Here is a 55675-nt window from a genome sequence, read left to right as displayed (position 1 = left end):
TTATCCCTGAGCCTCCGCAAGTTTTACGGAGACGATCTTGGAGATCCCCTTCTCTTCCATGGTGATTCCATAAAGGGTGTCTGCAGCTTCCATGACCCTCTGATTATGGGTAATAATAATCACCTGGGCATGGCGGGCTATCTCCTTGACTAAACGGTTAAACTTAAGGGTGTTGGTCTCATCAAGAGGGGCATCGACCTCATCAAGCAAACAGAACGGCGAGGGTTTGGTCAAGAAAACAGCAAAAACCACGGCCAAAGCTGAAAGGGCTTTCTCCCCGCCAGAAAGGAGGCCCAAATGCTGAAGACGTTTGCCAGGAAGACGGATGTAGAGATCAAGGCCGGCCTCAAGGGGATCGTCGGAGCCTACCAACCGAAGCTCTGCCGTGCCGCCTTCAAAAAGCAGGGGGAAGACCTCTTTGAGCTTTTTGTTGACCTCGGCCACGGCCTCCCGGATCTTTTGACGGCAAAGGCGATTGATCTTGGAGATGGCTTCTTTGAGACTCTCTATAGCCTCAAGAAGGTCAGCCTTCTGACTGTTTAGAAACTCAAGCCTTTCTTCTACCCCTTGGTATTCTTCAACTGCGGCCAGATTGACCGCCCCCAGCCGGGAAAGTTCCTCTTTGATCTCTGCCACCCGTCTAGAAAAAGTCTCCTCATCAGGAGCCTCGTCTAAAAGGAAAGCAGGATCAAGGTTGTCAAGATCAAGTTGGTACTTCTCGGCAATCTTTCCCTTTAGATGGTCAGCCAAGAGACGCAATTCGGTTATCTCCAGGTCCAGATGGTGTTTTCCCTCAGCAATACGGCGCAACTCAGCTTCGGTAGCTCGGATATCTGCCTCCTGAGAGGAAAGGCGTCCTCTGAGGCCCGAGAGTTCTTCTTCCAGGTGCTTTCTGTGGGCCTGAAGTCTCACCAACTCTTCCTGAAGGTTAGCCACCCTGCTCTTCTCTTCGACCAAGGCCTCTTTGAGGGTTGAGAGCTTAGGTTCATATCCCTTGAGTTCCTCAGCAACCCTTTGACGTTGCTCCTGTGTCTGCCCTAGAGACTTCTCCAGGCGCTTCTTTTCATCCAGAAACTGCCGTCTTCTTTCCTCAAGTCTGGCCCGAGAAAGTCTTACCGCCTCAAGGCGCTGAGAGATCTCCTTTAGGAGCGAGGAGAGATCCTTTTCCCTAGCAACAAAGGCCTTGAGACGGTCCTCAAGGTGGGAGACCTCCTTGATGATCCCTTCTTTCTTGAACCTTATCTTCTGAAGCTCGGTCTGAATTTCTTCCTGGCGTCCCTCAGAGTCGCGGGCTCTGGCGGCCACAGCCTGATAACGCTCCCGCAATCCTAGAACCCGGGCCTCAAGACCAGCCAGATCCTTCTCCAGACTTAAAAGGCGCCTTTTCAGGACGGCCTCCTTTTCTTTGAGCCCAGAGAGACTCTTATGGACCTCCTCCCGGACCTGTCTAGTCCTTTCAAGGTCTTCCTGAAGGCCCCTGAGTCTTCCCTCCTCCTTGGCCTCAAGGCTGGCGAGCTCTTCTAAGCGACGTCTTCTTTCGAGAACCTCCTGCCCCTCGGAGGAAGAAAGGACCTTGATCATTCCCCCAGGCCAGAAGACAATCCCATCTTTAGAGGCAAGCCGAAGATCATCTCCATCAGAGAGATATCGTCTTAAGGCTGTCTCCAGGCTCTCCTCCAAAAAGAAGGCTGTCAGGACCCGAGCTAAGGCCTCAGGTACTCTTTCAACCTTCTCAAGAAGTCCCTTGGCCTCCCCCTGAAAAGTCCTCCTCAGGATCACCCCCCCTGTCCCCAAACGGGCCTCTCGAAGGGCCTCTATAACTTCTTTAGCCTCAGGGAGATCATCCACTAGGGCAAAACCAAGCCCTTCTGAGACCACGGCTGTCAGGGCTGCTTCCCAACCGGTAGCCGGTTTAATGGCCTCAACTAAAAGGCCCAGGCCCAAGTTCTCCTTGATAAAGCGAGCCGAAGGTGGCAGGCCGGCCATCTCGGCCTCAAGGCGCCTGAGCCTCTCAGCCTCTGCTCTAAGATCCTTAAGCCCCCGTTTAAGCTCAGAGATGGCCTCCTTGAGGTGCTCCTCCGCAGCCGAAAGTTTTTTTTCTTTAAGGTAAAGGTCTCCCAAGTCTCGAGAAAGACCGGTCAGTTCATTCTCTAATCTGGACTTCTCTTCCTTAAAAGAGGAGATCTGCTCTTCGGACTCCTTGAGCTTTAAGGAAAGTTCCTCGAGCTCTGCAGCTATCTGCTTGAAAAGTCTTCTCTGGCGATTCCCTTCGCTCTCAAGACGTCTTTCTTCGGCCTCAAGCTCTCTTTGACGCAGGATCAAAGAATCAAAATCCTTTTTTTTCTCCTCAAGAATAAGTCGCTGAGCCCTATATTGTTCTTCCTTTTGATGGCGCTTTTTGGCGAGCCGGTCTTCTTTTTCTTCGATCTCCTTTAAGGCAGCCTCCGTCCCCTTAAGGCGCTCATCAAGATCAAGAAATCTTTTCCTAAGGGTCTGATGGCGGCCGGTAAGCTCCTTTTCTCGGGCCTGAGCCGATTTAATCCGGGTCTCAAGGGCCTTAATCTCTCCCTTAAGGGCCTCTTGATGCTGAGCTGCCTCTCTGAGCTTCTCTCTGGCGGCCTCCTCCTTCTGACGAATCTGACCTAAAGCTTCTTCCTTCTCAGAAAGGAGCAGAACAAGCCGGGCCTTTTCGGTCTCTAGCGTCTGTCTTCGAGTCGAAAGAAGGGCCTCTTGCTGGCTGAGGGTTTCCTGCTCTTTGGAGAGATTCCGAATCTTGTCCCGAGCCAGCTTGAGACGCTGGGCCGCAAAGACAACATCCAGACGACGAAGCTCCTCCTTGAGGCGGAGATACTTCTCAGCCTTTCTGGCCTGCCGTTTAAGACTTGAACGTTGCCTTTTGACCTCGGCCAGGATGTCTTCCAGGCGGGTGAGGTTTTCTAGACTGGCCTTGATACGCCGCTGGGCCTCCTCACGGCGCGCTTTGTAACGGGAAACACCGGCTACCTCCTCAATAAGAAGACGTCTTTCCTCTGGCCTTAATTCTACAAAGGACCCTACCTCTCCCTGATCAATGATAGCATAAGCCCGGTGGCCAGCTCCGGTATCCATAAAGAGATAATGAATATCTTTAAGACGACAGGGACGGCCGTTGAGAAGATACTCACTCTCACCAGAACGATAAAGCCTTCGGGTAATGACAATCTCTGGAAGATCGGCCAGATCCCCTGGGGCATCTCCTTCATTTTCAATGATCAACCTCACCTCGGCAAAATTAGGACCACGGCCATTAGACCCCGAAAAGATAACGTCCTCCATCTCCCGGGCCCGAAGCCGTCTAGGGCTCTGCTCCCCCAGGACCCAGCGGACAGCATCAACAATATTGCTTTTGCCGCTCCCATTGGGTCCCACAATGGCACAAATACCCGGAGGGAAGGAAACCTCTACCCGGTAAGGAAAAGACTTAAAACCATAGAGCTCAAGGCGCTTGAGCTTCATCTGTCCTTCAAGAACTTCTTCATAATAATGGCATCTTCACCGGTGTCCTGATAATAACCAGGACGAAGGCCTGAGGCTACAAAACCCAGCTTTTGATAGAGATTCCGGGCGGCAACATTTGAAGGCCGCACCTCAAGCCAGGCCAAAGTGGCCCCTCGATGGCGGGCATATTTTAAGGCCAGTCTGATCAAACGGGTAGCCAATCCCTGACGACGGAAGGCCGGATGGATGGCCAAATTGAGAATATGAACCTCATCAAGGACCAGCCAAAAGGAGAGGAACCCTCTGGGGATACCAGCCACCTTAACAATCCAGAGTCTAGCTGCTGAGTGGGAAAGTTCACTAATAAAGGCGGCTTTAGACCAAGGATTAGAATGAGAAAGACGCTCAATCTCCACTAAACCCGGGATGTCCTCCTCCCTGGCGGGGACTATCCTGGCCTTCATGACAAGGTCAGTTCTGAAGAAGTTCGCTGGCTCTGGTAATGCTCTTCTTGCCGGCCTCGGCCACTACCGTAGCTAACTCGGGAAGGGGACGCTCTAAAGATTGAGCAGCCTTGATAATCATCGGAAGGTTAACCCCACTGACCACTTCAACCTTGCCCTCTTCCAAAAAGGCCAGACAGATATTGGAAGGGGTTCCCCCAAACATATCCGTAAGCACCAAGACACCTTCCCCATCGTTAACCTTGCGAATTGCCTGCAGAATTCTCTCCTTAAGCTCCTCAAGGGGTTCGTTGGGATCGATCCCCAAGCCCACTACTCCTTCAAGCCCGCCCATAATAAAAGCGGCGGCCAGAACCAACTCCTCAGCCAACCGGCCATGGGTAACAACAACTACTCCTGGCATGCTCTTCCCCTTCAGTCTTTGTCCATATCCCGATGGGTAATGAGGACATGTTCCCCCATTCCAATCAGGGCCTGCCGGAGCTCTTCAGCCACTACCACCGATCGGTGCCTTCCTCCGGTGCATCCTACCGCAATAACCATATAGGCCTTTCCCTCCCGATGATAAAGAGGAAGCAAAAAACCCAAGAAGTCCTCAATCAGCTCCAAAAAACGCCGGGCCTCTTCACAGCGAAGGACAAAATCTTTCACCGCCTCCTGACGACCGTCAAGGGGCCGGAGGAGGGGATTAAAGTAAGGATTGGGGAGAAAGCGAACATCAAACATGAGGTTGGCTTCGGGGGGGACGCCATGCTTAAAGCCAAAGGAGATCAGATGAATGGTCGGCCGGGCCAGGTCTTCTCTAGGGGCATAAAGACGGATTATCTCCGCCCGAAGCTGATGAACGTTAAAACCAGAGGTGTCCACCACCTGATGAGCCCATTCCTTAAGACCATGAAGGCGCTGTCTCTCAAAGCGGATTCCTTCAGCCAGGTTTCCCTTTGGAGCCAGAGGATGAGGTCTCCTCGTCTGGCTAAAACGACGGATAAGGACCTCATCGCTGGCTTCAAGGAAAAGGATCTCCAAGTGATAGCCCAAGTCCTGGACCTGCCTGAAGATCGACTGGTACTGGTCCAGAAAGGCCTTCTCCCGGACATCCATGACGATGGCCACCTTAAGCGGCCCTGGATCATCTGAGAGCTCCTGTTCTTTTAGGGCTAAAAACTCCGGCAATAGCAGAATGGGCAGGTTGTCTACACAAAAATAGCCAATATCCTCAAAGGCCTTCAAGGCCGTACTCTTCCCAGAACCAGAAAGTCCTGTGATGATAATGGTCTCAAGATGCGATCCCACTAGAATTCCGAATCGGCCTCCTTGATTACGGAAAGGATTTCTTCCGCATCCCTGGCCCCAAGGAGCCTCTGCCGAAAGAGGGGATCCTTGAGAAGTCTGGAAAGACGAGCCAGAAGCTTAAGATAGAGACTGGCCGCATTGTCAGGGGCCAGGATCAAAAATATCAGATGAACGGGCTGTTTATCCATGGCCTCAAAGTCAATGCCTCTGTTGCTCCGAGCCACACAGATAATCAGCCGGTCAAGACCCTTCATCTTTCCGTGAGGGATGGCCACTCCAGATCCAATTCCTGTACTTCCCAATTTTTCTCGCTCGCTTAAGACCCGGACAATATCTGCCGCCCGGAGATCCTTACGTTTATTAGCGATGATCTGGGCCAACTCCTCAAAGACGGACCATTTGTCCTCGGCCTTAAGCTCCGGGACAATACACTTTTTATCAATGAAATCTAAAATCCTCATGGCTCGGGCCAGGAAGGGCCAGGGATTACAAAGACTCCGGTTGAATCAAACCGTAGTGGCCGTCTGAACGACGGTAAAGAACGTTAAGGGTCTCGGTGTCAGCATTGACAAAGACTAAAAACTGGTACCCCATAAGCTCCAGTTGATCGATGGCCTCTTCCAGCGAAAGGGGCTTGGCCGTCACCCTTTCCACAACTACCTCTCGTTCTTCTGTTTCCACCGGAGCAGACACTTCGGAAACCGAGCGGCCCGGTCCTCGACCCTTGTGACTTTTGACCTTCTCCCGATGGCGCCGTAATTGGCGTTCCATCTTGTCAACCACCAGATCTATGGCCGAATACATATCGTTGGTCTCTTCCTTGCCATTAAGATTGAGACCGTTGCCTGTAATGACTACCTCGGCAATCTGGCGAAACTTCTCTGTAGTCAGAATGACATTTATCTCCGTCGGACCGCCAAAGTACTTAGCCAGTTTGCCGAGCCGTTTGACGGCATAATCCTTCAGACCTTGAGAAGGGTCCAAACGCCTGAAAGTAACGTTAATCTGCATAGGTTACCTCCTACGCCGGCTTGATAACACCTGGCCCGAGCCGGTGTCAACGACTAAAGATTCCTTTATCATTTGGTGGACAGAGCCGGCTTCTTGCGCCGGCTGGCAGGCAAAATCCCCATCATTTCTCGGTATTTGGCCACTGTCCTCCGGGCAATCTCGATCCCGTAGCGTTCTTTGAGGAGATTGGCAATCTTTTGATCACTTAAGGGCTTGGTGGGGTCTTCGGCCTGGATGATCTGTTTAATCCTCTCCCGAACGGTCTCCGAAGAGACTTGATCCCCTCCGACCCGATTAATTCCGGTGTTGAAAAAAAATTTTAATTCAAAAAGCCCCTGAGGGGTCTGAACATATTTGCCAGTGGTTACCCGGCTGATTGTTGACTCGTGCATCCCCACATCTTCGGCCACATCCTTTAAAATCAAAGGGCGCAGATAGGCCACCCCCTTGTCCAGAAACTCCCGCTGGAAACGCATTATGGATTCTGTAACCCGATAGATGGTCCGTTGACGTTGATGAAGACTCTTTATTAGCCAGAGAGCCGATCGAAGCTTCTTCTGGATATACTGTTTAGTCTCTAAAGGCACCCCTGGATCCTGAAGGAGGCGACGATAATGAGGACTTATACGCAGACGGGGAAGCCCCTCATCATTTAAGACAATGACATAATCATCCTCTACCTTATAGACGAAGATATCCGGGACAATGTAATGGGTGGCCTCGCCGCTGTAGTTTCGGGCCGGACGGGGCTCAAGCTGGGAGATGATCTCTACTGCCTGGGCTACCTCCTCCAAAGAGATATGAAGATCGCGGGCGATGGCCTGAAAGTTCTTAAGCTCAAGGGCCCGAAGATGATCCCGAACAATACGTTCCACCACCGTATCCTCAAGGCCAAGATGACGGATCTGGATAAGAAGACACTCCCTTAGATCCCTGGCCGCCACTCCCACCGGGTCAAACTCCTGAACCTTGGCTAGAACCCGTTCCACCTTCTCCAAAGGTGCTCCGGTATCCCTGGAGATATCCTCCAAGGTAGCCGCAAGATAGCCCCTGTTATCCAGGTTTCCAATAATGTGGGTGGCGATCAGGCGTTCGGACTCATCCATGTCTGAGAGCTGCAATTGCCACATCAGGTGAGAGGCAAGGGAAGTCGGACTGGAGAGGGAGCCTTCAAAGGAAATGGACTCCTTCTCCTCATAGGCAAAACTCATGATGGCTGTCGAACGCTCATCGCCCTCAAAGTAATCGCCATAATCACTCCAGTCAGCATCCCTCAAGGGCTCATCCCCCCAAGGGCCTTCTTCTGTGGGGGAAAGAGAGACCTCCGGAATTTCCGGGCCAGATTCCTCCTCGGAGTAAGAGGTAAAGTCTTCCCGGCCCTCTAAGGAATCCTCAAGCAGGGGGTTTTGTTCTATCTCCTGCTCTATGGTCTCCTGGAGTTCAAGGCGGGAGAGCTGCAGCAGCTTGATGGCCTGCTGCAGCTGGGGGGTCATAACCAACTGTTGGGTCAGTTTGAGGTGTTGTCTTAATTCAAGGGCCATGATTAGAGGCTAAAACCTTCACCTAGGTAAAACTTACGGGCCCTCTCACTCTGGGCTATCTCGTAAGGGGTGCCTTCTTCGATGATCTTTCCTTGACTTACAATATAGGCACGGTCACACACCGTCAAGGTTTCCCGGACGTTGTGATCAGAGATGATAATCCCCAAGCCCTTCTCTTTGAGGCTCTGGATGAGGCCCTGAAGGTCAGCTACCGCCAAAGGATCAATGCCCGCAAAAGGTTCATCGAGAAGGACAAAGCTTGGATCCGTGGCCAGGGCCCGCATAATCTCCACCCTCCTTCGCTCCCCGCCAGAAAGCTGATATCCCTTCTGATCGGCTACATGTTCTAGACCAAACTCAGCAATAAGATTTTGGGCCTTTTTTCGGCGTTCCTGTTGGGAAAGTTTCTTTCTCTCAAGGATGGCCAAGATATTTTCGACCACGGTAAGTTTGCGAAAGACAGAGGCCTCCTGAGGAAGATAGGTTATCCCCAGCCGGGCCCGACGATGCATGGGGAGCCTGGTAATCTCCTCCTCATCAAGAAAAACTCGGCCCCCGTCGGGGCGAATAAGACCGGCCAGCATGTAAAAGGTGGTCGTCTTTCCGGCACCATTGGGCCCTAGAAGACCAACTATCTCCCCCCGAGAAACAGAAAGGTCCACTCCATCAACTATCCGACGGCGGTGATATTCTTTAAGGAGGTTGTGGGCCCGAAGATGATCAGCCTGCATTTGTTCATTCTTCCGGATAAACGATGGCCTCGACCTTTTTACCCGGGGCAGCCTCGACCAAACTCCGGTCTTCGTTTAAGAAAAGGGTGATCTTTTTGCCCCGGACGATGTTTCCCTCTCTGACCACCTGAGGGTTATCCTCAAGGAGAACCTTTTCCTCATCCCGGAAGTAGGTAGCCACCCCTCCGGTAGCCACCCATGATTTCTGGATAATCTTGACATTTCCCAGAGCCACCATCTTATAGACCTTCTTTCGAACCCCTTTATCGGTCTTCACTGGATGATAATAAACCACCAGTTTGTCAGCATAGAGGGTAAGGTCTTCCTTCTTAGCCACTACATGGCCAGTAAAGATAACCATCTGCTTGTCGTCCAGGGATTCGAGCTGATCGCTGGTGATCTTGATCGGAGCCCCAGAGAAGGCCTTAGGGGCCAAGAGAAAAATGCTTAATAGGACCCCAAAGAAGACCCGACCCCACTTTAAATAAAATCTTCGCCAATCATCTCTACCTGGTGACATATCTTAAGCCTTCCTTTATTTATTTCGTAGACGAAACCAACTCCCTTAATCCTCAAATCTTCGGCCTCGATAAAGACCTCTTTTTCTCCAACCAGCCGGTCTTCCTGAGGAAGATAGAGGAGACTTTTGGTCCTTAGGGTGCCTCGGTCCCTGGTCTTGATCATGACAGAGCCCTCTAAAAAAAGCTTCTCTTCTTTAAGATCATACCAACCCTTGTCCCCACGAACAAAAAAATCATCTTTGTCCCCGGAGGTTATCTCAACCTTCTTAAGCCTTAAAAGCCCTTGTTTTTCTAACAGACTGGCCCGGATTGCTAGAACAGTGTAGCCCGTTTTCTCCCCTCTGTATTCCACAAATTCTACATCTTTGAGAATTATATCCGGGGATTCTTCATCTCTTTGCGGAGGAGGTGTCTCTTGATTGAGGCTACAGGACCAAAAACAGAAAAGTAGACTTAAAAGCAATAAGACTCGGCCGTAAGAAAGCATCTTAGCAACTCCTCCCACTTTCCCTGAGCCTGAAGGATAAGATCTGCGACCTCTCTTACCGCCCCATGGCCTCCAGAAAGGCGAGTTACATAGTGGACGTGTTCCTTAAGGGGAGGCCAAGCCTGAGGAACAGTTACCGCAAGACCTACCCGTTTGAGCACTGGAAGATCTATCCAATCATCGCCCATATAGGCCACCTGTTGATCTTCAAGACCCTTCTTGCGGCAGAGTTCAAGATAAAGATCAAGCTTATGGAGGCTCCCCTGAATGACTGTCTTGATACCCAGTTCTCTGGCCCGATGGACCAGAGGAGGGCTTGTCCGGCTGGTAAGAAGGGCCACCTCCAAGCCGGCCATCTGGAGAAGCTTTATCCCCATACCGTCGCGGACACAAAAGCTTTTTATCTCGCTGCCGTCTGCGGCGACAATAATCTGGCCATCGGTAAGGATGCCATCGACATCAAGAAGGAGGAGACGAATTCCAGCAGCCCGTTTTAAAACCTCAGGTGGAAATTGAAACATCTCTCAGCCGATATATCTGGGCCAACTCCTCAAGGAGCCAGGCTGCCTGAGGGAGGGAAAGAGAGTTGGGGCCGTCGCAACGGGCCAGATCAGGATTCTCATGGACTTCCATAAAGATCCCATCGGCCCCAGCAGCCACCGCTGCCTTGGCCAGGGGAGCCACAAACTGCCGCTCCCCGGCACTTTTTCCCTCTCCGCCTCCAGGGAGCTGGACACTATGGGTAGCATCAAAGATTACCGGATAACCAAAGGCCCTCATTATAGGAAAAGATCTCATATCTACCACTAGATTGCGATAACCGAAAGAAACTCCCCTTTCGGTGATCAGCAGATTCTCGTTCCCTACAGAGGCCGCCTTCTCCAGGGCATAACGCATATCCCAAGGGGCCATGAACTGCCCCTTTTTGAGATTAAGGGCCTTCTTTGTCCGAGCGGCAGCGAGGATAAGATCAGTCTGCCGACAGAGGAAGGCCGGAATCTGGATAGCATCAAGGATCTCGGCCGCCGGTTCCACCTGCCAGGTTTCGTGGACGTCAGAGAGCACCGGAACACCGGCTATCTCCTTGATCTGGGCCAGTATCTTGAGCCCCTCTTCAAGACCGGGACCCCGGTAAGAAGAAAGTCCAGTCCGGTTCGCCTTGTCAAAGGAGGCTTTAAATACGTAGAGAAAACCTGCCCTCTGAGCGGCCTCTTTCATAAAGAGGGCAATTCTGACGGCCAAGTCAAACTCCTCAAGAACACAGGGCCCGGCAATCAAGAGGGGAGGGCCTTGGGGACCAAATTCTATTGGACCTATGTGGATGGTCTTCATCCGGCAATAAGCTTTTTCATCTTCTGGGCCAGGGATTCGGGATCAAGGCCCTGACGGCGATAAAGATCATCTGGCTTGCCACTTGAACCATAATGGGACACACCACACCTCTTCAAGGGGACAGCCACTCCAGAGTCAGCTAAGACCCTAGCCACCGCCGCCCCTAGACCAGTATCAACGACATGATCCTCGGCGGTGACAATGGGGCCGATCAAGGCCGCATCCATAATAGACTTGACATCAAGAGGTTTAAAAGAAGCCATATTGAGAACTCCTACAGAGATCCCTTCCCGGGCTAGGATCTCTCTGGCCTCTAAAGCCCGGACTACCATGGGACCAAAACAGATAAAAGTCCCCTGGTCGCCCCGACGGATCCAATCGGCTTGGCCGGGTTTAAATTCGTAATCTTCACTAAAGAAGGGACGACCAGCCTCATCAAGGATGATCTGGGTCTTGGAGCGCCCCATACCGACAAAAAAGTTACCTGGAGTTCGGGCTACATAACGAATGATCCGATCTGTCTGGTTGGGGTCTGCCGGCAAAAAAATAGAAAAACCAAACAAGTTCTGCAGAAGACCGAGATAATCAAGACACTGATGGGTGGGGCCATCCTCACCAACATCAAGCCCCAGGTGGGTAGAGACGACTTTAAGGTGGGTGTGATTGAGATCATTTAGACGATGTTGATTATAAGTCTCACAGACGGCAAAGACCCCAAAAGTGGAGAAAAAGACGACAAAACCCTCCCGCGAGGCGGCTCCAGCAGCCGTAGCCGCATGATGCTCCTGGATACCGGATTCAAAGAAGGCCTCAGGAGACCACTGACGGAAGGCGGTCATCTTCACAGAGCCTTCGAGATCACAGGAAAAACCCAGAATCTTAGGACGTTTCCCAGGGATATTGTTGACTTCAGCTAGACTTCGCAGGGCCTTTCCATAAGCTGAACGATTGTCCATCTTGACCTCGGGGCCATAGAGAATGGGTTGGCCCGGGTCAACCTCCGGATAGGGGGCTTCAGACTCAAAGGGTTTACTAAAGTGGACATAGGCCCGCCGACGTTCTAAAAGGGCCTCAATATCGTCTTCAAAACCTAATTCCCTCAGGGCCTCCTGAGCCAGATCTGGCTTGAGGGCCTCACCATGCCAACGGGCTACGTTCTCCATAAAGGAGATCCCCTTGCCCATGACTGTTCGGGCTAGGATGGCCGTAGGCCGGGCAGGATTTTCGACCTCCTTGAGCCAAGCCTGCCTAAGAGAGCGGTAGATGGCCGGAAAATCATGGCCATCACAAAGATAAATAACATTCCAATAAGTAGCCCGATACTCATCCCTTAAAGACTGAGGAATAATTAGATCAGTATCACCACCGATCTGAAGATGATTCCGGTCAACCAAAACAATGAGGTTATTGAGGCCAAACTTAACAGCAAAACGCCGGGCCTCAATGACCTGACCTTTTTGCTGTTCACCATCACCCATGAGACAAAGGACCCGATTTTCCTTAAGGCCATTCAATTTAAGAGAAAGGGCCAGCCCACAGGCGGCCGAAAGACCTTGACCAAGATTGCCTGTGTTCCACTCAATACCCGGGACCGTCTGCTCCACATGCCCAGCAAAGGCTGAACCCGCCCGCCGGAATTCCATAAGAAAGGCCTCCTCAGAGACATAACCATACTCTACGAGAACACTGTAAGCCGCCGGAGAAATATGGCCATGACTGATGAGTAGCCGATCTCGATCCAGCCGGCGAGGCTTCTGAGGATCATGACGCATAAGGGCATAGCTCATCAGAAGGAGATGGAGTGAGGACAGTGAGCCCCCCGGATGGCCACAACCGGCCAAGGTAGTGGCCAGAATGATCCTTCGGGCGCACCTTCGCCACATCCCCTGAAGGATCTGAATCTGTTCAGCACTCAAGGACTCCTGGGAAAGATCGATCCGCAACATCTCTCCGTCGCCTCCCGGCTCTTTGATTTGCACCCCCTCTTTAACCTCACTTTATCAGTCTATCAAGCCGGGATCTCGAGGAGGTCCAGAAAGAATTTAAGAAATTTATTTTTTCAACCGTTAATTTATCTGGAAGAGGAAAAGACGGGGCGTTTTAGAATGTTTTTTGGTGAAAAATTACATTTTTTTAAATCCAGGAGGAAAATACCATGACTAGTAGCCTCAGGTGGAGGGATCTCTCTATTCGCTACAAGATTCTTCTTCCCTTTCTCCTGGGAGTGTTCTTCTTCTCCGGAGTCTTTATCTGGCACTCCCAAAGATCCTCCGAGATGTTAATCTCCTACACTGGTCAAGAAGGAGTTAAAGACGCCCTCACCAATACCCAAAAGATTCTCAACCAGACCCTGGCCACAGAGACTATGCTGGCCAGCTCTGTGGCCGCCCTTGACGGAGTCAAGGAGGCCCTAGGACTTACCAACCGGGATCAGCTCCTCCAGATCGCCCTTCCGATCGTTAAACAGGCCAAAAAGAGCTCAGGCCTCGACTTCTTTCTCCATTTCCATACCCCCGACGGACACTCCTTCCTCAGAACATGGAAGCCAGAGAGCTACGGCGATGACCTCAAGGGATTCCGGCAGATGGTAGTCGATGTCATCCGGACCAAAAAACTCGTCACCGGAATCGAGGCCGGCCGAGGGGGGCTGGCCATCCGGGCAGTAGCCCCTGTTTTCTGGGATGGAGAATATGTAGGCAGTGTAGAGGTCAGTATTCCCCTTAAGGTTGTCCTCGACTTGGCTAAAGGAACGGGCCAGGAAATCGGGGTCTTTATTACCCCGGAGACCGCCTCGGTCATTACCAAGGCCTCCTTTGACTCTAAGGTGGGCAATCTCTTCCTGGCAGCCACTACCAGCCCATCTCTGGCCTCAGTGGTTACGGGTCCCTTCCTGGGAAAGACTTTAAAAGAAGAGACCATTACCAGGGAAGAACATCTAGGTCTGGGGGGTTTTCCACTGGTTGGTTACGGGGGGAAGGTCCTCGGATCCTTGGTTGTCTCTCGGGACCTTACGGCTCTTGCGACCCTTTCCAGAGATTGCACCCTTCGGTCTTTTCTGGTAGCCGCCATTAGTTTTCTCATAACCACCGCCTTTGCTATCGGGGTCTCCTGGCAGCTCAGCCGTCATCTCCGTGGAGTAGTCGACCGCATGAACGACATCGCCCAGGGTGAGGGGGATCTTACCAAAGAGCTTCCGGTGACTGGTAAAGATGAAATGGGACGCCTGGCTCTGGCCTTTAATCTCTTTTTAGACAAACTCCGCGGACTCATCGGTCGGGTCAAGGATCAGACCGAGGTTCTGGAAGGGGCCGCTGGTGATCTGGAAAGGACCTCCGGAAACCTAAGCCAAGGATGCCAGCTAGTCCATGGACGGACAAACAACATTGCTGAGGTGAGCCAGACCGTGGCCAAACGGGCCGATGAGGTTCACGGGATGATTGCCGAGATGGAAAAGGCCATCACCGAGATCTCCACCCAAACAGCCTCCGCCGCCCAGGTAGCCCAGGGAGCCCAGGAGAAGATTGAGAATGTCAGCCAGATAATCAGCGAGCTCGATCAGAGTTCGCAGGAAATCGGTGAGGTCCTTAATTTTATCACCTCTATTGCCGAGCAGACCAATCTCTTGGCGCTGAACGCCACCATCGAGGCCGCCCGGGCCGGAGAGGCTGGAAAAGGCTTTGCCGTAGTCGCCGGTGAAGTAAAAGAGCTAGCAAAACAGACCGGCCAGGCCACAGAGAGTATTGGCCAAAAGATTCAGGCTATCCAGGAAGCCACCAGCAAGGTTATCCAATCAACCCGAGAAGTGGCGGAGATAATCTCCCAGATCAACGACATCTCGGGAACCATTGCCGCCGCAGTTGAGGAGCAGACAGCCACTGTTTCGGCCATCGGAGAAAGCGCCACCGAGATGAGCCAACAAGGAGAGACCCTCTCCCGCCTTATTCCGGAGATGAGGGAGGCCAGTCAGCTGGCCAAAGAAAGCATGGCCCTTATCAGAGAGCACAGCCAGAAGCTGGCTGAACTCTCCTTACAGATGAAGGGAATAGTTTCCCAGTTCAAAACCTAAGAGCTCCCTTGGAAAGGGGCAGAAAATTACCAAGGAGGTCCTAAAATGTTGAAGAAGATCCTAACCTTGGCCCTGACAGCCTTCTTTGTACTTTCCTTCTCTGTCCCCGTGGTCTGTGCCAAAGATGTCTATTACCTAGGGGTCCTGGCTAAACGGGGCAAGAGAAAGGCCATTGAACGCTGGCAAAAGACCGCTGAGTACCTTTCCGCCAAGACCGGGGTCACTATCAAATTGCGGCCTCTGAGCTTTGAAGCCATTGAGCCCGCCGTAGCTAAACAGAAGATCGACTTCCTGATCGTCAATCCCCAATACTACGTCTATCTTAAAAAGTATGGAGCCACCCCTTTAGCCACCCTGATCAACGTGCGGATGGGGAAGAAACTCAACCAGTTTGGAGGGGTTATCTTTGTCCGCAAGGACAGCCCTATCAACTCGGCAACAGATTTTAAGGGGAAAAAGTTTATGATCGTCAACTTCAAATCCTTCGGTGGGGCTCACATGGCCTTTTACCACTTCTTACAAAAGGGACTCAATCCCAAGACAGACCTGGGCAAGATCATGGTGGGCAAGACCCACGACAATGTCGTCTATGCCGTTCTTAAAGGTCAGGTTGATGGCGGAACAGTCCGGACAGATACATTAGAACGTATGCAGGACGAAGGTAAGATAAAGCTGGCAGATTTCAAGATAATCGATGAACAAAAAGATGATTTTCCTTTTGTCCGTTCAACCAGGCTTTATCCAGAATGGCCATTTTTCACCTTTCCTTTTGTAGATAATAATCTTTCGGCGGCGGTAAAAAAGGCCCTTCTGGAGATGGAACCTGAGGATCCAGCCGCCAAAGCTGCCAAGATTGCCGGCTGGAGCGAACCCCTCGACTACACTCCAGTTATAAAATGTATTGAGGCCACCTCCAAGGCCGGCCTTTAAAAGAAAGGGGGCAGAGGCCCCCTTTCTTTATCCCCTTTCTTTATCCCCTTTCTTTATAGAATTCCCTCCTTTAGAATTTGATCAGAAGACCATCTTGTAATTTTAAAGCCCTTAATCTTACGTAAACTAAGTCCATGGCTGAACCCCGGTTTATAGAACCTGCCTGTCCCAAGGGTTTAAGGTTTCCTCAAAGGGCCTTTTTCGTTCTTACGGCCAGAGAATTCTGGTCTCTGGTCAAGATTCTCTCCATAAAAGCCAGATCATTTGGACTTCCCTATTGCCGAATGGCCTCTCAGGAGGGACTTTTAGTGGGCCCGTCACTCTCTGCCCCTCACGCAGTTATGGTCCTTGAGACATTGAAGGCCTGTGGACTTAAAGAGGTGATTATCTTTGGCTGGTGTGGTTCTTTAAGCCCAGATCTTTTCCCCGGAGAGGTCTTTTTGCCAAGCAGGGGACATTCTTTCGAAGGGGTAAGCCGCCACTATCCTGAAGCCCAAAGCCTTCCCTGGTCCAAGGGGCAAGAGACTTTAAAGATACTTCTTACAGAGTCTGGTTTTAAGGTCAGAGAAGGGGCTCTGGCCTCAACCGATGCCCCTTTTCGAGAAACCGAAGACTTTATCATCCAGCTCAAGAAAAGGAGAATCTTGGCCATCGACATGGAAGTCTCTTCCCTGATGCAGGTGGGCCAGGCCTTGGGGATTCGGATCTCCTGTGCCCTTCTGGTAACCGACCGTTTAGACAAAAGTTGGGAAGACTACCGTCAGAAGACCCAAGAAGTAGGTCTAAGAATAGTCCGGGTCATCTGGGACAAACTGTTATGCCTTCCAGAATGATCAGGATGGAAAACATAGCCGTGATTCTTGTTTCTCCCCGGTATCCGGAAAATATTGGAGCCGCGGCCAGGGCCTGCAAGAACTTTGGGGTCCGAGAGCTGGTGGTCGTGGCCCCAGAGCGCTGGGATGAAGAGGCTGTCTTGAAAATGGCCACCCATGAAGCTGCAGAGGTGGCCCGCAACCTAACCATCTTTAAGAACCTCAAAGAGGCCCTTAAACCCTATGGTTATATTGTGGGAACCACAGCCCGTCTGGGGCGCCACCGCCGGGTCCTTGAAACCCCGAGGGATATCGCTCCCAGGCTGGCGGAACTGAGCCAACAGAATAAGGTTGCTCTGCTCTTTGGCCCCGAGCACCGGGGTCTATCCAATGAAGAACTCTTCTATTGTCATACGGCCATCACTATTCCCACGGCCGAGTTTCCCTCGCTCAACTTGGCCCAGGCAGTGGTGGTTGTCCTCTACGAGCTCTTCACCTCCGGAAAAACTACCGGGCTTGCCAGACCCCGGCGAGCCACCTTTGCCGAAACTGAGGCCATGTATGGCCACTTAGAGGAACTCTTTGACCACATCGGTTTTATCCCCAAAGATACCCGTCAAGTATATCTGACTAACATCAGACGTTTTCTCGGCCGGCTAGATCTCACCGCCCAGGAGGTTCAGATAATTCGGGGCTTTTGTCGCCAGATGCTCTGGGCCCTAAATAAAAAATCATCTGCCCCTAAAGACCAAGATCACTGTCGCTAAAAATCAAGTTATACTCCGTAGTCGGCTGTAAGTTATAATTATAAAGTTACTTTAAATAAAAAGGGCTCCAGCCCGATATCATTAGTAAAACTCGGAGTTTTATAAGGATGCGATGGCCTTTACTTCTTTTGTTAATCTTCTCAGTGGCCGGACTTAATGGTTGTGGAGGAGAGAGACTAGCTCTCAAGATGGCCCCAGCGGTGGGGGTCTTTGGCCTCAGCCAAGCCCGAGAAAGACCTCTTCTAAAGACCGAGCCGCCTCGGGCAAGTCTCATCTATGCTGAGAGCTCTGGATTTGCCTTGGTAGAAGACAAATGAGAATCTTTTGGGCTTTTATTTCCCTGTGTCTCCTTTCCTGCACTGTAGTAAGGCAACCGGCTATTGAGACCACGGGCCCCCGGGTCTATCTTGGTCCTACCGGTCCTCTTGGGACCGGCCAGACGATCTGTCTATCTCCCTTTGTGGCCGAAGATGACCAACTTGGTTGGGCTACTGCCCAGATCTACCGAAATGCCCTCCTTGAGGCCGGAATTCCCGCTAATATAAGGCTTCTTAGCGGACGGCCGATCTTAAAAGGCCAGAAGGTAAAGGACTGCGATTACATTCTTTTAGGGAAGATAAATTATCTTCTACCTCCGGCCCCCACCGGAGGGGGGGCCTTAGAGATTGAGGTAGAAATGTATTCATTACCTCACTGGAGTCCTTTTCTCCATTTAGTCGAATCCGCCATCATCCCTTACGGAACCTATGGAGAGTATCCACCGGGGATAGATATCCGTACCGCTCCGGCTCCTTCAGCAGCTACAGTAATAAAGCGCCTCGCCGACCACCTCGGCCAAATTCTTTATTAAAATTAAAAGCCCGGCTCAGATGAGCCGGCTTGGTCTTACCCAGAGGATCCTCATTCGCCTTTTTTGAATATCAGCTCTTTGCTGAGCTCGTCGTAATCGACGATAATATGGTCTCCGTCTTTAAAGGTCCCGTCAAGGATCTTGAGGGCCAGGGGATCCTCCACATAACGTTGGATGGCCCTCTTGAGTGGCCGCGCCCCATAGACTGGATCATAACCAACCTGGGCCAGCCAATCTTTGGCCGCATCTGTCAGGGTAATGGTGATCCGACGCTCCTCAAGACGTCTCTGGAGATAGCGCACCTGAATATCAACTATCTTTTTGAGATGATCTCGGGTCAAGGCGTGAAAGATGATGATTTCATCGACCCGGTTGAGGAACTCCGGCCGAAAACTGGCCCTTAAGGCCTCCATAACCCGACGTTCCATCTCAGCTCGGTTCCCAGGGCCAAGTTCCTGGATCCACTGGCTTCCGATATTTGAGGTCATAATGATGATGGTGTTGCGAAAATCTACTGTCCGTCCCTTACCGTCAGTCAGCCGTCCATCATCGAGGATCTGGAGAAGAATGTTGAAGACGTCTTGATGGGCCTTTTCAATCTCATCAAAAAGGATCACCGAATAGGGCCGCCGCCGAACGGCCTCTGTAAGATAACCACCTTCCTCGTAGCCCACATAGCCTGGAGGAGCTCCGATCAGCCGGGCCACCGAGTGTTTTTCCATGTATTCACTCATGTCGATCCGAATCATGGCTTGTTCGGTGTCGAACATGAATTCAGCTAGGGCCTTGGCCAGCTCAGTCTTACCCACACCGGTAGGCCCTAAGAATATAAAGGAGCCGATGGGTCGATTCGGATCTTTAAGGCCGGCTCGGGCCCGGCGGACAGCGTTGGCCACCGCCCGAATGGCCTCCTCTTGACCAACTACCCGTTGGGCGATCCGCTCTTCCATCTTAAGGAGTTTTTCCCGTTCACTTTCAAGAAGCCGGGAGACTGGAATCCCGGTCCACTTGGAGACTATCTCGGCGATATCCTCGGCATCGACTTCTTCTTTAAGGAAACTCTTTTCCTTCTGAATTTCAGCCAACTGCTGGTTGAGATCCTCAAGGCGACGTTCCAGCTCCGGAATGCGACCATAGATGATCTCCGCCACCCGGGTCAGATCTCCCTGGCGCTCGGCTTGTTGGGCTTCGATGCGGAGCTGATCAATTCTTTCTTTGATCTTCCGGATCTCCTGGATGACCTCTTTCTCTTTGCGCCAGTGGGCCTTCATCTCTTCGGCCTGACGGCGAAGATCCTCAAGGGTAGATTCTAGCTTGGCTAATCTCTCCCGGGCCGCTGGATCGGTCTCTTTCTTAAGAGCTTCGCGTTCAATCTCCAGCTGCATGATCTTACGTTCGATCTCGTCGATCTCACTAGGAAGGGAATCTATCTCGATGCGGAGTTTGGCTGCGGCCTCGTCAATAAGATCGATAGCCTTGTCCGGCAGATAGCGATCCGTGATATAACGATGTGAAAGGGTTACTGCAGCGATGATGGCGCTGTCGGTAATCCTCACTCCGTGGTGAACCTCATATTTCTCCTTGAGCCCCCGAAGAATAGCAATAGCCTCCTCCACCGTAGGCTCATCCACATAGACCGGTTGGAAACGACGCTCAAGGGCCGGATCCTTTTCGATATATTTGCGGTATTCATCAAGGGTAGTAGCCCCTATACAATGGAGTTCCCCGCGGGCCAGGGCTGGTTTGAGCATATTTGAGGCGTCCATAGCCCCCTCGGCTGCCCCGGCTCCTACCAAGGTGTGGATCTCATCAATGAAGAGGATAATCTCCCCCTGGCTCTGCTCGACCTCTTTGAGTACGGCCTTAAGGCGTTCTTCAAACTCACCCCGGAACTTGGCCCCGGCAATAAGAGCCCCCATGTCCAATTGGATGAGGCGTTTGTCTTTAAGGGGCTCAGGAACATCACCGGCGACAATTCTCTGAGCCAACCCCTCAACTATAGCTGTCTTCCCCACACCCGGCTCACCAACTAACACCGGGTTGTTCTTTGTCCGCCGGGAGAGGATCTGGATAACTCGACGGATCTCTTCATCTCGGCCGATGACCGGATCAAGTTTGCCGGCTTTGGCTAAGGCAGTGAGATCTCGGCCAAACTTCTCCAGAGCTTGATATTTATCCTCAGGGCTCTGATCGGTGACCCGCTGGTTGCCCCGGATGGACTTGATAACCTCGGCAGCCGCCTCTTTAGTTATTCCCCGCCGGGCCAAGACCTGGGCCGCCGGAGTTCCAGACTCAAGAATGGCCAATAGAAGGTGTTCAACCGAAACAAATTCATCCCGCATCTCAGCAGCAATCTTAAAGGCCCGGTCAAGAACCTGTTTTAAGGCCGGGGAGATGTAGACCTGGAATCCAGGTCCTCCAACCTTGGGAAACTTGGCAAGTTCCTCCTCCAAGTCTGCAGCCACCAGGGAGGAATTTATCCCCAGACGCTCAAGGATTATAGGAACAAGACCCCCTTCCTGCTCCACCAGGGCCTTGAGGAGGTGTTCGGGCTCAAGCTGTTGGTGGCCCGCAGATTCGGCCGCTTGTTGGGCACTCTGCAAGGCCTCCTGAGACTTAAAAGTGAACTTATCCATTCTCATAGTGTTCTTTCCTCCGTTTTTTAATGTTTCAATTATTAACTTTGTTTGCGCCAAGGAAGGTAAGGATGGCCCATTGCCCTGTCAACCGAGTAAGGGCCATCAAAACTTGACATAGGAGCAAATAGAGGCTAAAAAAGAGATACCTTTTGGGCCATGGCAGCCCTTGAGGGGGAAATTACCCCTCAAGGGCTTTTTTATTTGAAACCCATGGAGGTTGGGTAACGGTCGTCGCCCCCGGATCTTGGTGATCCGGGGGTATTTCTTTTTGGAGCACCCTTTATCTTTGTTTAGTAGATATTTTTGCCTTTATCGTCCGTGCTGGCCTAAACTTAAATGTAAAGGCTTTGGGGCCCTTCCAGCCAACCACCCAAAAGATGAAGGTGAAGGTGGAAGATCACCTGCCCTCCCCCACGTTCAACATTAAAAAGCAGTTTATAACCACTTTGAGCAATCCCTAACTCTTCGGCCACCTTCTTGCCGGCCATGATAACCTTGGCCACCAGCTCGGCGTCGTCTTCAGCGAGGCTGTTGATCGAAGATATATGGCGTCGAGGAACAATTAGAATATGGACAGGCGCCTGGGGGTTGATATCCTTAAAGGCCACCAGGTCTTCGTCCTGATAGACAAAATCCGCCGGGATCTCTCCCTTAATGATCTTACAGAAGATGCAATCCTTCTCCATCATCACCCTCCTTTAAGCTGGGCGTTTAAAAAATTTATTCAACCCATAAGAGGTGGATTTGCCCAAAAGGCTGAAAGAGCCCTTTTAAAGGACTCCAGATTCTCGGCCTTAAGGTCATAGAAGACCTCTACCACCTGATTGAGCCGCGAGAGTACCAACAGGTTCTCCGCCGATTCAAGATGGTAACCAGAGACTATCTCCTTAAACGTCTCTTTAAGAGGCACAGCCGAAGGAATCAAAAGCCCTTTTAGCCAGAGAAGTAGATCCTCTGAGGGATCAGGCTCTAGAAAGACAAAACCAGCCCTCAGCCCCCTTGGCTCATAGAAACGATAGATTCTATCTATCTCGGCCACCAACTGGCGAGCCCTGGGCCCAGTGTCTCTGAAAAATCCCAGAAGGGTTGGGGCCCCTTTGTAGATTCAGACAAAACAGGAGATCCCTGTAAGAGGGCCGGTAAGCATTCTGAGTTTGAACTTTACGGTTTTGTCCCCTGGTTTGAGCATACAAACTACCCTTTTATCACCCCCATGGGTTTTACCATAGCCACTTTTTGGGCTAGACCAGCTAGATGAGTGGCTTCAACTACTTTGGAGACATCCTTATAGGCCAACGGGGCTTCCTCGGCCACCCCCCTCATGCTCTTGGCCCGAATAACTATCCCCTGACGAGCCAATTTCTGGATGACATCCGCTCCCCGCCACTTCTTTTTGGCCGCATGACGACTCATGGAACGCCCGGCTCCATGGCAGGCCGAACCAAAAGCTTTTGTTGTCCCCTCAACAGTGCCCACCAATATGTATGAACAGGTTCCCATAGTGCCGCCAATGATTACTGGTTGTCCTACCTTTCTGTAGGCTACAGGAAGCTCCGGACGCCCCGGGCCAAAGGCCCTGGTGGAACCCTTCCTATGGACATAAAGGCGTCTCAGACGGCCATCCACCTCGTGTTCTTCAATCTTACAAGTGTTGTGACTGACATCATAGAGCACCCTGATATCGGCCTCAGGGATAATCTTCGCAAAAACCTCCCGGACAAGATGACTGATAACCTGCCGATTGGCCAGAGCACAGTTTACCCCGCAGGCCATGGCCTTATAGTAGCGCTGCCCCTCAGGGCTGTTAATCGGAGCACATACCAGTTCTTTTTCCCGAATAGGAATTCCGTATTTTCGAGAGGCCCCTGAAAGAACTTGGAGGTAGTCTGTAGCAATCTGATGCCCCAAGGCTCGTGAGCCACAATGGATGGAGATAATAACATCGTCTTCGGCCAGGCCAAAAGCCTGGGCCACTTGGTGGTCATAGATCCGTGAGACGTACTGGACCTCAAGATAGTGGTTCCCGGAGCCCAAGGTCCCTATCTGACGGTATTGTCTTTTTTTAGCCTCTATGGAAACACAAGAGGGATCTGCTCCGGCTAGGACACCGTTTTCCTCGATATAGTCAAGATCTTCTGGCAGGCCGTAGCCCCGATCAACGGCCCATTTGGCCCCTCCGACGAGGACCTCGTCAAGCTGGTTGGGAGAGAGTTTTATTTTGCCCTCTGAACCTACTCCGGCAGGGATAGTGACAAATAAGGCCTCTACCAGAGTCTCCAAAAGGGGCTCAACCTGCTCTCTCTTAAGGCCGGTAAGCAACGTTCGAACCCCACAGGAAATATCGTAACCCACCCCGCCAACGGAGATAATTCCCCCTTCCTCAGGATCAAAGGCCGCCACTCCCCCGATGGGGAAACCATAGCCCCAATGAGCATCAGGCATGGCCAGAGCGGCCTTGACAATACCTGGCAGGGTAGCAACGTTAGAAAGCTGCTCCTTGACCTTCTCATCCATCTCCTCGATCAAATCTCGGCTGGCAAAGATCAGCCCCGGGACCTTCATCTGGCCCCTTCTGGGGATCTCCCATTCATATTCACCTATTTTGACCAGGCTTTTTATTTCCATAGCCTCCTCCTCACATCTTCAGACGTCGACCACACACTGGGCTACATAAAGCCCGCCTTCTCGAGCCACCTTGGCCATGGTGTAGGTGGCCCCTTTAACCTCTACTCCCAGTTGGTGCCGAAAGGGATCAAGAGGCTCACCCGCCGCCCAGCCTGTAAGCCGAAGACCTTTGATCCGGGGGCCGAAGAGGCAAAAAACCATCTTCTCCATGTCAGCCAAGGAGAGCAGACGATTGAGCCAGAAGATTAGGAGGGACTCCAAGTCCTCGGCCACGCAGGTGATGTTTTCTATACGCCGGTCTGGCCTGAGCTGATCAAAGTTTTCCACCATCAGAGAGAACATGGCCCTGGCCGCATTGGCAAAGGCCTCTTCCAGGCTCTGGCCATAACCACGGACACCAACGTCGGCACCATGTTCGAAAACTTCGTAGGATGGTCCCATCTCTGCCCCCTTCAAGCCAACTAGTAACACCCAAACTATAACCATCACTATAAATGATAACAGCCCCATGGCGATCGGTACGCCAGACTTGGGCCCCCTGAAGTCTATACCTCTCAAGGATCTCCTCCCGGGGCAGACCAAAACGATTGTAGGCCGAAACAGAAACCACGGCCACTCTAGGACGAGCCGCTTTTACAAAATCAGGGCTAGAGGAACTCTTTGATCCATGATGGGGAATAAGGATAAAATCGGATCTGATCTCCTCAAGGGAAAGCATCTTTTCTCTTAAAGAGTCTATATCTCCGGGGAAGAGAAAAGAACAACGACCAAAGGTTACCCGAATTACCAGGGATCGCCGGTTAGTTGAGCCCGAAAGAGTCTGTGGAGGAGGGAGGAGATCAATCTCTACTGCCCCCAAATGAAGACGAGTCTTGTTTTTTACGATCCTAAGAGGGATTCTCTTCTCCTCAATATTGGCCATCAAACGTTGATATATCCTGCTTTGGTTCTTGTCTTCGGTCTTGATGAATTGCCCAACGGAAAAGGCCTTGACAATATAAGGAAGACCGGCCAAGTGATCGGCCTCGGGATGGGTAAGGATCACTGCAGAGAGTTTTCGAATGCCGAGCTTATAGAGGGCCGGAGCAATTACCAAGCGACCAGGATCAAATCCCGGCGAAAAGGGTCCCCCGCCGTCGATAAGAAGATTTCCCTGAGGGGTGCTAAGGAGGCAGCTTGATCCTTGGCCAACATCAAAGATAACTATCCGCAAAAGAGGCGGACGGGCCAGGTCCCAGGATAAAGCCAGTAGCAAGACTCCAGGAAGGACGAGGACAAGGGCCTTATGACGCCAGCAAAAAAATCCTAAGAGGCCGCCGACCAGAAAAAGGCCGCCGATTAGGCCGATTTCATTAAGTGGAAAGATAAGATTTGGAAGGTGAGAAAAAAGGTCCACTGTTTTTAGAACTAGCTGACAAAGGGCTTCAAGGATGTCCGAAAGGAAAAAAACACCAGGTCTAAGAGAAAAGATTAAGGCCAGGGGAACGAGCCCCCAGCCTACCAGAGGAACCAGAACCAGATTGGATATCGGAGCCAATAAAGGGAGACGGCCGAAAAAATAAAAAACAAAGGGAGCTGTGGCCAACCAGGCGACAACACAGACAAGGAATATTCCTCCCACATGGGCCTTAAGGCCAGAAGACCAAGTCTTAAGTCTCTTCTCAAAGAGGGCCAAGCCACTCACAGCAGCGAAAGAAAGGAGAAAAGAAGGCTGACTTATGGCCAAGGGCTCAATGAGAAGGATAATCCAGGCAGCAACAAGAATGAGAGCTGGCCAGGGGGGACGACGATCGGTCCAAAAACCAAAAATGAAAACAGCGATCATAATAGCGGCCCTACGGGCGGGGATACTTCCCCCTGAAAGCCCCGTATAGATAATAATCGCTAGCAGGGCCCCGAAGAGACTCAGCTTCTTGATGTTGAACCGATGGACTAAGAAGGTCGAACCTCGGACCAAAAACAGGAATCCACCTCCAACAAAAGTGGCCAAAAGTCCCATATGAAGGCCAGAGATGGCCAGAAGGTGGGCCGCCCCTGACCGGACAAAGGCCTCTCGGATTTCGGAAGAAATGCCTCGTCTCTGCCCGACAACCAGGGCTTTGATAAGGGATGATACTTCTGGAGAAAGATCAGAAGAGTCGATTTGCCGGGCAATTTTAAGCCGCCAGGCTTCAATAGCTGTTGTAAGATCCCAGCGGTGCCCGATCTTTCTCAGTAATAAAGGAGAGCTTACCGTCGCTAGAGAAAAAATACCTCTTGCGGCCAGATAGCCTCGATAATCAAAGGCCCCAGGATTATTAAAGTTCCGAGGCCGACGGAGCCTCAGGCGGGCCCTGATGATATCTCCTGGCATAAGATCCTTTTCTCCCCGAAGTCTGACCAATACCTTCCCCGAAACTGGAAGATCTTTCTTAGGACGATGAAGGATCCAGGCCTCAAGGACAAATACCTCCTGCCCCCAGGCCTTCTCCGGAGCTGTAGCTACCCGGCCAGAGATTATGTATTCTTGGCCAGAGACAACAAAATGGGCCAGGTCATGGGATGGAGGTTCAAGGCGACCTTCTGCATACCAGATCCCCAGAGCCAAAAAGATCCCCATCAGGGCCAGAAAGCGAAAGGAGCGAAGGAGAAAAATGGCTAGCGAGCCGGCCAGGATGCCGGCCCAGGGGCTGGTGCCATGTCTGGCCAAGAGGAGGCCCAAGGCAAAAGGAATAACAAGTAAAAGGGCCCTATTATAGGTAGTTGAAGGAAATGGCTAATCCTCCACTTCCACTATAGAGATAGATCGTTTTTCAGGAGGCTCTAGCCATTGAGGCCCAAAATGCTGCAGGGACTCGAGTCGTTCCAACAACCGGAGGATGATCTCGATGCCGGCCATATTGACCCCAAAGTCTTTAAGTAGACGAATCCGCTCAAGCCTCTTTAAGGCCTCGGGGCTAAAAAGAACCTCCTCTTCCCTTCGACAAACCGGCACCAATCCCTGACGCACATAGGCCCTTATGGCCTGGGGAGAAAGTCCGACCTTCTGGGCCACAATGTCGATCTTATAAAAGAATTCGACCATTCTTCCCTCACCCTCCCTTATTGGGACTTAAACTAATCACAACGAGAAAAGCCACAAGACCGACAGAGGTAGCATCCGCCCTCGCTTTCAAGGACTCCCCCACAATCCGGACAGTTTCCGAAGGCCGGTTCAGGCTCAGGCTTTATTTCCACCTTGAGAACCTCGGCCAGGACCTTGGCCACAGCATCCGGACAGGAGAGGATCTGTTGGCCCTCTTCCCAAGAAGGAGATGGACAACGAATACCAGAGAGCTGTTTGATGACGGACTCTGGCGCCACCCCGGCCCTTAAGGCCAGGGAAATCAGCCGGCTAGTAGCCTCGATTTGGCAGGCTGCACACCCGCCGGCCTTACCCATGGTGGCAAAGACCTCGCACAAACCGGCCTCATCCCAGTTGACTGTAACATAAAGATTGCCACATCCAGTCCGCACTCGGTGGGTAATTCCTTTAGTTGTCCTAGGACGAGGACGGGGGGCCAAGCGACCGGCCTCAAGGGGTCGTTTGAGCTCCAAGACCCCTGGACGACTCCCATAACGGAAGACTGTAATCCCCTTTAGCCCCATTTCGTAGGCCAGTAGATAAGCCCGACGGATATCATCTCGGCCAGCCTGATTAGGAAAGTTGATGGTCTTTGAGACGGCGTTGTCTACATGCCGCTGAAAGGCTGCCTGGATCTTTATGTGCTGCTCAGGGGGAACATCAAAGGCGGTGACGAACAGGTGGCGGAGATCCTCAGGGATCTTTTCAAAGGCCTGAATAGAGCCTGTCTTGGCCGCAGCCTCAATCAGCTCCTCCACCGGAAGACCCGCCTTTTTTAGGCTTTCTTTAAAAAGAGGATGGGCCTCCTTTAGCTCCGTTCCATCAAGGATCCGACGGCTATAAGAAACGGCAAAAAGGGGTTCTATCCCTGAAGAACAACCGGCAATGATAGAAAGAGTCCCCGTAGGGGCAATAGTGGTCGTGGTGGCGTTACGCATAAACGGTGTCTCCGGTCGATCCCAGACACTCCCCGGATAGGCTGGAAAGTTGCCCCTTTTTCTGGCCAGCTCAGAGCTGGCCTTCTTTGACTCCCGGGAGACAAAGGCCATTAGCTCCTCGGCTACCTCTATGGCCTCTTCGGAATTGTAGGAAATGCCCAACATAATAAGCATATCGGCAAAACCCATCATCCCTAGGCCGATTTTTCTGGTCCTCTTGGTGGTTTCTTCGATCTCTTTGAGCGGGAAGCGGTTAATATCAATGACGTTGTCCAAAAAGTGAACGGCAAGGTGAATAACTTCCTTAAGGCGCGGATAATCAATAACCCCGTCCCTGACAAAGCGAGAAAGATTGATAGAGCCAAGATTGCAGGATTCGTAGGGAAGAAGGGGCTGTTCCCCACAAGGATTGGTACTTTCTATATTTCCCAAATGCGGTGTGGGATTGGCCCGGTTAATAGTATCGATGAAGATGACCCCGGGATCACCCCTCAGCCAGGCATTTTCTACTAGGAGGTCAAAAAGTCTGGTGGCCTCCACCTCCTTGACTAATTCCCCATTTCGAGGATTGACTAGAGGAAACGGTTGTCCCCCTTTAAGAGCGGCCATAAAGGCATCGGTCAGGGCCACGGAGATATTAAAGTTGGTCAGTTTGGTAAGATCGCGCTTGACGGTGATAAATTCCTCGATATCCGGGTGATCTATCCGGAGGATACCCATGTTGGCTCCTCGCCGGGTGCCACCCTGTTTAATTGCCTCCGTAGCAGCATCATAGACCATCATGAAGGAAATAGGCCCGGAGGAGACCCCATGGGTGGTACGAACAATGTCACCTTTGGGACGAAGCCGGGAGAAGGAGAATCCAGTCCCTCCACCGGATTTATGTATAAGGGCCGTGTATTTCAAAGTCTCAAAGATGGATTCCAGAGAATCATCAATAGGGAGAACGAAACAGGCCGAAAGTTGACCCAGCTCCCGGCCGGCATTCATGAGGGTGGGAGAGTTGGGAAGGAAGTCCAGGTTGGCCATCAGATTGTAGAACTTTTGGGCCAGGGTCTCTACATCAGCCTTCTGATCATAAAGGAGGTCGGCCTCAGCTACTGCCCGAGCCACCCGCCAGAACATATCCTCCGGAGCCTCTAGGGGATTCCCTGACTCATCTCGCTTTAGGTAGCGTCTGGCCAAGACGATGAGGGCATTGTGACCGAGATTAAGTCTTGTCTCCGGAAGCCTCATCTAATAAACCTCCACTATGAACTTGACATCTTCTCCCGGGATGCTCAAAAGGCTTTACAGTCCTTTCAGGGAAGACCGATATAAGATTAAATACCAGCAAGGTTCAATAATGGTTGATAAAGCCAAAAAAGAACTCTCCTTTAGGATTGCCGAAACGGCCCGCGAGGCCCTCAAACGCATTGTCTCCCGGGGCCGCCCCCCTATACCAGCCTTTTACTCCGAAGAGTTTCGGCAGGTGGCTCAGGAGAAAGGATATCACGAACTCCTTGATCTCCTCAACGATCCCAAGTGTTTTAAAGAGGAGGATTTCCCCTACATAGTTGTCCAGGCAGGGGCGATTCTCGAGGCCGCCAAGGAGATCCTGATCGACCTCGGTCAGAGTACCACTGAACGGGTCGAGGCAATGGAAGAGTCCTTGGGGAAGATGGAAGCCGCTGTCCCTATTGAGGATTTTGAGGCCATCGTCAAGGAAGTAGATACTCTAAGGAGCCACAATCAGGCTTTAAAGGCTGAAGTAGAACAGGCCCGGGGGGTCATTGAAGACCAGACCCAAGAGATAGAAAGGCTACGTGAGAATATTCGAATTGACTATCTCACCGCTCTCCTCAACCGCCGGGCCCTTGACGAAGAACTAAAAGACGAAGTCCTTAGAGCCAAAAGGTATGGCTTTGAGTTGAGTGTGGCCATGCTTGATATTGACCATTTCAAACATATAAACGACACCTATGGCCACGCCATTGGAGACGAAGTCTTGAAAACCGTGGCCCGACTTCTCAAGGAAAATGTCCGGGAGGTGGACCGACTCTATCGTTATGGGGGTGAGGAGTTCTTACTCCTTATGCCCCATACCCATTGCCGTGATGCCTTAAAAGTCTGTGAGAGACTGATAAAAAAAGTAGGCGACCATCTCTTTAGCTTCCCCAATCGTGGTTTTTCCTTCCGGATCACCCTTTCTGCCGGAATCGCCGAACTGGAAAAGGAGGACACCCCTGAGAGCCTTCTTGAGCGGGCTGATGCCACCCTTTATGCAGCCAAGATCAAGGGCCGAAACAAGGCCTGTGGTTGCCTTTATTCAGACCGCGGAGACAAGTAGCTTGGTCTTCTCAAGTTCTCTAAGAAGCTCAGGCTCAATAAGGCTCCTTACCGGATAAGAAAGCCCCACGGTCTCACATATCCAAGGAGAAAGCTCATAGAGAATGGGCTCTTCGTTAAAAAAGCCCAACAAGTGACAGATATAGTCCGCTATGGAGACCAAAATAACCACCTCAGCTACCCATTGTGGCAGACCCCGAAGATCTGAGAAGGATGGCAAGTGGTGATAAGCCACAGAAAGGACAATTTCCTTAGGAAGACGCCAAAAGGAGCAAAGGAGTCCTCCTATGATGGTATGATTGTAACCATGGATTTTATCTTCTAGGACCACTGGAGGGAGGTCGAATTCTTCGGGAGAAAGGGCCATAGAGAGCCCTAGTTCTTCCTGGGCCGGGGGGAGAAAAAACTTGCCAATGTCATGGAGGAGTCCGGCAGTTAAGGCCAACCCTTCAGGAATGCCGGCCCTTAAGGCTAGCTGGCCGGCGACTATGGAGACCCCAGCAGAATGGCCCCAGAGATTCTGGACCTCTTCCTTGCCAAGCCCCTCAAGGCCCTTAAAGGCCCGACTGATCAACGTCTTAAAAAGGAGGGCCCTTACCTGATTGAATCCCAGGATAAGGATGGCCCGGTGGACCGAGGTCACCCGGGAAGCCCCAGAGGGACGACAGTAGGCAGAGTTGGCGACCTCAAGGAGTTTGGCCGAAAGCACAGGATCTGTGGCTGCCAGCCGGGAGATCTCCCGACTGTCGGCCTGGGGATCCCGAAGGAGTTCTGAAAGCCGAAGAAGGGCCCCTGAGGGAAGACCATGCTCCTTGAACCTCGCAAGTAAACGTTTTCTTTCTTCGGGTGCAAGGGCATCGATGACCTTGGGGCAGATCTTCTTGAGGCAGAAAATCTTGACAGAGTCCCGAAGGCGATCACTGATATCAATCTGGGGGGAGAAAGGTCCGTTAGAGTCCCTCTGGGGTGCTTCGGGCTCTTGGGCCTCCGGGAGTAAACGGTCCTCTTTCCCCTTGAGCCAGAAGACAAAGAGCAAGACTATAACCAAGATCAGAAGCCCATAATGCATCTAGCCTCTCCTGGTTTCCGACCCGGCAGGAATTGATAATAATATCGGATTAAGGAAAAATTTTTAAAAGCAAATAAACTTTTTAAGGCTAAAGATGGACAAATCTCCTTCCCCAAAAGATTGGCTCCCAGAAGGTCTAAACCTTGAACTGGCCCACCTTAGTCAGGACCTGCGGCAGATCCCTGAGGCCCCAGGAGTTTATATATTCAAGGATCAAAAAGGAGATTTTCTCTACGTCGGCAAGGCCAGAGATCTGAGGAAGAGAATCGCCAGCTACCTTCATCATGAGAGTCCTTCTCCCAAGACCAGGGCCCTTATCAGCCGGGCCACAAGCCTTGAGATCTTTCTTACCCGCAACGAAAAAGAGGCCCTCATTCTGGAGGCCAACCTGATTAAACGCTATCGGCCTCGCTACAACATCGTCCTTAGGGACGACAAGAACTATCCCCTTATTAGGCTAACTATCCGAGAAAGGTTCCCCAGAGTCCATCTCGTTCGCCGCCGCAAAAAAGACGGCCAGCTTTACTTTGGCCCTTTTACCTCGGCTAAAGCCGTAAAAGAGACCCTCCGTTTCTTGGGAGGACTCTTTCCTCTGAGGACCTGTGGCAATGCCGAATTCTCTCGACGGCTTCGGCCCTGCCTTAAATATCAGATCGGCCGTTGTACGGCCCCCTGTGTGGGTCTTATAAGCGAAGATGATTACCGCCAACTGGTAGACCAGGTGATCCTCTTCCTCCGAGGCCATAAACGAACCGTCCTTCAAAGGCTTAAAAAAGAGATGGAAGAGGCTGCAGAGAGGCTTGAGTTCGAAAGGGCGGCCTTCTTGAGGGACAGGATCAAGGCCATTGAACGAACTTTAGAGGACCAAGTGGTGGTCTCCCAAGACGAAAAGGACCGGGATGTTATTGGTCTGGCCATCAACCCAAAAGGACAGGCAGCCATAGCCCTGCTCTTTATACGTGGAGGCCAGCTTGTTGGTCAAAAAGGTTTTTACTTTCCTAGGGCCACAGAAGAAGGGGAGCTTCTCAACAGTTTTATCGAACAGTTCTATGATGAAGGCAAGCTTATCCCTGAAGAGATCATTCTTCCCGGGCCTTTGGAAGCCTCCGAGGCCCTCAACCAATGGCTAGAGGATTTGGCCGGTCACCGGGTCCGTCTAATTTGGCCACAGAGGGGAATGAGGGCCGAAATGCTCAAACTGGCCAAGGACAACGCCACAGAGATACTAAAAAGAGGCCCCAGTCCGGAGGGATCCTGGGAAGAGATAGCCCAGGAGCTTAAGAAAAGACTCCGGCTTCCTCAGACTCCCCATCGGGTAAGCTGTGTTGATATATCCAATATGCAGTCCGAGGCCCCTGTTGGATCTTTGGTCTCCTTCTTGGATGGAGAATCAGATAAGCCTGCCTATCGACACCTCCACCTTCGCTCACCAGGCCCTGACGACTACACCATGATGGCAGAGCTTCTCTCTAGAGGTCTCAAAAGAGGAGAAGATCTACCTGATCTTCTGGTTGTCGACGGAGGCAAAGGCCAGCTCAACGTGGCCTTAGAAATAATTAAAGATCTCGGGCTGGAGAATAGGATCAGTCTTTGTGCTTTGGCCAAGGAGAGGAAGGCCGAGGGAGAAAAGATCTATCTGCCTCAACGGAAAAATCCTCTTATCCTTTCCCCACAAAACAAAGCCCTTCTCTTCCTGATGAGGATCCGAGATGAGGCCCATAGGTTTGCTTTAAGCTTCCATCGACGCACCAGGGCCAAAAAGGCCCTGGCTTCTCCTCTGGAGGAAATTCCAGGGATTGGTCCTCGCCGCCGAGCCCGGCTCCTCGAACACTTTGGAAGCCTGGAGGCTCTAGCCCGGGCTTCAATAGAGGAAATAGCCCGGGTGCCAGGGATGACTAGGCCTTTGGCCAAAAGGCTGGACGAATATCTTCAGGCCAGATATGGTTCTAAACAGGATAAATGAAGGATGATTGAGAGCCAAAACTTCGAAGAATTCCTTAAGGAATCAGTAAAGACCCATGGGCACCTATGTCCCGGGCAAGTCCTGGGAGTGAGGTTGGCTATCCTGGGTCTTAAATTAATAGGCATCAGAGATCCCCGTGGGGCTGATCGAAAGAAATTCCTCGTCTACGTGGAGATAGATCGGTGTGCCACCGATGCCATCCAGTCGGTCACCGGGTGTAGCCTTGGCAAAAGGTCCCTTAAGTTTGTGGATTACGGCATAATGGCGGCCACCTTTGTCAACCTAGAAACGGGCCGAGCCTTCCGCATTGTTGCCCGAGAAGAAGCCCGAGAGCTAGCTGATCGTCTCTTTCCAGAAATCGAAGATCGTTACCGACGCCAGCTTGAAGCTTATCGGGTTTTAGGCGATGAAGAACTCTTCCAGACAGAGGAGGTCGAGGTCAAGGTGAATGAATTTGATCTTCCTGGCCGGCCCCGACGAAGAGTCCGCTGTGACATCTGTGGAGATTGGGTCCAGGATGGCCGAGACGTAAATAAAGACGGAAGGCTCCTCTGCCGAGCCTGTGCCTTTGGGGGTTATTTTAGGAGGCTTAAGGGATGAAATACCGAACCGTACCCGTAGAAGAAGCCGTTGGTATGGTCATCCCTCACGATATCACTGAAATTCGTCCGGGGATCTTCAAAGGACCGGCCTTCCGCAAAGGCCATATCATCACCGCCGAAGATATCCCCCATCTTAAGCGTCTGGGCAAGGATCACATCTATGTCATAGAGTACGAAAAGGACGACCTTCATGAAAACGAAGCCGCTCTCATCTTGGCTAAGGCAGTAGCGGGAGAGGGAGTCAGCTTTGATCCTGAGGTCGTCGAGGGCAAGATCACCTTTAAGGCTGCCCGAGACGGCCTCTTCAAGGTAGAAAAAGAGGCTCTTTTGGCCCTTAATCTCTTGGGGGAGGTTATGCTGGCTACCAGACACGGGAATCTCTTCGTCAGGACCGGGGAAAGCTTGGCTGCCGGCCGGGCCATTCCCTTGGTGGTCAAAAAGAGCCTGGTAGATCAAGCGGCTCAAATAGCCAGAGAAACTAGGGGTATCCTCAAGGTCCTGCCGTTTATAAGATCACGGGCTTCCTTGGTGATCACTGGCAGTGAAGTCTTCTATGGACGGATAAGCGATGCCTTTGAACCCGTGATGCGGGAAAAACTTAGTCTCCTGGGGGCGGAGATCATCTCCGTGGCCTTTGCCCCGGACGAGGTCGCCGTTATTCAGAGCCGTATTCAGTCGGCCCTGGAAGCTGGAGCCGAGTTCATTCTCTGTACTGGAGGCATGTCGGTTGATCCCGATGATGTCACCAGGGTGGCTATAAAAGAAGTTGGAGCCCAGGAGATATACTACGGCTCAGCCGTCCTTCCAGGGGCCATGTTCCTGGTAGCCTATATCAAAGACGTCCCCATACTAGGAATCCCGGCCTGCGCCATGTATCATCGGATTACGGTTCTCGATCTTGTCCTGCCCCGGATTATGGCCGGGGAGAAAATAGGCCGCCGGGAACTAGCCGAACTAGGCCATGGTGGCTATTGTTTGAACTGCAAACCCTGCCGGTTCCCAATCTGTCCTTTTGGACGAGGCTGATCTAGTCTCTGGCGAGGAGGTAAAGCGGTGTTCGTGATGAGCAACCTTCTAAAGGCCTTAGCCTCAGTAATCGACATCGTCCTTACGGTCTATATGTGGATTATCATCGCTCGGGCCCTTATCTCCTGGGTCAACCCAGACCCTTACAATCCCATTGTAAGGTTTCTCTACCAGGCTACAGAGCCGGTTCTTTACCGAATCAGACGCATTCTGCCCCCTATGGGAGGACTCGATCTATCTCCCATGGTGGCCATCCTAGGGATCATTTTTCTCCAGCATTTTCTGGTTCCCTCGCTTTATGAACTTTCTTTGAGGTTGAGATAATGCCGATCACGCCCCTTGATATCGAAGAAAAAGAATTCAAAAGTAGCCTTTTCGGCTATCACCGAGGCGAGGTTGACGCCTTTCTGGAAGAACTTGGTCAGGAAATCCAGCGACTCCTCAAGGAGAATCATTCCTTAAAAGACGAACTCAAGAAGAAGGAAAAACAGTTGGACCGGCTCCTGGAAGAAGAGGCCCAGATCAGGGAGGCGGTAATCTCGGCTCAAAGGCTAGCCCAGGAGATCAAGGACCAGGCCCGAGCCGAGGCCGAACTTATCCTCAAAGAAGCTAGAGTTGAGGCCGAACGTATCCGCCAGGAGGCCGAAAGGGATCGGGAGCAACTACACCAGGAGATAAGGGAGCTCATCAAGAAAAAGACCCAGATGATGGCCGAGCTAAAAGGCCTTCTCCTTGGTTGGCTGGATCTTCTAGATTCCTCACCCAAAGCCGAAAAAGAGGCTCAAGAGTTCCTGGATCATCCAGAAGAGCCCCGGGACAGAGAACCTGCGGGAGAGAAAGTCTCCCAACCCGAAGAAACAGAAGAGATTGAAGAAGGCCCTCGGCTCGAGTAAAAAAGTCATCCATGGATGAGGCCGTATTGCCCCACCCTGAGGGGGTAATCATCAAGGTCCATGTCCAGCCCCGGGCCAAAAAAACGGAATTAGCCGGCCGTCACGGTCAGGCGATCAAGGTCCGCCTGGCCGCTCCCCCAGTAGAGGGTAAGGCCAATAAGGCCCTACTCTCTTTTATGGCTCAAAGACTCTCTCTCCCACTTACGGCACTAACTATCATATCCGGCCACAAAGGAAGGGACAAACGAATCCTCATCCAGGGTGTTAATCCAGAAGAGATCAAAATGGCCCTAGTAAGGCTTAATAAATGGTAAAAAGACAACAAAAAGACAGCCTCCCTGAGAAGGAAGCTATCGTCTTCGACATGGACGGGGTGGTGATGGATAGTATGCCCTACCATGTGAGGGCCTGGCGGGAGGCCTTTCAAGAATTTGGTCTCGATATTCCCGAAGAACTTCTTTATCTCCATGAGGGAGCTATAGAGTTATCTTCAGCCAGAAGGCTTTTCTCAGGCCAGGGAATAGACCCCACAGAAAAGTGGTTCAAAAAGATCCTTGCCCGTCAGCAGGAAATCTTTGCCCAAAAATATCGCCATCTGGTAAGACCATACCCAGAGATCCCTGATCTCTTGAGCGACCTTAAAAACCAAGGACGTCGGCTGGCTCTGGTGACTAGCTCTCATCTTAAAGTCCTCAGGGAGATCTTGCCCCGTGCTCTCCAGGGCCTCTTTGACTTTATTCTTACCGGAGACATGGTCAAACGACGTAAACCCCACCCTGAACCCTATCTCCGGGCTCTGGAGGCCTTGGGAACCTCGGCCCAGGAGACGGCCGCCATAGAAAACGCCCCAGCAGGAATACGGTCGGCCAAAGAAGCCGGGCTCATCTGCCTGGGGATTACCACCACTTTAGAGCCCGCCTATCTTTCTGAGGCCGATTATGTCGTCAGCGACCACCAAAAACTAAAAGAGGTCCTCCTCAATGGTCGAAATCTTTGAAGCCTATCGCCAGATCATCCCGGATTTTGAACTCTTTAGCCAAAGCCTACTTGAACCTCTGCCCATGTATATCCGGATCAATACCATTAAGTGCCCCCGGAAAGAAAGGGTCATCTCCGGGCTTCAAGACAAGGGAGTAAAGCTCAAGGAGGTCCCAGGAATGCCGGACTTTTTTGAGATTTCGCCCTGGGGCTATCCGGTAGGAACCACTGAAGAGTACTATTTGGGCTATATCTATCCCCAGACCATTACTTCGGCCCTACCTGTACTGGCTATAGATCCCCAGCCCGGAGAGACCATCCTTGATCTATGTGCTGCCCCGGGAAGTAAAACCACCTACATGGCCCAGGTCACCGCCGACAGAGCTCTCATCGTGGCCAACGATAAGAGAATAGACCGGCTTACGGCCTTGGTCTCAAACCTGAAACGCCTGGGAATTACCGGAGTGGTTACCACCCAATATCGAGGAGAGATGTTTCCCATGGGGCCATCTTTTGACAAAGTCCTGGTAGATGCTCCCTGTTCAGGGGAGGGACGCTACCGGATAAATGAAAACGGAGAGATCCTCTATCAAAAAGATACCCGGACCGATCTTCCAGCCATCCAGAAGGGGCTTCTTATACGGGCCTTTGATCTAGTAAAGAAGGGAGGAATTGTGGTCTACTCCACCTGCACTTTTAACCCTTTAGAAAACGAAGCCGTAGTCGATTATCTTCTGACCCGCAGACCGGCCGAACTCCTGGCCCAGGACTATCCCCTTTCCTGCCAACCAGGAATTCGACAGTTCAAGAATCGAGAATTTGATCCTCAGGTGCTCAAGGCCGCTCGTTTCTATCCCCACCAGACCAGATCTGTAGGCTTCTTCATCGCTGTGATTAGACGCCTGGATTAGGCCTGTTGACAATGGCCACCGACCAAAGGCAAGATAGAAGCGCTATGAAGCGCGTCATCCTTATCCTTCTTCTATTTTTGCTCTCGGCCTGTGTGGCCCAACAGCAGGATATAGAAAGCCTCGACTACCGTCTGGCCACCCTCTCCCAGCTCTGCGATTCCCTGGAACAACGGCTGGCCAGCTTAGAAGGTGAGGTCCGGTCCCTTAAGGAAGGCCGCCAGAAGATGGCCCAGAGCCAAAAGGGCCGACTAGAGACCCTCTCTCGCCACCAGGCAGAGCTTGCCAGTGAGCTCGAAAGATTCAAGGCCGAACTCATGAGGGTTGACGGACGTCTTGAGGAACTGGCTTTCAGGGAGAAAAAGGCCCAAGAGACCATCAGACAATTCCAAAGCGAGATCTTAACCAGACTTGAGGCTCTTGAGGCCGAAGTGGCCAAGTTATCTCAGAAGAAGGCTCTAAAGGAGGCCGCCAAGGCCAAGACCGAAAAAGTAGCCCAGATCGAGGCCGAAATAGAGCTCTATGACCAGGGCCTTGAGCTATTCAAAAAGAAACAGTTCCAAAAGGCCAAAGAGGTCTTCAAACGCTACCTTCAGGAATACCCTCGGGGTAAAAGAGCGGCCAATGCCATCTTCTGGATAGGAGAGTGTGAATATCAACTTAAACGTTTCGAAGAGGCTATCCTGGAATATCAAAAGGTCATCGAAAAGTATCCCCAAAGCATTAAGGTCCCGGCAGCCATGCTCAAACAAGGATTGGCCTTCTTGAGGTTGGGGGATACCGAAAGCGCCAAAATCATCTTCAAACGCCTAGTCAAGAAGTATCCTCGCTCCGAACAAGCCCGAACGGCCCGTAGTTACCTCAAAAAACTCAAATAACCCATGCTCTGGCTCCCCCTGGTTTTACTTCTTCTCATAGTTACTCCCCTTGAAGCGGCCCCTCCGATAAAGATAGGAGCCATCTTTGATCTCTCTGGTCCGGGCTCTCAGCAGGGCCAGATATACCAAGGGTTGGCCTTAGCGGCAGTTGAGGCCGTCAACCAACGAGGAGGTATCCGGGGCCGGCCCCTTGAGCTGATCATCCTTGATGACCAGGGCCTTCCGGAACACAGCACCTCACAGGCCCAAAGGCTCATCAGGCAAGGGGTGGTGGCCCTAATAGGTCCTTCTGAACCTCGATCTGTCATGGGCCTAAGAAAGATAGCGGACTGGAAAAAGATTCCTTTGATCATCACCGCTGGCCAGGAGCCCCTTTTCCGGAGGCGAGGGGAGCCCTTTTCTTACAATTTTAAGGTTGGACCAGCTCTCCCTCCGGCCATCAAGGCCCTCTATGGATACCTTCGAGACCAAGGTCTTACCCAAATTGGACTTCTTTTGCCCTCGAACCGGCAGGGCCGAAGAGCCTTTGTCTGGCTCAAGGCCTATGCTGCCGAATTCCGGCTTCGAATCGTTGCCCGAGAATGGTTTGGCCCTCGAGATACTGACGTAGAGGCCCAACTTAGAAACCTTAAATCTAAAGGAATCCAGGCCATTGTTGCCTGGGCTGGCCCGAGACCTTCGGCCACAGTAGTCAACTCCTGGACAGGCAACAGCTTTCCTCCCCTTTTCTTAGGATATCAGACGGCCTCGGTTGACTTTCGTCCCCGGATCCTTCCTCCGGGGGTAAAGGCCGTCTGGCCCAAGTTTATCCTCACCCAAGGCCAAAGTCGTTTCCAGTTGGCCTTGAAGAGGCTTGGAAGACCAGCGGAGTATTTCAGCGCCTCCCCCTGGGACGCCGTAATGCTCTTGGCCATGGCCCTCAAACGTTCTGGAAACGATAGGCAGACCCTGAGGTGGGTTTTAGAAAACCTTGGCACCGTGGATCTTATTTCCGGAACCTATCACTATCTTAAGACCGATCACTATCACCTGGATCCGAAATCTTTTATTATTACTGGTCTTATAGAAGGAAATCTAGTAGAATAATTTTTAGTCTTTCTTACTGGTCGTTTTTTATTCCTTATAGGGGAGGGAGGCTGATTTCGGTAAGAAAAATTGACAGTATTTTCTTAAACATTTATGTTCCCGCAAAGGGATAGTGAAAATTTTCACGGGGGTTGTTATGGCTGATCGTCCTTCCGTACTGGTGGTTGATGACGAACCACTGGTGCGTCAAATTATGGTAGAGATGCTCAAACACCTCGGTGTAGAGACTAAAGAGGCTCAAGACGGTTCAGAAGCCGAATCCCTTACCCGGTCACAGAGATTCTCTCTCATCTTTCTCGACGTTTCCCTGCCAGATATAGACGGTCGCAACTTGGCCCCAATTCTTAAAGAAATATCCCCAGAGACCAGGATTGTCATTGCCAGTGGCTATGAGGTCGATCCTTCATCTGTTCCTGGTGCCGACGCCTTTTTAAAGAAGCCCTTCAGCTTAGCCACCCTTAAAGAGATCCTTTCCTCGTTTCTCAATTTAAAGATCTGATCTTCGGGGGGATTATGCCGGTTATAAAGATTCAGGTGAGTCAAGGCCTCTCGGAAACGGAGAAAGCCTTCTCCGAGATGGCCAAAGAGATCTTTGGTTTTGTCTGGAGTTACCGCTATCCTAGCTATCGCCCCTGGATTCCAGAGGTAGATATTTATGAGACCGCCAAAGAAGTGGTGGTTCTAATCCCCCTTCCGGGTATAGATAAAGATCACCTCCGGGTCACCGTCCAGGGAAATTATCTTCTGGTCTCAGGAAGACGTCTTTGCCCTCAGGATCCTTTAAGATACCACCGGATGGAGATCCCCTATGGGGCCTTTGAACGGGTAGTAGCTCTGCCGCGGAGCATCGTCGTTGAGATGGCTCAGGCCCAGTATGAGGATGGGATCCTCCGGATTGTCTTCCCGAAAGACCGGGTTCACATTGAAATTTCTTAAGGTCGACTTAACTTCCTAGTGTCCTTTGAGAGGCTCAATCTCTCATCATCTTCTCTCTAGTTTAAGACTGTTCTTTTCCAGGAGTCAGCAGAAATGACCAAGGTGAAAGAAGAAGACAAAAAGATCGAAATACAGGACCGAGAGGAAAAAGAGGTCAAGGAATACCCTGTCCTTCCGGTATCAGAAACCCTGCTTTTCCCCCACATGGTCATTCCTTTGGTGCTCAGTGAGCCGGGGCTTATTAAGCTGATCGAAGATGCAGTGGCCGCTGACCGGACGGTGGTCGTAGTTGGATTAGCTGGAGAAGGGAAGAAGGAACTTTTTGGTATTGGCACAGCGGGCCTTATCCTTCGTATGGCCCGAACAGCAGAGGAAAATATCCGCCTTATCATTCAAGGCATCTCCAGGGTCAGAATATTGGAGGTAACTGCGGAAGACCCTTACCTTAAGGCCCGAGTGGAGATACTTGAAGATATAGTGGAAAAAGACCTTGAGACCGAGGCCCTGATGGCCAACGTTCGTAATCAGTTCACCAGGATCCTTGATCTCTCGCCTCAGATGCCCTCAGAACTTAAGACTTTAGCGACCAACATCGATGATCCCAGCGTCTTGGCTGATATGGTAGTCAGCAACATAAACATCCCTCTTCCAGAGAGGCAGGAGATCTTAGAGACCCTGGAGGTTAAAAAACGGTTAGAGAAGACCCTTCACATCCTCACCCGTCAGGTGGAGATCCTGGAGCTAGGGCAGAAGATTCAGGCCCAGGTCAGAGATCAGATGGAAAAAAGCCAGCGGGAATACTACCTTCGGGAACAACTTCGGGCCATCCAAAAGGAGCTCGGCGAGGCCGAGGCCGCAGAGATAGAGGAGCTTAAGGTCAAAATAAAAGAGAGCGATCTTCCGGATCATGTCCGTAAGGAGGCCGAACGCGAATTAAGACGTCTTTCCCGCATGCACCCCTCTTCGGCTGAATATACCGTTGTTCGTAACTATTTGGACTGGCTTCTTGAGCTTCCCTGGAGGCAGGCTACCGAAGACCGTCTGGACCTCAAAGAGGCTCAGGCCATCCTAGATGCCGACCATTACGATCTGGAGAAGGTAAAAAATCGCATCTTGGAGTATCTAGCTGTCCGAAAGCTCAAACCCGACACCAAAGGTCCTATACTCTGTTTTGTCGGCCCCCCGGGAGTGGGTAAGACCAGCCTGGGGCGTTCTATTGCCCGGGCTATGGGGCGAAAGTTTCTCCGCATATCCCTGGGTGGAGTGAGAGATGAGGCCGAGATCCGCGGCCATCGTCGAACCTATGTCGGGGCAATGCCAGGTCGAATCATCCAAGGACTGCGACGGGTAGGGGTCAACAACCCGGTCTTTATGCTTGATGAAATTGACAAACTGGGGGCCGACTTTCGAGGAGATCCGGCCTCGGCCCTCCTAGAAGTCCTCGATCCAGAACAGAACGCTACCTTCTCGGACCATTATTTAGAACTTGAATTCGATCTTTCCCGGGTAATGTTCATTGCCACGGCCAACGTCCTCGATACCATTCCGACGCCACTTCTTGACCGGATGGAGGTCATTGAGATTCCCGGTTACACTGAGGAGGACAAAATCCATATTGCCAAACGTTATCTTATACCCCGTCAGCTTGAGGCCCATGGCCTAAAACCAAGGCACCTCCGGTTTACCAAAGGGGCCCTACTCCACATCATTCGCCATTACACCCGTGAGGCCGGTCTGCGAAACCTAGAACGCCAGATAGCGGCCATCTGCCGGGCAGTAGCCAAAGAGGTAGCCATGGGTAATCGGGAAACAACTACTGTCAAGATCAAGGATCTTGCTAGCTTTTTGGGCCCTCCAAAATATCTGCCTGAAGTGGCTGAACGAACAAAGATCCCCGGAGTGGCCGTAGGCCTTGCCTGGACCCCTTTTGGAGGAGAGATCCTCTTTGTAGAGGCCACCCGGATGAAGGGTCATCGTCGCCTTATCCTCACCGGCAAACTCGGAGAGGTAATGCGCGAAAGTGCCGAAGCAGCCCTGTCCTACATTCGCTCCAAGGCCCAAGAATTGGGTATTGCCGAAGATTTCTTTGACCGACATGACATCCACATCCACGTCCCTGCTGGAGCCATCCCCAAAGACGGCCCCAGTGCCGGGATCACCATCTTGGTGGCCCTGGTCTCCATGCTTACTGACCAGAGTGTCCGTCATGATGTGGCCATGACCGGAGAGATCACCTTAAGGGGACTAATACTGCCTGTGGGAGGAATTAAAGAAAAGGTCCTTGCGGCTTTAAGGGCCGGGATCAAGGAAGTCATCATACCTAAACAAAATGAAAAGGACCTAGAGGAAATCCCCAAAGAGGCCCGAGACAAGATCACCTTCCATCTTGTCTCCCGGGTAGAAGAGGCCCTCTCTATTGTCCTTCCGCGCAAAAGGCGCCCCACCAGGGCGACAATACTCTAAGCTAAAGCGGCTCCCAGTTAAGGCAATTGGGGCAGACCCAGGTTATAGAGTTGCAAGAGAAAGGACGAGGGCCAGCCATCATGCACTGCTGACAGATAAGATAACCGCACTGACCACATCGCCAACAAAGAGGCTTCTCCTCCCCACAGACCTCACAACGTCCGGAGGCGGCCTTTTGGGACCGGGATTTTCTGGACCGAGAAGATACTTTATTCATTCTTAAGGGAACTCTGTCCCGTTGATTCCAGAACACTTAACCAAAAACGACTCTTGAGGTTGATCTGCTTCCGTTTGGAGATGGCCGCCCTTATAGGCACATGGACATAACGACCATTCCAACGACTGATAAGCATTCCCGTCTTTCCGGCCAAGGCCGCATGGACGGCGTACTGTCCCAGAAAGCCGCAATAGATACGGTCGTCAACATTGGCCGGAACGCTGCGGATGATATAGCTGGGATCAATATAGCGCATGTAGATAGGCATCCCGATCCGGGAGAAATATTCTTTGATTTTGTCCCTGAGGAAGGCGCCAATGTCGCCTAATTTGATATTGCCTGAAGGGTCCCGTTCGGTCTTGGGCCCCTGGACATACCTCTGGCCAGCACCTTCGGCCACCACAATGACAGCATGTTGCCTAGCCAGAAGGCGCTCCCTTAAAGCCGATAGAAGGCCTCTGGGGCCTTCGAGATCGAAATCGGCCTCGGGAATAAGGCAGAAGTTGACCTCCTTGAGAGCCAAGGTGGCACTAGCCGCAATAAAGCCGGAATATCGCCCCATCACCTTGACCAAACCAATCCCGTAAGGGGCCCCTATAGCCTCGGTGTGGGCCGAACGGATGGCCTGGCAGGCCATTTCAACCGCCGTATCAAACCCAAAGGTCTTAGAGACTAGATAAATATCGTTGTCTATAGTCTTGGGTACAGCCACCAAGGCGATCTTAAGTCCTCGACGTTTGATCTCCTCCACAATCTTACTGCCAGCCCGCAAGGTACCATCACCACCGATGAGGAAGAGGACTCCAATGTTCATCCGATCAAGGGCATCGACGATTTCTTCAATAGGCTGATGTCCCCTAGAGGAACCAAGGACTGTTCCCCCCACCTCATGGATGCTTGAGACTCTCTCCGGGGTAAGTTCCACGACCTCATGGCCATATTTGGGGATAAAGCCCTGAAAACCGTAGCGAATACCAAAGATGTGCCGAACACCATAGGAATGGTAGAGGGTGAGGACAATGCTTCTTATGACATCATTGATCCCCGGACAAAGACCGCCACAGGTGACGATGGCACAGCGAAGTTTGGTAGGATCAAAGTAGATCTTCTCCCGAGGTCCAGCCAGTTCAAGGGAAGGAATGGGCCGACCAGACTTTATAGCCTCTTCTATCGAACGGGCCGAGATCCTCAAAAGAACCCGGTCACTCTCAGAGATAAACCAACAACGCTCCGGAGGGAAGGGAGACTTTATCTTACAGGGACCAAGTTGATCGATAGTGGTATCGATTGGCTCCTCAATTTCATCAACCCAATCAACCGGGCAAGATGCCTCAGACACCATATTCTCCTCCTCTCGGGGACTCTTTTTGGCTCTTAAATCTCAAGATAGGACCTGTCAAGACAAATAGCCCTTGAGACCGAACCATGATATGTTTTAGTTATCTTTCTTAAGAATTTAATTCGGTCTCTAAGGAGATTTTATGAGCCCTGCCAAGAGGATAATCATTGTTCCCTTAGGGAGCTTGGCGGCCAACTGTCTAGAGAGGCTCCGGGAGATGATCTCTACCCTTACCAGCTTCCCGGTAGATTTCGGTCCCAGTCTTCCACCGCCACTTCCGGCCTTCAACCCGGTTAAACGTAAGTTCTATAGCCATTTTCTTATTGAGTATCTACGCCAAAGACTTCCCCAAGGTGACATCCTCATTGGTCTAGCTGACGTAGACATTTATTCTGAGAGCCGCGAAAATATCCTCTCTGAAGTCCAGTATCTTCAACAGGCAGGCATCATATCCTTGTCTCAGCTTAAGGAATTCCTCTTTGGAGAAAGACCAGAGGCCCTTCTCTGTGAGCGTCTGGCCAAAGAGGCCCTCCACATTCTGGGCCATCTTTCAGGTCTAGGACACTGCCCCCACCTCCGTTGCGTCATGTATCCTTCCCGAGGGGTCATGGAGACTGATTACAAACAACTTGGTTTCTGTCCCGAGTGTAGCCTTAAGCTTCGGCTGACAACCATCATGCCGGTTGCCCTGAGGAGGGCCGTTTGATCGGTATATTTGATTCCGGGATAGGAGGCCTTACGGTAGTCAGGGCTCTGCTTAAGGCTCTTCCTGGCCTAAGACTTCTTTATTTTGGAGACACAGCCCGAACCCCTTATGGAACCAAGAGCCCAGAGACGATCATTGCCTACGCCATAGAAGACACGGAATTTCTCCTCTCTCACGGGGCCAGAATCATTGTCATTGCCTGCAATTCAGCCGCCTCAGTGGCCACAGAAGTCCTCAAAAGGCGCTATCCCAAAATCCCTATCTTCGAAGTCATTACCCCGGCCGTAAAAAAGACGGTCTCCGTCACCCACAAAAAACTTGTCGGAGTCATTGGCACCAGGGCGACTATTGAAAGTGGCATCTACGAGAGAAAGATTAAAGAACTGGCCCCAGACGTCCGGGTATTCGGTCAGGCCTGTCCGCTGTTAGTTCCCCTGGTGGAGGAAGGCTGGCTCAGGCGACCGGAAACCAAAAGAATTGTCCGTAAATATCTTCAGCCCCTTAAGGTCCGCGGGGTGGATACCCTGGTCCTCGGCTGCACCCACTACCCCCTTCTCAAGGGTATCATTGCCGCCAAGATGGGCCGCCGGGTAACAGTGATCGATTCTTCAGAGGAGCTGGCCCGAGAGATTAAAGAATTCCTGGATCAAAAACCAGAACTCAGGGTCACTCTGGAGAGGACCGGTGAGCACCTTTTCTTTGTCTCTGACCTTACCCCCACCTCTCAGCGGATAGCCCGCCTTTTTCTGGCCAACGGAGTCAGGCTCCTCAAGGCCGAAACCATGGGCTATTTGCCCTTGCTAAAGGGGACCCTGGGTGTTAAATAAAGCCGATTTTTAGACAATTAAAAACGCACGCCCTGGGATTGCCCCTGGGGTGTCCTTATGGGATCCAGGGGCAAGATGAAAGGGGCGGAGGACAAACCTAACGAGGAGGTCTATTTTATGCCCAGACTGACCATGAAACAACTTCTGGAAGCAGGTGTCCATTTTGGCCATCAAACCAGCCGCTGGAACCCAAAGATGAAATCCTTCATCTTTGGAGCCCGCAATGGAATCCACATCATCGATCTTCAAAAGACAGTACGTCTTTTCGACATTGCCTATGATTTCATTGCCGAGACAGTGGCTTCCGGCGGCAAGGTTCTCTTTGTGGGAACTAAACGCCAGGCCCAGGACTCCATCAAGGAGGAGGCCGAACGTTGCGGGATGTACTATGTCAACTACCGCTGGCTGGGCGGAACCCTTACCAACTTCAAAACCATAAGACGGAGCATCGAGAAACTTAAAAATATCGAGACCATGTTTGAAGATGGAACCATCGAGCGTTTCCCCAAGAAGGAACGGCTTAAGATGGATCGACTCCGCCAGAAATTAGAACGCAACCTGGGAGGCATCAAGGATATGGAAGAACTCCCTGATGCCGTCTATATAGTTGACCCCCGTAATGAAAACATTGCCGTCAAAGAGGCTCGCAAACTAGGTATCCCCGTAGTCGCCATCGTTGATACTAACTGTGATCCGGAAGAAATAGACTACATTATCCCCGGAAATGACGACGCCATCCGGGCCATCCGCCTTATTACCTCTAAAATTGCCGAGGCCTGTCTTGAAGGAAAGGCCAAATATGAAGAGGCCCTGGCAGCAGCTACAGACAAAGAGGTAGAGGAAGAATTGCTGGAAGAGGAGGCCAGATCTCAAGAGACAACAGAAGAGGTCTCTGAGGAAGTCAAAGAGGAGATAAAAACAGCCCCAGCCGTAGAAGAAGGCGAAGAGACCCAAGAAGAAGCCTCCCCTGCCTCTTAACGAAGCCTTAATCTCCAGAAGGGGTTAAAATAATAGCCTTACAAAAGGAGGAAAAATTATGGCGGTTACCACGCAGATGATAAAAGAGCTTCGGTCTCGTACTGGAGCAGGGATGATGGACTGTAAGAAGGCCCTTGAGGAGTGCGGTGGCGATATGGAAAAGGCCATCGCTTGGCTACGGCAAAAGGGGCTGGCAGTTGCCGCCAAAAGGGCCGGACGGGCGACCACAGAAGGAACTGTAGCTGCCTATATCCATGCCGGCGGCAAGTTGGGGGCTATGGTAGAGATAAATTGTGAGACAGACTTTGTGGCCAAAACTGACGAGTTTAAGCAGTTTGCCCACGATATAGCTATGCAGATCGCCGCCGCCAACCCCCTTTGTGTTCGACGCGAAGACCTAGCCCCAGAGGTAATCGAAAAAGAAAAGGAGATCTACCGAGCGCAGGCCAGAGAATCAGGAAAGCCGGAGAAGATTATTGACAAGATTGTTGAAGGCAAGATGGAGAAGTTCTACAAGGAGGTCTGCCTTATGGAGCAGGCCTTCATAAAGGATCCAGATCTCACCATCCAGGATCTGCTGAACGAGCTCATGGCCAAAACAGGAGAAAACATCGTCATCCGGCGCTTTGCCCGTTTTGCCGTTGGAGAAGAATCCTGAAGGTGTCGCTGCCCTCTATGGTCGAAGACAATCTCCGCTATCATCGCATTCTCTTGAAGCTCTCTGGGGAGGCTCTTCTAGGTGAGGCCTCCTTTGGTATCAGTCCGGAAGTAATGGATGATATCGCCAGAGAGGTGGCAGAGGTCCACCGTCTGGGGGTAGAGATTGGGATCGTCATTGGTGGCGGTAACATATTCCGAGGGGTGGCCGGGGCCTCAAAGGGAATGGATCGGGCCTCGGCGGACTACATGGGTATGCTAGCTACGGTAATCAATGCCCTGGCTCTTCAGGATGCCCTGGAAAGGCAGGGAATAACTACCAGGGTTCAGTCAGCCATTGATATGCGTGAGATCGCCGAACCCTATATCAGAAGACGGGCCATCCGCCATCTGGAGAAGGGACGGATTGTCATTTTTGCTGCAGGCACCGGTAACCCCTTTTTTACCACCGATACGGCTGCGGCTTTAAGAGCCCTGGAGATAGGAGCGCAGGCCCTCTTTAAGGCCACAAAGGTTGATGGTGTCTATGATCGAGATCCTATTAAAGATCCTCAAGCCCAAAAATTCGACCATCTAACCTATCAAGAAGTCCTCGAACGGGGCCTTAAGGTCATGGATGCCACCGCCATCTCTCTGGCCATGGAAAACAAACTACCCATTGTGGTCTTCAGCCTCAGACAACCCCATAGTGTCAAAAAGGCTGTCCGGGGCGAACCTGTGGGGACAACGGTCTCCAATTGAGGAGGTGGCCATGAAGACCCTCATTAAACAGACGAAGGAAAAGATGGAAAAATCTCTTGAGGCCTTCCGGAGGGAGATCGCCCGGGTGAGGACCGGCCGGGCCTCGGTGGCCCTTCTCGATGGAATCAAGGTCGAATACTATGGTAACCCTATGCCCCTTAATCAGGTGGCCACAATCTCCGTGGCTGAGGGCCGGACGATCATCATCCAGCCTTGGGATGCCAGTATAATCTCTGAGATTGAGAAGGCCATTATGCGTTCTGACTTAGGACTTACTCCTACCAGTGATGGGAAGATCTTGCGCATAAACGTCCCCCCTCTTACCGAGGAACGACGCAAAGAGCTGGTCAAACTAGTTCGCAAGATGGCCGAAGAGTGTCGGGTAGCCCTGAGGAATGTCCGGCGAGAGGCCCTGGATAAGCTAAAAACAATGAAAAAAGACAAAGATATCTCTGAAGACGACTTTTATCGGGGCCAGGATGATGTTCAAAAGGTCACCGATGAGTTTATCAAAAAAGTAGAGAAGATTCTTGAAGAAAAAGAAAAGGAAATAATGTCTTTTTAGATGGAAAAATTCCAAATTAGAAAGGGGCCTTATCAGGCCCCTTTCTAATTTGGGGCCTTATCCCCCGAGACTATGCCTTTAAGACCTGACAAGATTCCCGAACACGTAGCCATAATCATGGACGGCAACGGTCGTTGGGCCCAAAGACGGGGGCTTCCCCGTATTGCCGGCCACCGCGAGGGGCTAGAGTCTGTAAGAGCCATCGTCAGAGAGGCTCGGCAGATTGGCATCAAGGTCCTCACCCTTTATGCCTTCTCCAAGGAGAACTGGAAACGCCCCCGGCGAGAGGTGGCTGCTCTCATGGGGCTGTTGCGTTTTTATCTCAAGCGTGAACTCCCGGAACTCAAAAAGCAAAGTATCAAGCTTATGGCCATCGGAGAAGTAGAACTTCTCCCCCCCAAGGCCTACAGAGCCCTGCAAGAGGCCATGGAAGAAACTGCCCAGGGCCGGGGAATGATCCTTAACCTGGCTCTATCCTATGGAGGCCGTTCAGAGATTGCCCTAGCTGCCCGCAGGATAGCCAAGGCCTGCCTGGAAGGGAAGATCCAGCCTGAAGACGTCGATGAGTCCCTCTTTGCTAGTTATCTATATACAGCCCAACTGCCGGATCCAGATCTAATCATCCGTACCAGCGGGGAGATGAGACTCTCTAACTTTTTACTCTACCAGTCTGCCTATAGTGAACTTTACATCACCCCTGTTCTCTGGCCGGAGTTTCGGGAGAAGGAATTCCTTGAGGCCTTGGAGGAGTATCAAGGTCGAGAAAGGCGTTTTGGTCTTACTAGCGAACAGATAAAGTGCATCGAACCCGAGTAATCACCGCCCTGATCCTCATTCCTTTAATTCTGGCCCTGATCCTTTTCGGGACCAGGGAGCTTCTTTGGGGCACCTTGATCTTGGCCATGGTCTTGGGGGCCCATGAATATGGAACCTTGATCCTAAAGGAAAAGGCTTTCAGGGAAGGTTTTATCTTTATTACCCTAATTGTAGGGACGGCGGCCTATCTCGGGCTTCCTGCCGGACCTGTGGTCTACGGGACTTTTATCTTGGTAGTGATTTTAGCTTTGGCCCTCTATCGTCCAGGTCAGGAATATCTTTTTGAACTCCTGGCCCTCCTAGGAGGCTTGGTTTACATTCCCTTTAATTTTGTCCACATGGGCTTAGTGACCGAGCTTCCCTCAGGCCGAAAATGGCTCATCTTTCTTATGGCTGTAGTTTTTACCGAAGATACCTTAGCTTATTATACCGGTCGATCCTTGGGCAAAAGGCCCTTGGCCCCCAGGATAAGCCCTAAGAAGACCGTCGAAGGGGCCCTAGGGGGATTGTTGGGTTCAACGGTGGTGGCCGTCATCTTGGGAAAGTTTTTTTTTGAGGCCTCATTGCCCCTTTTTGCCGGCTTAGGATTCCTTTTAGGTTTTATAGGACAGTGTGGAGACCTTTTTGAGTCAATTATCAAACGAGCTGTGGGAGTCAAGGATTCAGGTCGCCTTTTGCCAGGCCACGGGGGTATTCTGGACCGCCTGGATGCCTTGATTATAGCCGCACCGGCCCTTTATTATTGCCTTAAGGCCATTTTCTATTGACTGGCTACATAAGATGAAGGAAATAGCTATTCTGGGTTCAACTGGGTCAATTGGTCGAAATACGCTAGATATTATCCGGCGATTTCGAGATCGTTTTCGGGCGGTAGCCTTAGCGGCGGGAGAAAACATCGAGCTCTTGATCCAGCAAATCCAAGAATTTCAGCCAGAGATTGTCTCCGTTAAAAGGCCGGATCTAGCCGAGATCCTTCGTAGCCGTCTTGACCAGCCCCCCCGAATCGTTTACGGCCGAGAAGGTCTTATAGAGGTGGCCACTTGGCCTCAAGCCAAAATGGTGGTTTCAGCCCTGGTTGGAGCCGTAGGCCTTCTCCCTACCTTTGAGGCCATCTGTGCCGGCAAGGACATTGCCTTGGCTAACAAAGAGACCTTGGTTATGGCCGGCCCCTTAGTAATGAAGGAAGCTCAAAGGCGAGGTGTAAAGATCATCCCCGTTGACAGCGAACATTCGGCCATCTTTCAGGCCCTTTGTAACCAAGGAACTGAAGAGGTTAAAAATCTGATTCTTACGGCCTCAGGGGGACCATTTTTAAGATCATCCCCTGAAGAGCTCCAGAAAGTTACCCCCCAAGAGGCCATAAACCACCCCCGGTGGAAGATGGGGGCCAAGATTTCAGTGGATTCGGCTACACTGATGAACAAGGGCCTCGAGGTCATTGAGGCCCATTATCTATTCCAGATACCCTTAGAACAGATCAAGGTCCTTATCCATCCCCAGAGTATCGTTCATTCCCTGGTAGAATACAGAGACGGCTCCTTATTGGCCCAATTAGGTCCTGCCGATATGAGAATCCCTATTGCCTATGCCCTAGCTTGGCCGGAAAGACTTCCCCTTGATCTCTCACCGCTCAGTCTGCCCGAGGTATCTCCCCTTAGCTTCGAGGAACCAGATTTTGAACGTTTCCCGGCCCTAAGGCTGGCTTATGAAGCGGCCCGCCAGGGGGCCACAGCCCCAACGGTATTAAATGCGGCCAATGAAATAGCCGTAGCGGCCTTCCTTTCTGGTCAGATTCCCTTTTCGGCTATTGTCTCCATAGTGCAAAAAACTCTTTCTATGGTAGAGATAAAAGACGCCTGTAGTCTTCAAGAGATCATGGACGTAGATCTTCTGGCTCGAATCCAGGCCGAGGCTCTAATAATGGAGGAGGTTTTTTAAAAGGTGTCCCCCGCATTGGCTGTCATCTTGGTATTAAGTGTACTTATCCTTATCCATGAGCTCGGTCATTTTCTGGTGGCCAGATTCTTCAACGTCAAGGTATTGCGTTTTTCTCTGGGTTTTGGCCCTCGGGTCTGGGGATTCACCAGAGGAGATACCGACTATTGTCTTTCCTTAGTCCCTTTGGGGGGTTACGTAAAGATGCTGGGGGAAGGGAGTGATGATCCTATTGCCCCAGAGGAGGCCCACCGGGCCTTCGGCAACAAACCCTTGGGCCAAAGGTTCCTGATAGTTGCTGCGGGCCCCCTTTCCAACCTCCTTCTGGCCTGGTTTCTCTTTGCAGGGACCTTTCTCTTCTCCGGAATCCCCTATCTTCTGCCGGTAGTTGCCCAGGTTCAGCCAGGGAGTCCGGCTGAGGCCGCGGGAATTGCCCCTGGAGACAAGATCATTGCTGTTGACGGCCGCTTGGTAGACCGTTGGGAAGAAGTCTCCAAAGCTATCAAAAAGGGGGGTAAGCGTCCCATAAGGCTAAAGATCGAGCGAGATGGAAAGATCCTGGAGCTCAAGGTCATTCCGGAGATCAAAAAAGTCAAGAACATCTTTGGCGAGGAGATAGCTGTCCCCATAATCGGAATCACTGCTGCCGGCAAATTTGCTAAAGAGAAGGTAGGGCCTTTTGAGGCCTTGAAAGAAGCCGGGGAGCGGACCTGGGCCATCATCTCCCTTACTGTTCAGGGATTCATAAAACTCATCCAGCGGGTCATCCCCTTCTCAACCCTTGGAGGGCCTATTCTCATTGCTCAGATGGCTGGAGAACAGGCCCGGGCTGGGCTGGCTAATCTAGCTTTCTTCACCGGTGTGCTCTCGGTAAACTTAGGAATTCTGAATCTCCTCCCCATTCCAGTCCTTGATGGAGGACATCTATTCTTTTTTACCCTTGAGGCCCTTATTGGCCGGCCCATCTCCGTTCGCAAGCGGGAGATCGCTCAGCAGATCGGGATGGTTATTCTCATTGCCCTGATGATTTTTGTCTTCTACAATGACATTCTCAGGATTCTGGGCCAACGCTGATGCCAAGATACCTAATCCTCTCCATAGAGACGTCAGAGCCTTTCGGCGGGGTAGCCCTTCTTGATGAGGAGGAGATCCTCGGGGAGTTCACCTTAAGTGGCCCAGAAACCCACTCTCGAAGACTCCTTTGGGCGACAGAGATACTCCTCAGACGCCAGGGGCTTAAGATCCAGGAGTTGAAGGCCGTGGCCGTAAGTCTTGGACCAGGAAGCTTTACTGGTTTAAGGATCGGCTTGGCCACCGCCAAAGGACTAGCCTATACCTTAGGATGTTCCATCGTCGGAATCCCTACCCTTGATGCCTTAGCCGCCCATCTTCCTTGGGTTACAGGAGCAGTTTGTCCAGTACTTGATGCCAAAAAGGCCCAGATCTATACCGCCCTTTACGTTAATGGAGGCCGCCTGACAGACTATCTGGCAATAAGCCCTGAAGACTGGCGTGAGAAGCTCCAAGGCCTTAAAGAAGATATCTACTTCCTCGGTCCCGGTCTTAAGATCTACGGAGAGTTCTTCAGAAACAACTTAAAGGGGAAGGCTTTTTTTGCTCCGGCCCATCTTAATCATGTAAGGCCAACCACCGTGGGGATCCTTGCAGCCAGACGCCTAAAGAAAGGCCAGAGTGATGATTTAAAGCGTTTAAGCCCTATTTATGTTCGCCCATCTGAGGCAGAGATCAATCTGGGAAGGATCTTAATCCAGACAACCACACTGCCAGCGGAAGCTTAGACACTCGTAGCGACTGGCAAACGGACAAGGGGTCTTCCGAAACCACTTTTTCTCCGGGCACCAGAATCGCCCCATGAAGGGTTCATTGCAGCCACAGGTCACCGCCGGCCGTCGCATCTCATCTCCGATCCAGACCTTCCTGTCAATTACTTTAAAAGCCCATATCCTCCCTGACATGGCTCATCCCTCCTTATTATTCTAATCGCCTCAAGAGGGGAGCCTCCTTAAGTTTTTTTACTAAAAAATCTTAGAAAATACCAATTTTTCGATTAAAAATCCGTCTAAAGGGCTCAGGTCTTCTGTCCCCGATTAAAGGGTGGTACTCCCCGAGAGGCTTTGGAAAGCAAACAAGTCTTGATTATTCCTATGGGGAAGAATAACTCGAGAGGTGTTTTCTGAAAGGCTTTAAGACTGGCAAGGGGCCCTTGCATTTTACCCCAAAATTAATAAAGGAAAGGCCCTCAAAAGAGGGCCTTTCGACAGGGAGGGGATAGTGAGACCCGAGGAGGATTAACTCCCCCCCGTTGCCTCCAAAATAGTTTCACAGGTGCCGCAGACCACGGAAGATGGTTCCTGGCGACACCGCTGACAGGTCTCAGGAAGATAGTTCTGATAGGCCTGACAGCGCTGGCGCCGCTCTTCGGGACAGTTCATTAAGGTCCAGCAGGGAGTAAGTTGAATGAGCATCTTCAGACCAGGAATGCTGATTCCCTTTTTGTGGATAAGGATGCGCAAACAGGATATCCACTGAAGGTCACTCTGAGAAAAGAAACGTCGAGAACCACGATAATGGGGCTTGATAAGTCCTTCTTTTTCGTAAAGTCTTAAGGTTCGCGGATGGACTCCTAAGAGTTGAGCAGCCACTCCAATAGGATAGATAGGAAGGGTCATTTTATCTTCTGTCATAGCCACCTCGATCCTTGTAAGGACTTTGAAGAAAAAGGGTTTTTGGGAAGGGGATCCCCTTCCCAAAAACCCTCCCCTATACTCTTCTAAAATTAGTGTTCTTCAGAAACATGGCCCTGGAAGAGTTTCTCTCCCATGAGGAAGGCCATGCCACAGAAACCAAAGCCACCAAGAGCGATAAGAATCTCGTGAAGGCTAGGCATATAGCTGTAATACTCTGGGCCAACAACACCAAGTTCGTGAAAATGAGGAACAATCTGACCGACCACAACCAAGTCATAGCGCATGAAAAAGATCCCCAAGATACAAAGACCACCGGCCAAGGCCATGGCCGGAATATTACGGGCTCGAGCCGCCAACACGATGGCAAAGGGGATTACCAAGCCAGCCATGATCTCCATAGCCCAGAAGTTGAGGGCGTAAGGCCCCTTGATGATGGCCATCATGGCCTCATATTTTCCTGGAGGCTTGCCAGCCAACCCGGAGAGGATCTTCCAGGAGGTAAAGAAGGCCACCACAGCGATGAGAAGAGCAAAAATTTTTCCGGTATTACGTAGAGATTTCTCCATCTGGGAGCTCATCTGCCAATCATTCAGACGATAGGCAACCCAGGTGAAGAAAAGGATAGCCGCTGCCCCGCTCATCATAGCCGAAGCAATAAAATAGATGGGCATATAAGGGCCATGCCAGAACTCCCGACTGTTAAGCAGACCAAAGACAGCTCCGAGGTTACTGTGGGCAGCCACACCAGCAACCACACCCATAAGCCCGGAAAGAGCCGCCTGTTTGTGAAGCCCCTTCTGAAGAAGGGCAAACTCTACCAACATAAAGAAGAGATAAGCCCCATAGAGGGTGCCCATCCACCAGATGTTGGAGGTCAGGTTGGGGGAAAGAAGATTATAAATAGGCATCCTCCAGGGATTCTCGATCTCAAACCCGATAACTAGAAAACCACTCATAATAGTAACAATAGCCAGAAAAACCGATCGTTTAGCAATAGGCATCAAGCTCTTGACCCCGAAGACATGTCCGATCGAAGAAACCAGACAAAGACCGGTAGAGGTAACCACAAAAAATACATAAGTAGCAATCAACAGCCCCCAGGGAACCTCTCTGGTTACCCCCAGGGTATGGAGATGTCCTTTAACCATAGCATGGAGACCGGCCGCAAGGCCCAAGGCGGTCATCAGACCAAAGATGGCCACCAAGGTTGCGTAGGCCGGGCTTACAGCGACGCCTATTCCCGGAATGGTAATTGCTCTATCTGGTGCCTTGGCCATAGTTATGAAACCTCCTTAAAATTAGATTTTTTTAATGATGTTCCTGATAGGCCTGGAGCTTGGGCCCCATGAGGCGGTTGTAGCCTCTGACGCCTATGTGGCAGGTGGTACATTTGGTGTTGGCCGCAAAGGCCATCTCTCCATTGTGACAGGCACCGCAGTATTTCCCCTCGTAGAGACTCTTCATGGTGA

General features: G+C 51.5%; 57 protein-coding genes and 1 pseudogene. 31 read left to right on the top strand and 27 right to left on the bottom strand.

All coding sequences use genetic code 11. From position 1 onward, the window contains the following. The 13 genes from smc to ACXJJX_RS03260 form a co-directional block, all read right to left on the bottom strand. Complete coding sequence (smc, locus tag ACXJJX_RS03320; RefSeq protein WP_456432020.1) at positions 1 to 3495, bottom strand: chromosome segregation protein SMC; 3495 nt, start codon at positions 3493 to 3495, stop codon at positions 1 to 3. Further along, positions 3492 to 3941, bottom strand: a complete 450-nt coding sequence (gene rimI / locus ACXJJX_RS03315) for a ribosomal protein S18-alanine N-acetyltransferase (protein WP_503461778.1) — start codon at positions 3939 to 3941, stop codon at positions 3492 to 3494. Before rimI ends, smc begins: the two co-directional genes overlap by 4 nt. Positions 3942 to 3948: 7 nt before the next feature. After that, the gene (locus tag ACXJJX_RS03310) at positions 3949 to 4344 is read right to left on the bottom strand and encodes a PTS sugar transporter subunit IIA (RefSeq protein WP_456432016.1); all 396 of its coding nucleotides are present in this window, start codon (positions 4342 to 4344) and stop codon (positions 3949 to 3951) included. 11 nt (positions 4345 to 4355) lie between these two features. Continuing rightward, positions 4356 to 5234: an RNase adapter RapZ gene (gene rapZ / locus ACXJJX_RS03305; RefSeq protein WP_456432014.1), complete on the bottom strand. Its 879-nt coding sequence runs from the start codon at positions 5232 to 5234 to the stop codon at positions 4356 to 4358. Next, a complete protein-coding gene (locus ACXJJX_RS03300) occupies positions 5234 to 5695 on the bottom strand; it encodes a PTS sugar transporter subunit IIA (protein ID WP_456432012.1) in 462 nt (153 codons plus the stop codon). Before ACXJJX_RS03300 ends, rapZ begins: the two co-directional genes overlap by 1 nt. A 25-nt stretch (positions 5696 to 5720) precedes the next feature. Continuing rightward, positions 5721 to 6245 (bottom strand): ribosome hibernation-promoting factor, HPF/YfiA family, encoded by a 525-nt coding sequence (gene hpf, locus ACXJJX_RS03295; protein WP_456432010.1) that lies wholly within the window; start codon positions 6243 to 6245, stop codon positions 5721 to 5723. Positions 6246 to 6313: 68 nt separating this feature from the next. Continuing rightward, positions 6314 to 7786 (bottom strand): RNA polymerase factor sigma-54, encoded by a 1473-nt coding sequence (rpoN, locus tag ACXJJX_RS03290; protein ID WP_456432008.1) that lies wholly within the window; start codon positions 7784 to 7786, stop codon positions 6314 to 6316. A 2-nt stretch (positions 7787 to 7788) separates the two neighbouring features. After that, positions 7789 to 8517: an LPS export ABC transporter ATP-binding protein gene (gene lptB / locus ACXJJX_RS03285; protein WP_456432006.1), complete on the bottom strand. Its 729-nt coding sequence runs from the start codon at positions 8515 to 8517 to the stop codon at positions 7789 to 7791. 4 nt (positions 8518 to 8521) lie between these two features. Then, entirely contained in the window at positions 8522 to 9037 is a 516-nt protein-coding gene (gene lptA, locus ACXJJX_RS03280) for a lipopolysaccharide transport periplasmic protein LptA (RefSeq protein WP_456432004.1), read from the bottom strand. Continuing rightward, positions 8998 to 9525, bottom strand: a complete 528-nt coding sequence (gene lptC, locus ACXJJX_RS03275) for an LPS export ABC transporter periplasmic protein LptC (protein ID WP_456432002.1) — start codon at positions 9523 to 9525, stop codon at positions 8998 to 9000. Before lptC ends, lptA begins: the two co-directional genes overlap by 40 nt. Then, on the bottom strand, positions 9492 to 10046 hold the full coding sequence (locus ACXJJX_RS03270; protein ID WP_456432000.1) for a KdsC family phosphatase: 555 nt from the start codon (positions 10044 to 10046) through the stop codon (positions 9492 to 9494). The genes lptC and ACXJJX_RS03270 overlap by 34 nt, the downstream gene beginning before the upstream one ends. Then, positions 10027 to 10857 (bottom strand): 3-deoxy-8-phosphooctulonate synthase, encoded by an 831-nt coding sequence (gene kdsA, locus ACXJJX_RS03265; protein ID WP_456431998.1) that lies wholly within the window; start codon positions 10855 to 10857, stop codon positions 10027 to 10029. The genes ACXJJX_RS03270 and kdsA overlap by 20 nt, the downstream gene beginning before the upstream one ends. Beyond that, positions 10854 to 12836, bottom strand: coding sequence for a transketolase (locus ACXJJX_RS03260; RefSeq protein ID WP_456431996.1), 1983 nt, complete (start codon positions 12834 to 12836; stop codon positions 10854 to 10856). The genes kdsA and ACXJJX_RS03260 overlap by 4 nt, the downstream gene beginning before the upstream one ends. Before the next feature lie 176 nt (positions 12837 to 13012). Here ACXJJX_RS03260 and ACXJJX_RS03255 point away from each other — a divergent pair, with 176 nt between their 5' ends. The 6 genes from ACXJJX_RS03255 to ACXJJX_RS03230 all read left to right on the top strand — a co-directional run bounded on the left by ACXJJX_RS03255 (position 13013) and on the right by ACXJJX_RS03230 (position 18282). Further along, positions 13013 to 14923, top strand: a complete 1911-nt coding sequence (locus ACXJJX_RS03255; RefSeq protein ID WP_456431994.1) for a methyl-accepting chemotaxis protein — start codon at positions 13013 to 13015, stop codon at positions 14921 to 14923. A 45-nt stretch (positions 14924 to 14968) separates the two neighbouring features. Next, entirely contained in the window at positions 14969 to 15853 is an 885-nt protein-coding gene (locus ACXJJX_RS03250) for a phosphate/phosphite/phosphonate ABC transporter substrate-binding protein (RefSeq protein WP_456431992.1), read from the top strand. 308 nt (positions 15854 to 16161) lie between these two features. After that, positions 16162 to 16686: a phosphorylase family protein gene (locus ACXJJX_RS03245; protein WP_456431990.1), complete on the top strand. Its 525-nt coding sequence runs from the start codon at positions 16162 to 16164 to the stop codon at positions 16684 to 16686. Between the two features lie 5 nt (positions 16687 to 16691). Further along, positions 16692 to 17432: an RNA methyltransferase gene (locus tag ACXJJX_RS03240; RefSeq protein WP_456431988.1), complete on the top strand. Its 741-nt coding sequence runs from the start codon at positions 16692 to 16694 to the stop codon at positions 17430 to 17432. 107 nt (positions 17433 to 17539) lie between these two features. After that, positions 17540 to 17749, top strand: coding sequence for a hypothetical protein (locus ACXJJX_RS03235; RefSeq protein ID WP_456431986.1), 210 nt, complete (start codon positions 17540 to 17542; stop codon positions 17747 to 17749). Beyond that, positions 17746 to 18282: a hypothetical protein gene (locus ACXJJX_RS03230; RefSeq protein WP_456431984.1), complete on the top strand. Its 537-nt coding sequence runs from the start codon at positions 17746 to 17748 to the stop codon at positions 18280 to 18282. The genes ACXJJX_RS03235 and ACXJJX_RS03230 overlap by 4 nt, the downstream gene beginning before the upstream one ends. A gap of 50 nt (positions 18283 to 18332) precedes the next feature. Here ACXJJX_RS03230 and clpB read toward each other — a convergent pair whose 3' ends face one another. From clpB to ACXJJX_RS03190, 8 genes and pseudogenes are all read right to left on the bottom strand, one after another. Beyond that, entirely contained in the window at positions 18333 to 20924 is a 2592-nt protein-coding gene (gene clpB, locus ACXJJX_RS03225; RefSeq protein WP_456431982.1) for an ATP-dependent chaperone ClpB, read from the bottom strand. Between the two features lie 329 nt (positions 20925 to 21253). After that, the gene (locus ACXJJX_RS03220; protein WP_456431980.1) at positions 21254 to 21607 is read right to left on the bottom strand and encodes a histidine triad nucleotide-binding protein; all 354 of its coding nucleotides are present in this window, start codon (positions 21605 to 21607) and stop codon (positions 21254 to 21256) included. 38 nt (positions 21608 to 21645) lie between these two features. Then, positions 21646 to 21960 carry a hypothetical protein gene (locus ACXJJX_RS03215; RefSeq protein WP_456431978.1) on the bottom strand — a complete coding sequence of 105 codons (315 nt, stop codon included), beginning with the start codon at positions 21958 to 21960 and terminating at the stop codon, positions 21646 to 21648. 155 nt (positions 21961 to 22115) lie between these two features. Then, positions 22116 to 23546 (bottom strand): RtcB family protein, encoded by a 1431-nt coding sequence (locus ACXJJX_RS03210; protein ID WP_456431976.1) that lies wholly within the window; start codon positions 23544 to 23546, stop codon positions 22116 to 22118. A gap of 18 nt (positions 23547 to 23564) precedes the next feature. Further along, positions 23565 to 23987 (bottom strand): archease, encoded by a 423-nt coding sequence (locus ACXJJX_RS03205; RefSeq protein WP_456431974.1) that lies wholly within the window; start codon positions 23985 to 23987, stop codon positions 23565 to 23567. A 76-nt stretch (positions 23988 to 24063) separates the two neighbouring features. Beyond that, positions 24064 to 26235, bottom strand: a pseudogene (locus ACXJJX_RS03200) (DNA internalization-related competence protein ComEC/Rec2); the annotation flags it as partial. Positions 26236 to 26301: 66 nt separating this feature from the next. Then, on the bottom strand, positions 26302 to 26610 hold the full coding sequence (locus ACXJJX_RS03195) for a MerR family transcriptional regulator (protein WP_456431972.1): 309 nt from the start codon (positions 26608 to 26610) through the stop codon (positions 26302 to 26304). Positions 26611 to 26642: 32 nt separating this feature from the next. Continuing rightward, the gene (locus ACXJJX_RS03190) at positions 26643 to 28823 is read right to left on the bottom strand and encodes a vitamin B12-dependent ribonucleotide reductase (RefSeq protein WP_456431970.1); all 2181 of its coding nucleotides are present in this window, start codon (positions 28821 to 28823) and stop codon (positions 26643 to 26645) included. Between the two features lie 109 nt (positions 28824 to 28932). On the opposite strand from ACXJJX_RS03190, the gene ACXJJX_RS03185 reads away from it, so the two are divergent. Beyond that, positions 28933 to 29916 carry a diguanylate cyclase gene (locus tag ACXJJX_RS03185; RefSeq protein WP_456431968.1) on the top strand — a complete coding sequence of 328 codons (984 nt, stop codon included), beginning with the start codon at positions 28933 to 28935 and terminating at the stop codon, positions 29914 to 29916. On the opposite strand, the gene ACXJJX_RS03180 is transcribed toward ACXJJX_RS03185, so the two are convergent. Continuing rightward, positions 29896 to 30984 carry an HDOD domain-containing protein gene (locus tag ACXJJX_RS03180; protein WP_456431966.1) on the bottom strand — a complete coding sequence of 363 codons (1089 nt, stop codon included), beginning with the start codon at positions 30982 to 30984 and terminating at the stop codon, positions 29896 to 29898. The two genes, ACXJJX_RS03185 and ACXJJX_RS03180, sit on opposite strands and share 21 nt — an antisense overlap. A 94-nt stretch (positions 30985 to 31078) precedes the next feature. On the opposite strand from ACXJJX_RS03180, the gene uvrC reads away from it, so the two are divergent. The 13 genes from uvrC to lon all read left to right on the top strand — a co-directional run bounded on the left by uvrC (position 31079) and on the right by lon (position 42717). Beyond that, positions 31079 to 32947 (top strand): excinuclease ABC subunit UvrC, encoded by a 1869-nt coding sequence (uvrC, locus tag ACXJJX_RS03175; RefSeq protein ID WP_456431964.1) that lies wholly within the window; start codon positions 31079 to 31081, stop codon positions 32945 to 32947. A gap of 3 nt (positions 32948 to 32950) precedes the next feature. After that, positions 32951 to 33547: an FmdE family protein gene (locus ACXJJX_RS03170; RefSeq protein ID WP_456431962.1), complete on the top strand. Its 597-nt coding sequence runs from the start codon at positions 32951 to 32953 to the stop codon at positions 33545 to 33547. Then, the gene (locus ACXJJX_RS03165) at positions 33544 to 34575 is read left to right on the top strand and encodes a molybdopterin-binding protein (protein ID WP_456431960.1); all 1032 of its coding nucleotides are present in this window, start codon (positions 33544 to 33546) and stop codon (positions 34573 to 34575) included. The genes ACXJJX_RS03170 and ACXJJX_RS03165 overlap by 4 nt, the downstream gene beginning before the upstream one ends. A 27-nt stretch (positions 34576 to 34602) precedes the next feature. Next, entirely contained in the window at positions 34603 to 34899 is a 297-nt protein-coding gene (locus tag ACXJJX_RS03160) for a YggT family protein (RefSeq protein WP_456431958.1), read from the top strand. Continuing rightward, on the top strand, positions 34899 to 35468 hold the full coding sequence (locus ACXJJX_RS03155; protein WP_456431956.1) for a DivIVA domain-containing protein: 570 nt from the start codon (positions 34899 to 34901) through the stop codon (positions 35466 to 35468). The genes ACXJJX_RS03160 and ACXJJX_RS03155 overlap by 1 nt, the downstream gene beginning before the upstream one ends. Before the next feature lie 11 nt (positions 35469 to 35479). Then, positions 35480 to 35782 (top strand): DUF167 domain-containing protein, encoded by a 303-nt coding sequence (locus ACXJJX_RS03150; RefSeq protein ID WP_456431954.1) that lies wholly within the window; start codon positions 35480 to 35482, stop codon positions 35780 to 35782. Beyond that, complete coding sequence (locus tag ACXJJX_RS03145) at positions 35776 to 36465, top strand: HAD family hydrolase (RefSeq protein ID WP_456431952.1); 690 nt, start codon at positions 35776 to 35778, stop codon at positions 36463 to 36465. Before ACXJJX_RS03150 ends, ACXJJX_RS03145 begins: the two co-directional genes overlap by 7 nt. Continuing rightward, positions 36449 to 37357, top strand: coding sequence for an NOL1/NOP2/sun family putative RNA methylase (locus ACXJJX_RS03140; protein WP_456431950.1), 909 nt, complete (start codon positions 36449 to 36451; stop codon positions 37355 to 37357). The genes ACXJJX_RS03145 and ACXJJX_RS03140 overlap by 17 nt, the downstream gene beginning before the upstream one ends. A 44-nt stretch (positions 37358 to 37401) precedes the next feature. Continuing rightward, positions 37402 to 38232 carry a tol-pal system protein YbgF gene (ybgF, locus tag ACXJJX_RS03135; RefSeq protein ID WP_456431948.1) on the top strand — a complete coding sequence of 277 codons (831 nt, stop codon included), beginning with the start codon at positions 37402 to 37404 and terminating at the stop codon, positions 38230 to 38232. A 3-nt stretch (positions 38233 to 38235) separates the two neighbouring features. Further along, the gene (locus ACXJJX_RS03130) at positions 38236 to 39318 is read left to right on the top strand and encodes an ABC transporter substrate-binding protein (RefSeq protein ID WP_456431946.1); all 1083 of its coding nucleotides are present in this window, start codon (positions 38236 to 38238) and stop codon (positions 39316 to 39318) included. Positions 39319 to 39454: 136 nt separating this feature from the next. Then, positions 39455 to 39817 (top strand): response regulator, encoded by a 363-nt coding sequence (locus ACXJJX_RS03125; protein ID WP_456431944.1) that lies wholly within the window; start codon positions 39455 to 39457, stop codon positions 39815 to 39817. Between the two features lie 14 nt (positions 39818 to 39831). Then, entirely contained in the window at positions 39832 to 40254 is a 423-nt protein-coding gene (locus ACXJJX_RS03120) for an Hsp20/alpha crystallin family protein (protein WP_456431942.1), read from the top strand. Between the two features lie 93 nt (positions 40255 to 40347). Next, positions 40348 to 42717 (top strand): endopeptidase La, encoded by a 2370-nt coding sequence (gene lon, locus ACXJJX_RS03115; RefSeq protein WP_456431940.1) that lies wholly within the window; start codon positions 40348 to 40350, stop codon positions 42715 to 42717. 209 nt (positions 42718 to 42926) lie between these two features. Here lon and ACXJJX_RS03110 read toward each other — a convergent pair whose 3' ends face one another. Continuing rightward, positions 42927 to 44276, bottom strand: coding sequence for an ATP-dependent 6-phosphofructokinase (locus ACXJJX_RS03110; RefSeq protein WP_456431938.1), 1350 nt, complete (start codon positions 44274 to 44276; stop codon positions 42927 to 42929). Between the two features lie 139 nt (positions 44277 to 44415). On the opposite strand from ACXJJX_RS03110, the gene ACXJJX_RS03105 reads away from it, so the two are divergent. From ACXJJX_RS03105 to tsaB, 11 genes are all read left to right on the top strand, one after another. Further along, on the top strand, positions 44416 to 44979 hold the full coding sequence (locus ACXJJX_RS03105; RefSeq protein ID WP_456431936.1) for a hypothetical protein: 564 nt from the start codon (positions 44416 to 44418) through the stop codon (positions 44977 to 44979). Beyond that, the gene (murI, locus tag ACXJJX_RS03100) at positions 44976 to 45806 is read left to right on the top strand and encodes a glutamate racemase (RefSeq protein WP_456431934.1); all 831 of its coding nucleotides are present in this window, start codon (positions 44976 to 44978) and stop codon (positions 45804 to 45806) included. Before ACXJJX_RS03105 ends, murI begins: the two co-directional genes overlap by 4 nt. A 117-nt stretch (positions 45807 to 45923) precedes the next feature. After that, entirely contained in the window at positions 45924 to 46784 is an 861-nt protein-coding gene (rpsB, locus tag ACXJJX_RS03095) for a 30S ribosomal protein S2 (protein WP_456431932.1), read from the top strand. A 58-nt stretch (positions 46785 to 46842) separates the two neighbouring features. After that, positions 46843 to 47442, top strand: a complete 600-nt coding sequence (tsf, locus tag ACXJJX_RS03090) for a translation elongation factor Ts (protein ID WP_456431930.1) — start codon at positions 46843 to 46845, stop codon at positions 47440 to 47442. Positions 47443 to 47459: 17 nt separating this feature from the next. Then, positions 47460 to 48182 carry a UMP kinase gene (pyrH, locus tag ACXJJX_RS03085; RefSeq protein WP_456431928.1) on the top strand — a complete coding sequence of 241 codons (723 nt, stop codon included), beginning with the start codon at positions 47460 to 47462 and terminating at the stop codon, positions 48180 to 48182. A gap of 10 nt (positions 48183 to 48192) precedes the next feature. Beyond that, positions 48193 to 48747, top strand: coding sequence for a ribosome recycling factor (gene frr / locus ACXJJX_RS03080; RefSeq protein ID WP_456431926.1), 555 nt, complete (start codon positions 48193 to 48195; stop codon positions 48745 to 48747). A gap of 72 nt (positions 48748 to 48819) precedes the next feature. Then, positions 48820 to 49563 carry an undecaprenyl pyrophosphate synthase gene (gene uppS, locus ACXJJX_RS03075; RefSeq protein WP_456431924.1) on the top strand — a complete coding sequence of 248 codons (744 nt, stop codon included), beginning with the start codon at positions 48820 to 48822 and terminating at the stop codon, positions 49561 to 49563. Next, positions 49545 to 50330 carry a phosphatidate cytidylyltransferase gene (locus ACXJJX_RS03070; RefSeq protein ID WP_456431922.1) on the top strand — a complete coding sequence of 262 codons (786 nt, stop codon included), beginning with the start codon at positions 49545 to 49547 and terminating at the stop codon, positions 50328 to 50330. Before uppS ends, ACXJJX_RS03070 begins: the two co-directional genes overlap by 19 nt. A 13-nt stretch (positions 50331 to 50343) precedes the next feature. Then, the gene (locus ACXJJX_RS03065; protein ID WP_456431920.1) at positions 50344 to 51501 is read left to right on the top strand and encodes a 1-deoxy-D-xylulose-5-phosphate reductoisomerase; all 1158 of its coding nucleotides are present in this window, start codon (positions 50344 to 50346) and stop codon (positions 51499 to 51501) included. Between the two features lie 3 nt (positions 51502 to 51504). Continuing rightward, positions 51505 to 52572, top strand: a complete 1068-nt coding sequence (gene rseP, locus ACXJJX_RS03060) for an RIP metalloprotease RseP (RefSeq protein ID WP_456431918.1) — start codon at positions 51505 to 51507, stop codon at positions 52570 to 52572. After that, the gene (gene tsaB / locus ACXJJX_RS03055; protein WP_456431916.1) at positions 52572 to 53297 is read left to right on the top strand and encodes a tRNA (adenosine(37)-N6)-threonylcarbamoyltransferase complex dimerization subunit type 1 TsaB; all 726 of its coding nucleotides are present in this window, start codon (positions 52572 to 52574) and stop codon (positions 53295 to 53297) included. Before rseP ends, tsaB begins: the two co-directional genes overlap by 1 nt. Here the strand turns inward: tsaB and ACXJJX_RS03050 are convergent. From ACXJJX_RS03050 to ACXJJX_RS03035, 4 genes are all read right to left on the bottom strand, one after another. Then, positions 53262 to 53474 (bottom strand): hypothetical protein, encoded by a 213-nt coding sequence (locus tag ACXJJX_RS03050; protein WP_456431914.1) that lies wholly within the window; start codon positions 53472 to 53474, stop codon positions 53262 to 53264. The two genes, tsaB and ACXJJX_RS03050, sit on opposite strands and share 36 nt — an antisense overlap. 333 nt (positions 53475 to 53807) lie before the next feature. Next, positions 53808 to 54203, bottom strand: a complete 396-nt coding sequence (locus tag ACXJJX_RS03045; RefSeq protein WP_456431912.1) for a MerR family transcriptional regulator — start codon at positions 54201 to 54203, stop codon at positions 53808 to 53810. A gap of 92 nt (positions 54204 to 54295) precedes the next feature. Next, on the bottom strand, positions 54296 to 55483 hold the full coding sequence (nrfD, locus tag ACXJJX_RS03040; RefSeq protein ID WP_456431910.1) for an NrfD/PsrC family molybdoenzyme membrane anchor subunit: 1188 nt from the start codon (positions 55481 to 55483) through the stop codon (positions 54296 to 54298). A gap of 31 nt (positions 55484 to 55514) precedes the next feature. Then, positions 55515 to 55670, bottom strand: a complete 156-nt coding sequence (locus ACXJJX_RS03035) for a c(7)-type cytochrome triheme domain-containing protein (RefSeq protein WP_456432053.1) — start codon at positions 55668 to 55670, stop codon at positions 55515 to 55517. Between the last annotated feature and the right edge of the window lie 5 nt (positions 55671 to 55675).

This window comes from Thermosulfuriphilus sp. (assembly GCF_054026695.1).
The sequence above is the reverse complement of the archived record's forward strand: the minus strand, read 5'-3'. Positions and strand labels throughout refer to the sequence as shown.

Bases quoted from the DNA above. Each gene is read 5' to 3' on its own strand.
- lptC (WP_456432002.1), bottom strand. From the start codon at position 9,525: ATGCTTTCTTACGGCCGAGTCTTATTGCTTTTAAGTCTACTTTTCTGT.
- lon (WP_456431940.1), top strand. From the start codon at position 40,348: ATGACCAAGGTGAAAGAAGAAGACAAAAAGATCGAAATACAGGACCGA.
- ACXJJX_RS03050 (WP_456431914.1), bottom strand. From the start codon at position 53,474: ATGTCAGGGAGGATATGGGCTTTTAAAGTAATTGACAGGAAGGTCTGG.
- ACXJJX_RS03235 (WP_456431986.1), top strand. From the start codon at position 17,540: ATGCGATGGCCTTTACTTCTTTTGTTAATCTTCTCAGTGGCCGGACTT.
- kdsA (WP_456431998.1), bottom strand. From the start codon at position 10,857: ATGAAGACCATCCACATAGGTCCAATAGAATTTGGTCCCCAAGGCCCT.
- ACXJJX_RS03250 (WP_456431992.1), top strand. From the start codon at position 14,969: ATGTTGAAGAAGATCCTAACCTTGGCCCTGACAGCCTTCTTTGTACTT.
- ybgF (WP_456431948.1), top strand. From the start codon at position 37,402: ATGAAGCGCGTCATCCTTATCCTTCTTCTATTTTTGCTCTCGGCCTGT.
- ACXJJX_RS03230 (WP_456431984.1), top strand. From the start codon at position 17,746: ATGAGAATCTTTTGGGCTTTTATTTCCCTGTGTCTCCTTTCCTGCACT.
- ACXJJX_RS03180 (WP_456431966.1), bottom strand. From the start codon at position 30,984: ATGCATTATGGGCTTCTGATCTTGGTTATAGTCTTGCTCTTTGTCTTC.
- lptB (WP_456432006.1), bottom strand. From the start codon at position 8,517: ATGCAGGCTGATCATCTTCGGGCCCACAACCTCCTTAAAGAATATCAC.
- ACXJJX_RS03130 (WP_456431946.1), top strand. From the start codon at position 38,236: ATGCTCTGGCTCCCCCTGGTTTTACTTCTTCTCATAGTTACTCCCCTT.
- rpsB (WP_456431932.1), top strand. From the start codon at position 45,924: ATGCCCAGACTGACCATGAAACAACTTCTGGAAGCAGGTGTCCATTTT.
- tsf (WP_456431930.1), top strand. From the start codon at position 46,843: ATGGCGGTTACCACGCAGATGATAAAAGAGCTTCGGTCTCGTACTGGA.
- ACXJJX_RS03270 (WP_456432000.1), bottom strand. From the start codon at position 10,046: ATGTTTCAATTTCCACCTGAGGTTTTAAAACGGGCTGCTGGAATTCGT.
- ACXJJX_RS03170 (WP_456431962.1), top strand. From the start codon at position 32,951: ATGATTGAGAGCCAAAACTTCGAAGAATTCCTTAAGGAATCAGTAAAG.
- ACXJJX_RS03255 (WP_456431994.1), top strand. From the start codon at position 13,013: ATGACTAGTAGCCTCAGGTGGAGGGATCTCTCTATTCGCTACAAGATT.
- ACXJJX_RS03150 (WP_456431954.1), top strand. From the start codon at position 35,480: ATGGATGAGGCCGTATTGCCCCACCCTGAGGGGGTAATCATCAAGGTC.
- ACXJJX_RS03155 (WP_456431956.1), top strand. From the start codon at position 34,899: ATGCCGATCACGCCCCTTGATATCGAAGAAAAAGAATTCAAAAGTAGC.
- ACXJJX_RS03165 (WP_456431960.1), top strand. From the start codon at position 33,544: ATGAAATACCGAACCGTACCCGTAGAAGAAGCCGTTGGTATGGTCATC.
- ACXJJX_RS03210 (WP_456431976.1), bottom strand. From the start codon at position 23,546: ATGGAAATAAAAAGCCTGGTCAAAATAGGTGAATATGAATGGGAGATC.
- nrfD (WP_456431910.1), bottom strand. From the start codon at position 55,483: ATGGCCAAGGCACCAGATAGAGCAATTACCATTCCGGGAATAGGCGTC.
- ACXJJX_RS03300 (WP_456432012.1), bottom strand. From the start codon at position 5,695: ATGAGGATTTTAGATTTCATTGATAAAAAGTGTATTGTCCCGGAGCTT.
- clpB (WP_456431982.1), bottom strand. From the start codon at position 20,924: ATGAGAATGGATAAGTTCACTTTTAAGTCTCAGGAGGCCTTGCAGAGT.
- frr (WP_456431926.1), top strand. From the start codon at position 48,193: ATGAAGACCCTCATTAAACAGACGAAGGAAAAGATGGAAAAATCTCTT.
- ACXJJX_RS03205 (WP_456431974.1), bottom strand. From the start codon at position 23,987: ATGGGACCATCCTACGAAGTTTTCGAACATGGTGCCGACGTTGGTGTC.
- ACXJJX_RS03065 (WP_456431920.1), top strand. From the start codon at position 50,344: ATGAAGGAAATAGCTATTCTGGGTTCAACTGGGTCAATTGGTCGAAAT.
- smc (WP_456432020.1), bottom strand. From the start codon at position 3,495: ATGAAGCTCAAGCGCCTTGAGCTCTATGGTTTTAAGTCTTTTCCTTAC.
- ACXJJX_RS03110 (WP_456431938.1), bottom strand. From the start codon at position 44,276: ATGGTGTCTGAGGCATCTTGCCCGGTTGATTGGGTTGATGAAATTGAG.
- ACXJJX_RS03120 (WP_456431942.1), top strand. From the start codon at position 39,832: ATGCCGGTTATAAAGATTCAGGTGAGTCAAGGCCTCTCGGAAACGGAG.
- rimI (WP_503461778.1), bottom strand. From the start codon at position 3,941: ATGAAGGCCAGGATAGTCCCCGCCAGGGAGGAGGACATCCCGGGTTTA.
- ACXJJX_RS03195 (WP_456431972.1), bottom strand. From the start codon at position 26,610: ATGGTCGAATTCTTTTATAAGATCGACATTGTGGCCCAGAAGGTCGGA.
- pyrH (WP_456431928.1), top strand. From the start codon at position 47,460: ATGGTCGAAGACAATCTCCGCTATCATCGCATTCTCTTGAAGCTCTCT.
- ACXJJX_RS03140 (WP_456431950.1), top strand. From the start codon at position 36,449: ATGGTCGAAATCTTTGAAGCCTATCGCCAGATCATCCCGGATTTTGAA.
- ACXJJX_RS03045 (WP_456431912.1), bottom strand. From the start codon at position 54,203: ATGACAGAAGATAAAATGACCCTTCCTATCTATCCTATTGGAGTGGCT.
- ACXJJX_RS03145 (WP_456431952.1), top strand. From the start codon at position 35,776: ATGGTAAAAAGACAACAAAAAGACAGCCTCCCTGAGAAGGAAGCTATC.
- ACXJJX_RS03125 (WP_456431944.1), top strand. From the start codon at position 39,455: ATGGCTGATCGTCCTTCCGTACTGGTGGTTGATGACGAACCACTGGTG.
- ACXJJX_RS03240 (WP_456431988.1), top strand. From the start codon at position 16,692: ATGGAAAACATAGCCGTGATTCTTGTTTCTCCCCGGTATCCGGAAAAT.
- lptA (WP_456432004.1), bottom strand. From the start codon at position 9,037: ATGTCACCAGGTAGAGATGATTGGCGAAGATTTTATTTAAAGTGGGGT.
- tsaB (WP_456431916.1), top strand. From the start codon at position 52,572: ATGCCAAGATACCTAATCCTCTCCATAGAGACGTCAGAGCCTTTCGGC.
- ACXJJX_RS03105 (WP_456431936.1), top strand. From the start codon at position 44,416: ATGAGCCCTGCCAAGAGGATAATCATTGTTCCCTTAGGGAGCTTGGCG.
- rpoN (WP_456432008.1), bottom strand. From the start codon at position 7,786: ATGGCCCTTGAATTAAGACAACACCTCAAACTGACCCAACAGTTGGTT.
- ACXJJX_RS03220 (WP_456431980.1), bottom strand. From the start codon at position 21,607: ATGGAGAAGGATTGCATCTTCTGTAAGATCATTAAGGGAGAGATCCCG.
- ACXJJX_RS03185 (WP_456431968.1), top strand. From the start codon at position 28,933: ATGGTTGATAAAGCCAAAAAAGAACTCTCCTTTAGGATTGCCGAAACG.
- ACXJJX_RS03310 (WP_456432016.1), bottom strand. From the start codon at position 4,344: ATGCCAGGAGTAGTTGTTGTTACCCATGGCCGGTTGGCTGAGGAGTTG.
- hpf (WP_456432010.1), bottom strand. From the start codon at position 6,245: ATGCAGATTAACGTTACTTTCAGGCGTTTGGACCCTTCTCAAGGTCTG.
- ACXJJX_RS03190 (WP_456431970.1), bottom strand. From the start codon at position 28,823: ATGAGGCTTCCGGAGACAAGACTTAATCTCGGTCACAATGCCCTCATC.
- uvrC (WP_456431964.1), top strand. From the start codon at position 31,079: ATGGACAAATCTCCTTCCCCAAAAGATTGGCTCCCAGAAGGTCTAAAC.
- ACXJJX_RS03035 (WP_456432053.1), bottom strand. From the start codon at position 55,670: ATGAAGAGTCTCTACGAGGGGAAATACTGCGGTGCCTGTCACAATGGA.
- uppS (WP_456431924.1), top strand. From the start codon at position 48,820: ATGCCTTTAAGACCTGACAAGATTCCCGAACACGTAGCCATAATCATG.